General features: G+C 57.1%; 54 protein-coding genes and 1 riboswitch (2 of these 55 running past the window's edge). Of the genes, 48 read left to right on the top strand and 6 right to left on the bottom strand.

Features of this window, described 5'->3' with window-relative positions:
- Together ligD and E308F_RS01325 are read left to right on the top strand one after the other, a co-directional pair.
- Positions 1-316: the 3' portion of a non-homologous end-joining DNA ligase gene (gene ligD, locus E308F_RS01330; protein ID WP_216363865.1), read on the top strand. It extends 638 nt beyond the left edge of the window; only the last 316 of its 954 coding nucleotides appear in the window; the start codon falls outside the window, past its left edge; it ends in the stop codon at positions 314-316.
- Positions 317-404: 88 nt separating this feature from the next.
- A complete protein-coding gene (locus E308F_RS01325; RefSeq protein WP_141262888.1) occupies positions 405-2411 on the top strand; it encodes an FAD-dependent oxidoreductase in 2007 nt (668 codons plus the stop codon).
- A 119-nt stretch (positions 2412-2530) separates the two neighbouring features.
- Here E308F_RS01325 and E308F_RS01320 read toward each other — a convergent pair whose 3' ends face one another.
- From E308F_RS01320 to E308F_RS01310, 3 genes are all read right to left on the bottom strand, one after another.
- The gene (locus tag E308F_RS01320; protein ID WP_141262887.1) at positions 2531-3940 is read right to left on the bottom strand and encodes a methyltransferase MtaB domain-containing protein; all 1410 of its coding nucleotides are present in this window, start codon (positions 3938-3940) and stop codon (positions 2531-2533) included.
- Between the two features lie 109 nt (positions 3941-4049).
- A complete protein-coding gene (locus tag E308F_RS01315) occupies positions 4050-4682 on the bottom strand; it encodes a cobalamin B12-binding domain-containing protein (protein ID WP_141262886.1) in 633 nt (210 codons plus the stop codon).
- Between the two features lie 96 nt (positions 4683-4778).
- Positions 4779-5582, bottom strand: coding sequence for a methyltetrahydrofolate cobalamin methyltransferase (locus E308F_RS01310; protein ID WP_141262885.1), 804 nt, complete (start codon positions 5580-5582; stop codon positions 4779-4781).
- Positions 5583-5853: 271 nt separating this feature from the next.
- Between E308F_RS01310 and E308F_RS01305 the strand changes: the two genes are divergently transcribed.
- The gene (locus tag E308F_RS01305; protein ID WP_141262884.1) at positions 5854-6528 is read left to right on the top strand and encodes a corrinoid protein; all 675 of its coding nucleotides are present in this window, start codon (positions 5854-5856) and stop codon (positions 6526-6528) included.
- 50 nt (positions 6529-6578) lie between these two features.
- Here the strand turns inward: E308F_RS01305 and E308F_RS01300 are convergent, their stop codons facing one another.
- The gene (locus E308F_RS01300) at positions 6579-7901 is read right to left on the bottom strand and encodes a PocR ligand-binding domain-containing protein (protein WP_141262883.1); all 1323 of its coding nucleotides are present in this window, start codon (positions 7899-7901) and stop codon (positions 6579-6581) included.
- A gap of 301 nt (positions 7902-8202) precedes the next feature.
- On the bottom strand, positions 8203-9204 hold the full coding sequence (locus tag E308F_RS01295; protein ID WP_141262882.1) for a serine hydrolase: 1002 nt from the start codon (positions 9202-9204) through the stop codon (positions 8203-8205).
- A 115-nt stretch (positions 9205-9319) separates the two neighbouring features.
- Here E308F_RS01295 and E308F_RS01290 point away from each other — a divergent pair, with 115 nt between their 5' ends.
- The 12 genes from E308F_RS01290 (at position 9320) to purD (ending at position 22044) form a co-directional block, all read left to right on the top strand.
- Complete coding sequence (locus tag E308F_RS01290; protein ID WP_216364425.1) at positions 9320-9802, top strand: copper amine oxidase N-terminal domain-containing protein; 483 nt, start codon at positions 9320-9322, stop codon at positions 9800-9802.
- 100 nt (positions 9803-9902) lie between these two features.
- A riboswitch (purine riboswitch) is annotated at positions 9903-10005 on the top strand.
- 228 nt (positions 10006-10233) lie between these two features.
- On the top strand, positions 10234-10758 hold the full coding sequence (gene purE, locus E308F_RS01285) for a 5-(carboxyamino)imidazole ribonucleotide mutase (protein ID WP_141262880.1): 525 nt from the start codon (positions 10234-10236) through the stop codon (positions 10756-10758).
- The gene (gene purB, locus E308F_RS01280; protein ID WP_141262879.1) at positions 10755-12050 is read left to right on the top strand and encodes an adenylosuccinate lyase; all 1296 of its coding nucleotides are present in this window, start codon (positions 10755-10757) and stop codon (positions 12048-12050) included. Before purE ends, purB begins: the two co-directional genes overlap by 4 nt.
- Positions 12051-12062: 12 nt before the next feature.
- Positions 12063-12779, top strand: a complete 717-nt coding sequence (gene purC / locus E308F_RS01275; protein ID WP_141262878.1) for a phosphoribosylaminoimidazolesuccinocarboxamide synthase — start codon at positions 12063-12065, stop codon at positions 12777-12779.
- Between the two features lie 18 nt (positions 12780-12797).
- Positions 12798-13067: a phosphoribosylformylglycinamidine synthase subunit PurS gene (gene purS, locus E308F_RS01270; protein WP_141262877.1), complete on the top strand. Its 270-nt coding sequence runs from the start codon at positions 12798-12800 to the stop codon at positions 13065-13067.
- 55 nt (positions 13068-13122) lie between these two features.
- Complete coding sequence (gene purQ, locus E308F_RS01265) at positions 13123-13833, top strand: phosphoribosylformylglycinamidine synthase subunit PurQ (RefSeq protein ID WP_141262876.1); 711 nt, start codon at positions 13123-13125, stop codon at positions 13831-13833.
- Complete coding sequence (gene purL, locus E308F_RS01260; protein ID WP_141262875.1) at positions 13823-16024, top strand: phosphoribosylformylglycinamidine synthase subunit PurL; 2202 nt, start codon at positions 13823-13825, stop codon at positions 16022-16024. The genes purQ and purL overlap by 11 nt, the downstream gene beginning before the upstream one ends.
- Positions 15988-17451: an amidophosphoribosyltransferase gene (gene purF, locus E308F_RS01255; protein WP_141262874.1), complete on the top strand. Its 1464-nt coding sequence runs from the start codon at positions 15988-15990 to the stop codon at positions 17449-17451. Before purL ends, purF begins: the two co-directional genes overlap by 37 nt.
- The gene (purM, locus tag E308F_RS01250; RefSeq protein WP_141262873.1) at positions 17451-18503 is read left to right on the top strand and encodes a phosphoribosylformylglycinamidine cyclo-ligase; all 1053 of its coding nucleotides are present in this window, start codon (positions 17451-17453) and stop codon (positions 18501-18503) included. Before purF ends, purM begins: the two co-directional genes overlap by 1 nt.
- Positions 18504-18557: 54 nt before the next feature.
- Positions 18558-19175: a phosphoribosylglycinamide formyltransferase gene (gene purN / locus E308F_RS01245; RefSeq protein WP_141262872.1), complete on the top strand. Its 618-nt coding sequence runs from the start codon at positions 18558-18560 to the stop codon at positions 19173-19175.
- Between the two features lie 55 nt (positions 19176-19230).
- Positions 19231-20772, top strand: coding sequence for a bifunctional phosphoribosylaminoimidazolecarboxamide formyltransferase/IMP cyclohydrolase (gene purH / locus E308F_RS01240; RefSeq protein WP_141262871.1), 1542 nt, complete (start codon positions 19231-19233; stop codon positions 20770-20772).
- Positions 20773-20787: 15 nt separating this feature from the next.
- On the top strand, positions 20788-22044 hold the full coding sequence (gene purD, locus E308F_RS01235) for a phosphoribosylamine--glycine ligase (protein WP_141262870.1): 1257 nt from the start codon (positions 20788-20790) through the stop codon (positions 22042-22044).
- Between the two features lie 86 nt (positions 22045-22130).
- Here the strand turns inward: purD and wrbA are convergent, their stop codons facing one another.
- Positions 22131-22751 carry an NAD(P)H:quinone oxidoreductase gene (gene wrbA, locus E308F_RS01230; RefSeq protein ID WP_216363866.1) on the bottom strand — a complete coding sequence of 207 codons (621 nt, stop codon included), beginning with the start codon at positions 22749-22751 and terminating at the stop codon, positions 22131-22133.
- Positions 22752-22961: 210 nt separating this feature from the next.
- On the opposite strand from wrbA, the gene E308F_RS01225 reads away from it, so the two are divergent.
- From E308F_RS01225 to hypF, 33 genes are all read left to right on the top strand, one after another.
- The gene (locus tag E308F_RS01225) at positions 22962-24623 is read left to right on the top strand and encodes a spore germination protein (RefSeq protein WP_141262868.1); all 1662 of its coding nucleotides are present in this window, start codon (positions 22962-22964) and stop codon (positions 24621-24623) included.
- A 2-nt stretch (positions 24624-24625) separates the two neighbouring features.
- Complete coding sequence (locus E308F_RS01220) at positions 24626-25723, top strand: GerAB/ArcD/ProY family transporter (RefSeq protein WP_141262867.1); 1098 nt, start codon at positions 24626-24628, stop codon at positions 25721-25723.
- Positions 25720-27147, top strand: coding sequence for a Ger(x)C family spore germination protein (locus E308F_RS01215; protein ID WP_141262866.1), 1428 nt, complete (start codon positions 25720-25722; stop codon positions 27145-27147). The genes E308F_RS01220 and E308F_RS01215 overlap by 4 nt, the downstream gene beginning before the upstream one ends.
- 10 nt (positions 27148-27157) lie before the next feature.
- The gene (locus E308F_RS01210; protein ID WP_141262865.1) at positions 27158-27385 is read left to right on the top strand and encodes a hypothetical protein; all 228 of its coding nucleotides are present in this window, start codon (positions 27158-27160) and stop codon (positions 27383-27385) included.
- A gap of 112 nt (positions 27386-27497) precedes the next feature.
- The gene (locus tag E308F_RS01205) at positions 27498-27794 is read left to right on the top strand and encodes a YerC/YecD family TrpR-related protein (protein ID WP_141262864.1); all 297 of its coding nucleotides are present in this window, start codon (positions 27498-27500) and stop codon (positions 27792-27794) included.
- A gap of 149 nt (positions 27795-27943) precedes the next feature.
- Positions 27944-29110 carry an ATP phosphoribosyltransferase regulatory subunit gene (hisZ, locus tag E308F_RS01200; RefSeq protein ID WP_141262863.1) on the top strand — a complete coding sequence of 389 codons (1167 nt, stop codon included), beginning with the start codon at positions 27944-27946 and terminating at the stop codon, positions 29108-29110.
- A 26-nt stretch (positions 29111-29136) separates the two neighbouring features.
- On the top strand, positions 29137-29823 hold the full coding sequence (gene hisG / locus E308F_RS01195) for an ATP phosphoribosyltransferase (RefSeq protein WP_141262862.1): 687 nt from the start codon (positions 29137-29139) through the stop codon (positions 29821-29823).
- Between the two features lie 10 nt (positions 29824-29833).
- Positions 29834-31096, top strand: a complete 1263-nt coding sequence (gene hisD, locus E308F_RS01190; protein WP_373995950.1) for a histidinol dehydrogenase — start codon at positions 29834-29836, stop codon at positions 31094-31096.
- A complete protein-coding gene (gene hisB, locus E308F_RS01185) occupies positions 31093-31683 on the top strand; it encodes an imidazoleglycerol-phosphate dehydratase HisB (RefSeq protein WP_141262860.1) in 591 nt (196 codons plus the stop codon). Before hisD ends, hisB begins: the two co-directional genes overlap by 4 nt.
- 52 nt (positions 31684-31735) lie before the next feature.
- Complete coding sequence (hisH, locus tag E308F_RS01180) at positions 31736-32368, top strand: imidazole glycerol phosphate synthase subunit HisH (RefSeq protein ID WP_141262859.1); 633 nt, start codon at positions 31736-31738, stop codon at positions 32366-32368.
- The gene (gene hisA / locus E308F_RS01175) at positions 32346-33077 is read left to right on the top strand and encodes a 1-(5-phosphoribosyl)-5-[(5-phosphoribosylamino)methylideneamino]imidazole-4-carboxamide isomerase (RefSeq protein WP_141262858.1); all 732 of its coding nucleotides are present in this window, start codon (positions 32346-32348) and stop codon (positions 33075-33077) included. Before hisH ends, hisA begins: the two co-directional genes overlap by 23 nt.
- Before the next feature lie 6 nt (positions 33078-33083).
- Positions 33084-33842, top strand: coding sequence for an imidazole glycerol phosphate synthase subunit HisF (hisF, locus tag E308F_RS01170; protein WP_141262857.1), 759 nt, complete (start codon positions 33084-33086; stop codon positions 33840-33842).
- Between the two features lie 80 nt (positions 33843-33922).
- Positions 33923-34738 carry a phosphoribosyl-AMP cyclohydrolase gene (gene hisI / locus E308F_RS16075; protein WP_141262856.1) on the top strand — a complete coding sequence of 272 codons (816 nt, stop codon included), beginning with the start codon at positions 33923-33925 and terminating at the stop codon, positions 34736-34738.
- Positions 34739-34939: 201 nt separating this feature from the next.
- Positions 34940-36598: a methyl-accepting chemotaxis protein gene (locus E308F_RS01160; RefSeq protein ID WP_141262855.1), complete on the top strand. Its 1659-nt coding sequence runs from the start codon at positions 34940-34942 to the stop codon at positions 36596-36598.
- Positions 36599-36670: 72 nt separating this feature from the next.
- Positions 36671-37006 carry a hypothetical protein gene (locus E308F_RS01155; protein WP_172613526.1) on the top strand — a complete coding sequence of 112 codons (336 nt, stop codon included), beginning with the start codon at positions 36671-36673 and terminating at the stop codon, positions 37004-37006.
- 501 nt (positions 37007-37507) lie between these two features.
- A complete protein-coding gene (locus E308F_RS01150; RefSeq protein WP_141262853.1) occupies positions 37508-38728 on the top strand; it encodes a S8 family peptidase in 1221 nt (406 codons plus the stop codon).
- A gap of 185 nt (positions 38729-38913) precedes the next feature.
- Positions 38914-40746, top strand: coding sequence for a sigma 54-interacting transcriptional regulator (locus E308F_RS01145; RefSeq protein WP_172613797.1), 1833 nt, complete (start codon positions 38914-38916; stop codon positions 40744-40746).
- A gap of 290 nt (positions 40747-41036) precedes the next feature.
- Positions 41037-41846 (top strand): AAA family ATPase, encoded by an 810-nt coding sequence (locus tag E308F_RS01140; protein ID WP_141262851.1) that lies wholly within the window; start codon positions 41037-41039, stop codon positions 41844-41846.
- A 209-nt stretch (positions 41847-42055) separates the two neighbouring features.
- Entirely contained in the window at positions 42056-43990 is a 1935-nt protein-coding gene (gene cooS, locus E308F_RS01135) for an anaerobic carbon-monoxide dehydrogenase catalytic subunit (RefSeq protein WP_141262850.1), read from the top strand.
- Positions 43987-44472: a 4Fe-4S dicluster domain-containing protein gene (locus tag E308F_RS01130; protein WP_054936714.1), complete on the top strand. Its 486-nt coding sequence runs from the start codon at positions 43987-43989 to the stop codon at positions 44470-44472. The genes cooS and E308F_RS01130 overlap by 4 nt, the downstream gene beginning before the upstream one ends.
- Positions 44473-44598: 126 nt before the next feature.
- Positions 44599-46620, top strand: coding sequence for a hydrogenase 4 subunit B (gene hyfB / locus E308F_RS01125; RefSeq protein ID WP_141262849.1), 2022 nt, complete (start codon positions 44599-44601; stop codon positions 46618-46620).
- Between the two features lie 12 nt (positions 46621-46632).
- On the top strand, positions 46633-47574 hold the full coding sequence (locus E308F_RS01120; RefSeq protein ID WP_141262848.1) for a respiratory chain complex I subunit 1 family protein: 942 nt from the start codon (positions 46633-46635) through the stop codon (positions 47572-47574).
- Between the two features lie 23 nt (positions 47575-47597).
- The gene (gene hyfE, locus E308F_RS01115) at positions 47598-48248 is read left to right on the top strand and encodes a hydrogenase 4 membrane subunit (RefSeq protein WP_141262847.1); all 651 of its coding nucleotides are present in this window, start codon (positions 47598-47600) and stop codon (positions 48246-48248) included.
- Entirely contained in the window at positions 48249-49736 is a 1488-nt protein-coding gene (locus E308F_RS01110) for a hydrogenase 4 subunit F (RefSeq protein ID WP_141262846.1), read from the top strand.
- Positions 49737-49791: 55 nt separating this feature from the next.
- The gene (locus tag E308F_RS01105; RefSeq protein ID WP_141262845.1) at positions 49792-51231 is read left to right on the top strand and encodes a hydrogenase 4 subunit D; all 1440 of its coding nucleotides are present in this window, start codon (positions 49792-49794) and stop codon (positions 51229-51231) included.
- A 24-nt stretch (positions 51232-51255) separates the two neighbouring features.
- The gene (locus E308F_RS01100) at positions 51256-52989 is read left to right on the top strand and encodes an NADH-quinone oxidoreductase subunit C (protein WP_141262844.1); all 1734 of its coding nucleotides are present in this window, start codon (positions 51256-51258) and stop codon (positions 52987-52989) included.
- Between the two features lie 39 nt (positions 52990-53028).
- A complete protein-coding gene (locus tag E308F_RS01095) occupies positions 53029-53580 on the top strand; it encodes a formate hydrogenlyase complex iron-sulfur subunit (protein ID WP_141262843.1) in 552 nt (183 codons plus the stop codon).
- Position 53581: 1 nt separating this feature from the next.
- On the top strand, positions 53582-54334 hold the full coding sequence (locus tag E308F_RS01090) for an NADH-quinone oxidoreductase subunit B family protein (RefSeq protein ID WP_141262842.1): 753 nt from the start codon (positions 53582-53584) through the stop codon (positions 54332-54334).
- On the top strand, positions 54324-54734 hold the full coding sequence (locus E308F_RS01085; RefSeq protein WP_253260373.1) for a formate hydrogenlyase maturation HycH family protein: 411 nt from the start codon (positions 54324-54326) through the stop codon (positions 54732-54734). The genes E308F_RS01090 and E308F_RS01085 overlap by 11 nt, the downstream gene beginning before the upstream one ends.
- Positions 54731-55183 carry a hydrogenase maturation peptidase HycI gene (hycI, locus tag E308F_RS01080; protein ID WP_141262841.1) on the top strand — a complete coding sequence of 151 codons (453 nt, stop codon included), beginning with the start codon at positions 54731-54733 and terminating at the stop codon, positions 55181-55183. The genes E308F_RS01085 and hycI overlap by 4 nt, the downstream gene beginning before the upstream one ends.
- Before the next feature lie 17 nt (positions 55184-55200).
- Entirely contained in the window at positions 55201-55542 is a 342-nt protein-coding gene (gene hypA / locus E308F_RS01075; RefSeq protein ID WP_141262840.1) for a hydrogenase maturation nickel metallochaperone HypA, read from the top strand.
- A 44-nt stretch (positions 55543-55586) separates the two neighbouring features.
- A complete protein-coding gene (hypB, locus tag E308F_RS01070) occupies positions 55587-56252 on the top strand; it encodes a hydrogenase nickel incorporation protein HypB (protein WP_172613795.1) in 666 nt (221 codons plus the stop codon).
- On the top strand, positions 56201-57671 hold the 5' portion of the coding sequence (gene hypF, locus E308F_RS01065; RefSeq protein WP_141262839.1) for a carbamoyltransferase HypF. 833 nt of this gene lie beyond the right edge of the window; only the first 1471 of its 2304 coding nucleotides appear in the window; it begins with the start codon at positions 56201-56203; the stop codon falls past the right edge of the window. Before hypB ends, hypF begins: the two co-directional genes overlap by 52 nt.

Raw genomic sequence — 57671 nt, 5'->3', positions numbered from 1 at the left:
GGGGTACGAGCCCGGGACCGGCGGGCGACGTTTAGGTGCCCTCATTCTGGGCACCTACCGGCAGGGGCGCCTGGCCTACCGGGGCAAGGTGGGCACCGGCTTTGACCGGGAAGAAGAACAGAGGTTGCTGGCGGAGTTAAAAAAACTCAAGCCGGTGCCGCCGCCCTTTGGAGAACCCGTGCCGGGCCTGACCCGGCCCCGCTGGGTGGAACCGCGCCTGGTCTGTACCGTGGAGTACCTGGAACAGACGCCGGACGGCCGCCTGCGTCACCCCAGTTACCGTGGCTTGCGGTGGGACAAGGAGTCGGGCGAATAAAAAAGAAAGGGCTTATAAATGGCTGGTATTGGTGCACAATAATTATCGTGAGTACCAAAACTAACTGGATAAAAGCAGGAGGTTAATTATTGTGGCAGCCTATACCAGACTTTTTGAACCCATTAAGATAGGTAAGGTAGAAGTAAAGAATAAAATTGCCATGGCCCCCATGGGTGTCCTGGGCCTGGTGACCCCGGACGGCTGCTTTTCAGAGCGAGCCATAGATTATTATATTGAACGGGCCAGGGGGGGCACCGGGTTAATCATCACCAGTGTCACCAAGATTGAAAACGAAATCGAACCCTTCAAACCCGGGCTGGTACCCAACATATCCGTAAACCCCTTTCACTTTATCGCCACGGCAGGCGAGCTGACGGAAAGGGTACACGCCTATGGAACCAGGATATTCCTGCAGCTGGGTATGGGTTTTGGCCGGGTGGCCTCGCCGGTTATGCTGGCGGGAGAACCCGTTGCCCCTTCAGCCATTCCTAATTTTTGGGAACCGGCTATAACTTGCCGGGAGCTGGCAACCAGGGAAGTCGAAACACTGGTCAAAAGGGCCGGTGAGGCGGCCGAGATAGCCGTAGAGGCCGGGTTTGACGGGGTAGAGATTCATGCCATGCATGAGGGCTATCTCCTCGACCAGTTCACCATCGCCCTGTTCAACCGCCGCACGGATAAATACGGCGGCGACTTGCGGGGCAGGCTCACTTTCCCCATCGAAATAGTGCAGGAGATTAAAAAGAGGGTGGGGAAAGAGTTCCCCGTCCTCCTAAGGTTCAGCATCAAGAATTTTATCAAGGACTGGCGCCAGGGAGGACTGCCCGGGGAAGTGTTTACCGAAAAAGGCCGCGACGTGGAAGAAGCGCTGGCGGCCGCCAGGATCCTGGAAGCAGCAGGTTACGACGGCTTTGACGCCGACGCCGGTTCCTATGACGCCTGGTACTGGGCCCACCCGCCCCTCTATCAAGAGCACGGCTGTTACCTGCCTTTAACCCAAAAGCTAAAAGAAGCGGTTAAGGTCCCGGTGATCGTCGCCGGCCGGATGGAAGTACCGGAACTGGCCGAGCAGGCCCTGGTTGAAGGCAAGGCGGACATGATAGCCATCGGCCGGGGGCTGTTAACCGATGCTGAATGGGCCAGCAAAGTAATAGCGGGACGGGTTGACAGGATCCGGCCCTGCATTGGCTGCCATGACGGCTGCCTGGGGCGGGGCTTCCTGGGCCGGCCCCTGTCCTGCGCCGTGAACCCTGCCTGCGGCCGGGAAAAAGAGTACGGCATCGAGCGGGCAAGTTCGGCCCGGAAGGTAATGATTATCGGCGGCGGCGTGGCCGGCATGGAGGCGGCCCGGGTGGCCGCCCTGAGGGGACACCAGGTAACCCTTTACGAAAAGAGTGATCAACTGGGCGGCCATGTCATCGCTGCCGCCGTGCCGGAATTCAAAAAAGACGACGCGCGCCTGTTGGAATGGTATAAAACCGAACTGCGGGAACTGCAGGTCGAGATCAACCTGAACCGGGAAGTTACCCCGGAACTGGTCCTGGAGCAAAACCCCGACGCCGTTGTTGTGGCCACCGGCTCCAAACCGGCCATGCCCGACGTCCCCGGCATTGACAAAGAAAAGGTAGGCACGGCAACTGATATTCTGCTGGGCAAAAAGCAGGCCGGCGCTAAGGTGGTGATCATCGGCGGCGGGCTGGCCGGGTGCGAAACCGCCCTCTGGCTGGCCCGGCAGGGCAAGCAGGTGACGATAATTGAGATCCTGGACGACCTGATGCGGGCCGGCCTCCCCGTGCCCTATATGAACCGGATCATGCTCATAGAGATGCTCCGCTATCAAGGGGTGGAATGGCGAACCGGTACCGGCCTGCTAGAGGTAACTGACGCGGGCGTTATTCTGATTGACAGATCCTTCCATAGAACAACCCTCCCTGCCGATACGGTAGTCGTGGCGGCAGGGTTTACGCCCGAGCAGGGACTTTACCGCGCCCTGATGGGCAAGATGCCTGGCCTTTATCTCATCGGCGACTCCCGGGAACCCCGGAACATTATGGGAGCCATCTGGGACGCCTACGAGGTGGCGCGGAACATATAGGGATAAGCGCCAAAGCCGGGAGGCGGGCGTTGCCGCGCTTTAAGGTTCTCCATGTTCAGGAGCGCCCTCCTTCCATGAATTTCCTGAGATTCCCGCCCCTGGTTCCAGGCGGAAGCTGCTTAGGCAGTGGTTACTTCTAGATCGTATTCTTCCGGCCGCCATTTTTTAAGATCGAGTTCTTTTTGTATTTCGTACCAGAACTTTTCCCCGTCGTCGGGTATTGTTTCGATTTGGGTGCTGATGATATCCAGCCACTTCTTCTCTCTGGGGGGCACCTGAACTTCACCCCGGGCCAGGCCACGCTTGATGACCTCCACTGCCAGGGTGGCCGCCTTTTTGGTGGCAACGAAAGCATCCTTTTCCTTAACCAGCTCCTGGCTGATCTCCAGCACGATGTCCGGCCTCAGGACGTAGGCCTGGGGATCCAGCCTGGAATCGGAGGCGGCCAGCCAGTCCCGCATCTTCAGGGCGAAGCTGCGCCCGTCCGCCGCCGCTTCGTTCATCAGCCGGCAGTCGTAGATGAGCTGTTCCGTGGATACCACGGGTGCCGGAGCGCTCAGCAGCTTGACGTTCTGGACGGATTCGTTGCTCCACATGTCGCACACACAGGCGGCGATGTTGCCGATGGCACTTAAATGGGCACATGCCGCCGTTTTGCCTTCCATGGAAATGGGTACCCCGGCGATGGCTTTCATATATGGCCCCTCATAGCCGCAGTCCTTATCAGGCCCGATGGCACCCATTTCGAATGCCACCAGGCTCCTGGGGATGGTGGCCACCCTGTCCACTGCCGCAAACACCCTGGGGATCATTCCCTGTTCCGCCAGGGCGAGGGCGGTGTTGGCAAACCCGCATGCCGTATCTCCACCGGCTATAGTGCCGGTTCGTTCGGCGATCCTGACTATATTGGACCAGAGGAACCGCATGTCCCTGACCCCCAGGACACCCAGGGCAAAGATGGCCTTCCTGATATTGCAGGTGACAAGCGCTTCATCGTGGACCTCCTTACCGCCCGTGGACTCGATGGACAGGATATCAGCCCCGTCCTCGGCGCATTTCTCAAAGGTGATTAACATGTTTTCCAGGAGTTCGCCCCGCTTCATCAGCGGCGGCCTCAGAATCTCCCTGGTGTCGTTGGGAGTACACCTCAGGAGGCTTTTTAACCCGTACTTATCCTCATACTCGTGCATCTTGTCCCGCAGGATCTTGTTAATTTCGATGCCCCACTCGGGCTTCATGGTAGCCTCTGGGAGCAGTTCCAGTTCCACGATGATGCCTGGCGCGTACAGGTCCTTTGCCCGCTTTAAAATCCCCTCAATCATCTCCGCATACTGCCTTCTGACTTCGGGCATGGTGCTTTCCTCAATATTCATCGGTGGGAGGGTCATGTTGATCTCGGGGTAAACAGTCCCTCCGCCGATCACCATACCGTTTTTTGCTTTCACGGGATGGGGCGCAATCCCGTAGACGAAATCATCAAGGGATTTGACCGCCAGTTCACTGAAGGTTTTAACAGGCTTGTAATCCATTATGGCTCCCTCCATAATAATTAATCCAGGGTTCCGTGGGGGTCATCTGGCTTTACCACGGGCTGCCGACCGGGCTTCCTGCATCGACAGGTCAACCCGGCCGGCTGTCTTACTCAAGCAGCCGCCTGCAGAGTTCGGTGGCCGAAGCGGCGTCGGGGGCATATCCGTCCGCTCCGATTTCGTCCGCAAAATCCTGGCTGATAGGCGCCCCGCCGACGATTACCTTCACCCGTTCCCTCAACCCAGCGGCGACCAGAGCATCGATGGTTGACTTCATGTTCATCATGGTGGTGGTCAGCAGGGCGGACATGGCCACGATGTCCGGCTGGTATTTCTTTACCGCCTCTACGAACTTATCCGGGTCGATGTCCACCCCCAGGTTGTAAACCGTGAAACCAGCGCTCTCCAACATCATACCCACCAGGTTTTTACCGATGTCGTGCAGATCACCCTTGACGGTTCCCAGCACAATTTTCCCGATGGACGGCATGTCAAAGGCTCGCTGGCTCTGCTTGATCACCTCCACCCCGGCGTTCATGGCCCTGGCCGACATTAGGACCTCCGGTACGAACATCTCGTTGTTCTTGAACAGGACACCGACCCTGTCCATGCCGGCGATCAGGCCCCTGTTGATCACTTCCAGGGGTTCCGCTCCGCCGCTCAACAAGCTCTTAGTCAATTCCACCACTTGTGCTTCATCACCCTCGAATACCGCCTGTGACAGTTCTTCAAAGCTGGCCATCGTGGCAAATCCTCCTTTTTTAATGATTGTTAATTGAGACGTAATGGGAAGAGGATACGGCCGGTATTATTGCCGGGATACCGGGCACGGCCGCTATCAGTCACGCCTGTACAACCCGCTGCGGTGGGCCTTCAGGTAGCCGGTGCAGAAAGGGTCTTTCCCCAGCAGCGCCCTGGAGGCGTGGAAGAAGCCCATCATCTCCCTGTCCAGCGGATCCAGGATGTAAGAGTCCATACCGGCGGTCATCAGTTGCACCATGAAGACCTGGTTGATGACCCGCCTGTTGGGCAGCCCGAAACTGACGTTGCTGAGACCGCAGATAATGTGCACCTCGGGGTAAGCCTGCCTGATAAAGCCGACGGCTTCGATCACTTCCAACCCCGCCTGGTCGTTGGTGCTGAGGGGCTTTACCAGCGGGTCGATATAGATGTCGTCCCTCGCAACCCCGGCTGCTGTCAGGTCTTCTACCAGCTTCTTGACGATCTCGATTCGCTTTTCCGCAGTGGAGGGTATCCCGTCGTTATCCATGCAGAGGGCCACAACTTTGGCATTGAAGCTTTTAATGATGGGCAAAACTGCCTCAAACCGATCCGGTTCCGCGGTGATGGAGTTTAACATAGGCCGGCCTTTTGTCGCCAGCTTCAATCCCGTCGCCAGTACCTGGGGATCGGGGCTGTCGATACACAGGGGAACGTCCACTGCTTCCTTCACAGTGTTGACCAGCCAGGCCATAATCTCCGGTTCATTGTGAACCATCGTTCCGCAGTTAATATCGATGTAATCCGCTCCGGCCTGCGCCTGCTGCACCGCGATGTCGCGAATGTAAGCGGCATCCTTTTTTTCAATTGCCTCTTTAATCGGTTTGCGACTGGTGTTGATCAATTCTCCTACAATGAGCATCGGCTGCCACCTCCAAACCCGGTATGGATTAATCCAGCTTTCTTTAACGATAAAATTGTGTTAAACTTAAAATAATAAGTCAACTACGCTTATCACACCCTTTTCGATAGTTTTAGATCCCTCAGAACCATTTCTTGGGTTCTTGCTTGCATTATACTTTATGATAATATTTAAGATCATGAAAAAAAGGCAACAAGTTGTGGCTAATTTATAGTGAATTGTCGTGTATAATTTATTAATAAAAGGAACAAAAAGGAAAGCCGGTGATACCTTGAGCGGTCGTGCCCAAATATTCCAGGATATCATTTCTGCCATCCTGAGGGGAGATGCCGATGGCGTATTGAAATCCATTAGCTCGGGGCTGCAGATTGGTATGAGCGCCGACGAGATCCTGGAGGAGGCTATGATACCGGCAACCGTCCAGACCCTGGATAAATACCAGGGGGCAGATTTTTATATCCCCGATGTCATCAACGCTTCCCACGCCATAGAGGCCGGTCTGTTCGCCTTGAAACCTTACATTAAAAAAGGCCTGCATAAGCGGAGGAAAATAGTCATCGGCACTGTGGAAGGGGATATCCACGACATCGGGAAAAACCTGGTGGCTCTGTCCCTGAGTTACGCCGGGTTTGAGGTTGTCGACCTAGGTGTGAATGTCTCGCCGGCGGAATTTGTCAGGTCGGTGGAGCAGCACCGCCCGGAAATCCTGGCTATGTCGGCATTATTGACCACAACCATGGGAGAAATGGCCAGGGTAATCAAAGCCCTGGAGAAGCACCACCTGCGCAAGAGCGTCAGGGTGCTGGTTGGGGGAGGGCCTGTGACGAGGGAATTTGCGGAGTCCATCGGGGCGGATGCCTACGCCAGCTCAGCCCGTGAGGCCATTAGTATCGCCCAATCTCTGGTGAGCCGGAGCAATGAGCGGGAAAGGGATTGTGCCTGTTGAAAGGGAAGGACTGGCTGCCCGTGCGGTGTTCGCACGGGCAGTTTTGGGATTCAGGCCAATGGAAAGAAATTCTTCCTCCTGTACTCGTTGGGGCTCAAGCCGGTGATTTTCTTGAAAACCTTGCAGAAATAACTGCGCTCTTTAAATCCTGTCTGTATGGCTACCGACTCGATGGTCTGCTCGGTTTGCCTGAGCAGGAGCTTCGCCTCCTCAATCCTCACTTTGTTGATGTGCTCTTTGAGGGAATAGCCCATCTTCTTTTTAAATAGCTGACCCAGATATGCCGGGCTAATGTAGCTGGCTCTAGCGATTTCTTTAACAGAGAGGCTCTCGGAACTATAGTTTTTCTGGATATAATCGACAACTCTGTTGATAATGTCCTCTCCCTCGCTCGAGTTCTTTGCCGCGATCAACTCGATGAAGGCGTTTCCCACTGCCAGAAGCCAGAGGACGACCTTCTCCACGGTGTCGGCTTCATCTAACTCCTTCAGTTTCAGATCGCTCAAGCGGATTACTTCCCCGAACTTTACCCCGTATTCGGTGGACGTGCGGATGAAGAAACTCAGAAGCTCCAGGCTGCGTCCTTTGATAACTTCCAGCTGCCCTTTGCTCTGAATAAAAATCTGCAGGACTAGCTGCTCCAGCAGCTTTTTAGCCTTGTCGATATTGGCTCGCCTGATTTCGATAAAAATATGGTTCCCTAGTTTGTTCAGATCCTGCTCTGTGTTGCCACCGATGGACCGGCTCCCGGCAACCTTTTGTTTCTTGTTTTCCGCCCATATCCAGGAACCGACCCTTCGTAATTTTTGCTGGAAGTCAAAGATCTCGCCCTCGCTCCTGGCTACGTAACTGGCAATGATAAACACCAGATCGGCCGCGGCCTGTATCTCTACCGATGTCACCGACTTAACCCTGTCTAAGGAATGCAATAAAATGTCGGGGTCCTGCCCTATCTCACCCGCTAGTTCCCTGATCCAGTGATGACAGAATTCGGCTGGCTGCCACATCATCACCTGGCCGCAGATAAAATTCCCGATATGTTTGTCTCTGTAGAAAAAAGGGCAGACCCAAGAGATAAGGCCGGCATGGCACTTAAAAATATAGGGCTCTTTCCATTTGAGGGCCTGTTCTCCGGCCCAGGCATAAGAGCTACGGCAACGCGCCATCCCACATGGACTCGATTTAACCAGCTGGCAGAACTCGCAATCACCCTGTTCGGAGGAGAGAAGGTAATTGCCTTCTAAATCTGTTATGGCGGAAAACATCTTTGTGGCATAAGAAAAAGAGTTTAACAGTCTCTGGAGAAGCTCTTTTTCCATCTTCGTTTTTATTTGGAGATCTTCCACTCTTTCGCTCAAACTCAGCACCGGCATTGTTACCGCCCTCCTCACGACCGGCAATGATTTACGGATGGCGTCATTTTTAGGCCCGTACAAATCTTTACAGAGTTACATTTCCTCTTTCCTTCAATCCGCCCGGGAATCGCCGGGCGACGCGAGGCGGGGTGATTACAGCAGAATCCTTAATGTGAGTTTACAATGGGAACAATTAACCGTTAAGTGCACAAATTTTTTTCATTGTGTACTAACTAATATTTTCGATGTATATTTTTTGTATCCTTCTCGCTAGCGCTTACCTAAAAATTTCTCGTCGCCCTTAAAAACTTCTCTCTTACTAATTCCGGGCTAGGTTTTCCTGGTAGTCGTACATCATTTTCGTGATGGTGGCTATATTGGCAAAGCCCTTGTCAGGATCTTCGACTCCCTGGGAGAGGACGGTGATAATAAAGGGCCGGGAGCCGAATACTACTCCGACATCAGCCGGGCTGCCCCAGATGAACCCTTCCTTGTGGGCCACGGTAACACCTGCGGGTATCATCAAGGGGATACCTTCGTTATAAATGCCGTTGGCCATATCGTCCAGGAGCCGGCGGCCGTCGGGGTTGACTTTAGCAAAGTCCAGGGCGGCCTGGACATAGGTTGCCATATCCCGGGCCGTACTCAAGTTTTGGCCGTCAGGAAAGACGGTTTGGCCACCTAGGCTCCGCATAAAACTGGCAATACTGCCTTTGCCGACAAAGTTGCGCAGCATATTGTAAGCAATATTGTCGCTGGTAGTAATGGCCATGGTGGTTAAGGTTCTTAAGGTAAGCTTGTCCCCATCTTTGACACTGAACTGCAGGATGCCGCTGCCGCCCTGGTAGTCGGTGGCGCTGTTATAGGTCAGCTTTTGCTGCCAGTCCAGGTTGCCCTGGGCGACCAGGTGATTGATAAACAGGACGGTCGGCAGCTTTACCGTGCTGGCAGCAGGCAGCCGTGTATCGGCATTGATGCCGAAGGACTGGCCGGAAATAAGGTCTTTAAAAAAGACGCCGTAAGTTCCCGGCTGGCCGGCCAGATACTCCTCAATTTGCTTTTTCAGGGGGGTGTAGTCGGGGGTATTTGCTGCAGCCCCATCGGGGATATAAAGGTTCTGGCCCGGATAAATAATATCGCTGCTTAAATTATTGCTGCTTTTTAAAGCCTCTATGCTGGTACCAAAACGCCGGGCAATCAGCCACAGGGTATCGCCGGGCTGTACCGGGTAGTTCATGGCCTGGGCCACCAGGGGAAAAACCACCAGTGCGGCCAGGACGAAGATGAGGAGCAAGTATCTTAACTTGTGACGACGAAACATCAAAGCACCTCCTGAGAAATGTAGCAGGGTTTGTCCCTACCTCCTTATATTAAAACATAAAAGTGGTGGAGAAATATTAAGAAAGTATAAGTTTGGGCAGCGTAATTTTTGCCGCTTGAGGAAAGGTTTGCAGGAGGGGTTCCTTATCGGTCTATCCTGTTACAGCCAGGGCCGGGAAGCAGTGAGCCGCGCCTTTACTATTTATGGAAGCGCCGTGCCGGTGGCCATCTTTACCCTGGGGCAAAAAAGTTGCAGCAGCAACGGCCAGGTGCAAGAGATGGATGTCGCACCTCTGCTGGAAAACGGCCGTACCTACGTTCCCCTGCGCTACCTGGCCATGGCCCTGGGTGTTCCCGAGGCGGGGATTGGCTGGGACCCCGCCAGCCAAACGGTGACTTTGAGTAGTGCCGGCCATATCCTGAAGTTTTATCCCGGCCGCGCGGAAATGGAACGCGACGGCCGCCGGGAACCCCTGGATGTAGCCCTCCTGAACCGTTACGATCGGGTTTTCCTCCTGGCCCGCTATGTCGCCGAGGCCCTGGGGTACAAGGTCCACTGGTCAGAAACCAGGCAGCAGGTGCTGGTCACCAGGGAATAGACGGTGGATGCCTTTTGCCGGCGCCCTTCTAACAGAAGACGGGTGGGAAAACATGAAAGCTTATTGACAGTTGTTACCCCATTTGTTATTATGGGGTCGAAAAGTAAATATGGTAACGGACTGTATAATTGGGGGAATAGGGCTCCCAAGTTTCTACCGGGCAACCGTAAATTGCCCTGGCTACAGCCTGAAAGTGTACCTCAGGGTTCCGCGCGAAGGTTATTTCGCGGCCAGGTCCGAGTGGTACAGGCACATTTTGTGCTACACCGGAGGGATAAAAACCCAGGCGGGTAGGTTTCAGTGTTGCGTGACCTACCCCGGCCTGGGTTCTTTAGTTTGCCGGCCGGCAAGAGGTATATTGGGCGGCAGCAAAAAGGATAAAGGGGGATGATAAAACAAATGCTAAAATATAAGGAAGGAGAAGAAATTTAATGAACATGGCACATGTTGGTATTGTCATGGGCAGTGACTCCGATTTGCCGGTTATGACCCAGGCCGCAGGCTTCTTGGAGCGCTTCCAGATTCCTTATGAAGTAAGGATCCTATCCGCGCACCGCTCGCCCGATGCTGCCCTGGAATACGCCCGCAATGCAGCCGGCCGGGGGCTCAAAGTCCTCATCGCCGGCGCCGGCGGGGCGGCCCACCTGGCCGGTGTCCTGGCCGCCGTGACCACCCTGCCCGTCATTGGCGTTCCTATCAAGACGGCGGCCCTGGGCGGGGTGGACTCCCTCTACGCCATGGTACAGATGCCTAAAGGCATCCCGGTGGCCACCGTAGCCATAGACGGGGCGGCCAATGCCGCAATACTTGCGGCCCAGATTCTCGCCGTTCATGACCCGCAGCTAAAGGCGCGCCTGGCGGCCTATAAAGAAGAGCTGGCCCGGGAAGTGGCGGCCCGGGATGCTAAACTGGCGCAGCTGGGCATCGAGGGTTATTTACGGGAGGGGAAAAAATGATTGCACGCTACACCTTGCCGGAAATGGGGAAAATTTGGGAACAAGAACACAAATTCCGCACCTGGCTGGCTATTGAGATCTATGCCTGCGAAGCCTGGGCCGAGCTAGGCCAGATCCCGCCGGCCGCCCTGGAAGAGATCAAGGCCAAGGCCGATTTTGACATTGACCGGATCAATGAAATTGAAGCCACCACCCGCCACGACGTCCTGGCCTTTCTTACTGCCGTTGCGGAAAAGGTGGGTGACGCCTCCAAGTATATTCACCTGGGCATGACCTCCTCCGACGTCCTGGATACGGCCCTGGCGGTGCAGATGCGGGACGCCGCCGACCTGCTCCTCAGACGCCTGCGGCAACTGCGGTCCGAACTCGTCAAAAAGGCCCGGGAACATAAATACACCCTGATGATCGGCCGCACCCACGGTGTCCACGCCGAGCCCACCACCTTTGGCCTGAAAATGGCCCTCTGGGTCATGGAAGTAGACCGGCATATAACCAGGCTGGAACAGGCCAGGGAAATTATCAGTGTCGGCAAAATATCCGGCGCCGTCGGCACTTTTGCCAATATCAATCCCCGGGTGGAAGAGCACGTCTGCCGTCGCCTGGGTCTTAAACCGGCCAGCGTTTCCACCCAGATCATCCAGCGCGACCGTCACGCCCAGTTCCTGACCACCCTGGCTGTCATCGGCAGTTCCCTGGAGAAAATGGCTACAGAAATCCGCAACCTGCAGCGGACTGATATTTTAGAAGTTGAAGAGCCCTTTGCTCAAGGGCAGAAGGGTTCCTCGGCCATGCCCCACAAACGCAACCCCATCATGTGCGAGCGGGTGGCGGGCCTGGCCAGGGTGTTGCGGGGCAATGCCCTGGCGGCCATGGAAAATATCGCTCTCTGGCACGAGCGGGATCTCACCCATTCTTCCGTCGAGCGGGTGATTATTCCCGACAGCACCATTCTGCTGGACTACATGCTGGTCAAATTCACCGAGATTATAGCCGGCCTCAATGTCTACCCGGAGAATATGCGCCGGAATCTTGAAGCCACCCACGGCCTGGTCTTTTCCCAGCGGGTTCTCCTGGCCTTGGTGAACAAAGGCGTTTTGCGGGAGACAGCCTACGCCTGGGTGCAGCGCAATGCCATGCAGGCCTGGCAGACCCGCCAGCCCTTTAAAGAGCTGGTCTTAAAGGATCAGGATATTATGGCTCACCTGGACCGGAAGGAAATCGAGGCTTTATTTGATTACGACTACCACCTGCGCCACGTGGACTACATTTTCCGCCGCGCGGGATTGGAATAAGGGGGAATATCCATGCCTGCTAAAGGAGAGCTGCTCTATGAAGGTAAAGCCAAACGGGTCTACCGCACGGGTGACCCCGACCAGTACCTGGTAGAATTCAAGGACGACGCCACGGCCTTTGACGGCCTGAAAAAAGGCACCATTGCCCGCAAGGGCGAGATCAATGCCCGGCTGTCGGCTCTGTTTTTCCAGATGCTTTCCCGCCGGGGCATCCCCACTCATTTTATTGAACAGACAGGCCCCCGGGAGCTCCTGGTGCGGGCGGTAGATATCATCCCGGTGGAAGTTGTGGCCCGGAACATTGCCGCCGGTAGCCTGGCCAAACGCCTGGGCCTGGCGGAAGGGACACCCCTCAAGCGCCCGGTGCTGGAGTTTTACTATAAATCCGATGAACTCCATGACCCCATGATTAACAACTACCACATTGCCGCCCTGGAGCTGGCCACCGCAAGCCAGATTGAAGAAATGGAAAGCTGCGCCTGGAAGGTTAATGAGCTGCTGACGGAATTCTTGCAGCCGGCCGACCTGGTCCTGGTGGACTTCAAGCTGGAGTTTGGCCTTTTCCACGGCCAGGTCCTCCTGGCCGATGAGATTTCTCCCGACACCTGCCGCTTCTGGGACGGCACCAGCGGGGAAAAACTGGACAAGGACCGCTTCCGCCGCGACCTGGGCGGCGTTGAAGACGCCTATGAAGAAGTGTTAAGCCGGGTGGAGAGGCTGTTGCAATAAATATGGAGGACGATAGTTATGTTCCTGGCTAAAATTTACGTCACCTTAAAACCCGGCGTCCTCGACCCCCAGGGCGAGGCTGTCATGGGCGGCCTCAAAGCCATGGGGTATGAGGGGGTAACTGCGGTACGCGTCGGCAAGTACCTGGAAGTGCAGCTGGACCTGGACGACCGGCAGGAAGCCGGGCGGCAGGTGGAAGAGATGTGCCGGCGGCTCCTGGCCAACCCGGTGATCGAACAATACCGCTTTACCCTGGAAGAACCTGCCGGCGCCGGTGGCAAGGCTTGAGCGCGGCGCGGCGATCGGTGGGGTATAGTCCGGTAGATAAAATGGAGGAACAACCATGAAGTTCGGCGTTATCGTCTTTCCCGGCTCCAACTGCGACCAGGATGTTTACCACGCCCTGGGGTCCGTCCTGGGCCAGCCGGTGGACTACCTCTGGCACGGCGATACCGAAGTTGCCGGTTACGACTGCCTGGTGCTGCCCGGCGGCTTTTCCTACGGCGATTACCTCCGGGCCGGGGCCATCGCCCGCTTTGCCCCTATTATGCCGGCAGTCATTGACTTTGCCAGGTCCGGCGGCCTGGTGCTGGGCATCTGCAACGGCTTCCAGATCCTGTTGGAGGCCGGCCTCCTGCCGGGGGCCATGCGGCGCAATGACTGCCTCCAGTTTCGCTGCCAGTGGACCTATTTAAGGGTGGAAAAGAACGCCACCCCCTTTACCAACCGCTTCCGGGAGGGCCAGGTCGTCCGCATTCCCATTGCCCACGGTGAAGGTAACTATTATGCCGACGCCGCCACCCTGGCCGAACTTGAGGCCAACCGGCAGATTATTTTCCGCTACTGCAATCAGGACGGAGAAGTGACGCCGGCGGCCAATCCCAACGGTTCGGTGGGCAATATCGCCGGCATTGTTAACCGGGAGGGCAATATCCTGGGCATGATGCCCCACCCGGAACGTTGCGCCGAAAGCCTCCTGGGCGGTACCGACGGCCGGGAACTTTTTGCTTCTATAGTTGACTGGTGGCAGAGGGGGGAGCGCCTTGGAGCCTGAAGTTTACCGGCAGATGGGCCTTAAGGACGAGGAATTTGAACGTATTAAAGAAATCCTGGGCCGGGAGCCCAATCATGTGGAAGTGGGCATGTTTGCCGTCATGTGGTCGGAGCACTGCGGCTACAAGCACTCCCGGCCGGTGTTAAAGCTCTTTCCCACCAAAGCCCCCTGGGTCCTCCAGGGGCCGGGGGAAAACGCCGGCATCATCGACATCGGCGACGGCCAGGCGGTAGTCTTTAAAATCGAAAGCCACAACCACCCCTCGGCCATAGAGCCTTTCCAGGGAGCGGCCACCGGCGTGGGGGGCATTGTCCGCGATATCTTTGCCATGGGGGCCCGGCCCATCGCCGTCCTGGACTCCCTGCGCTTCGGCCCCCCGAATGACCCGGTTACCCGCTATCTTATGAACGGCGTGGTGGCCGGTATCGCCTTTTACGGCAACTGCCTGGGCCTGCCCACGGTGGCCGGGGAAGTATATTTTGATCCATCTTATGCCGGCAATCCTCTGGTCAACGCCATGGCCGTGGGCCTTATCGAGCAAAAAGACATCCGCCGCGGCCGGGCCGCCGGGGTGGGCAATGCCGTCATGCTGGTGGGCGCCCGTACCGGCCGCGACGGCATCCACGGCGCTACCTTTGCTTCTGAGGAGTTGACCCAGGCCTCCGAAGAACGCCGGCCTTCGGTCCAGGTAGGCGACCCCTTTCGGGAGAAACTTCTCATTGAAGCCTGCCTGGAAATAATTAAAGAAGATTTAATCATCGGCATGCAGGATATGGGCGCGGCCGGGATCACCAGCTCTTCCTGCGAAATGGCGTCCCGGGCCGGAACGGGAATGGAAATCGACGTCGCCCTGGTGCCCCGGCGGGAAGAGGGCATGACCCCCTATGAGGTGATGCTTTCGGAGTCCCAGGAACGCATGCTCCTGGTGCCCAAAAAAGGCGCGGAAGCAAGGATCCAGGCCATCTGCCGGCGCTGGGGCCTGGAGGCGGTGGTTATCGGCCGGGTGACGGACGACGGTATCATGCGCATTAAAGAGGGCGGCCGGGTGGTGGCCGAGGTGCCGGCCCGGGCCTTAACGGACCAGTGCCCTGTCTACGAGGTGGAACGGCGCCGGCCGGCTTACCTGGATAAATTGCAAAATATGGATCTCAGCCGCCTGCCGGAGCCGGGGGATTACGGGGAAACGCTTTTGCAGCTCCTGGCGGCGCCCAATATAGCCAGTAAAGAATGGGTTTACCGCCAGTACGACTACATGGTACGCACGGACACGGTGGCCGGACCCGGCGGCGATGCCGCTATCTTAAGGATTAAGGGAACCGGCAAGGGCCTGGCCCTGACGGTGGACGGCAACAGCCGCTACTGCTACCTGGATCCGGAAACGGGCGGGGCCATTGCCGTAGCTGAAGCAGCCCGCAATCTCTCCTGTGTAGGCGCCCGTCCCCTGGGCCTTACCGATTGCCTGAACTTCGGCAATCCCGAAAAGCCGGAAGTCGCCTGGCAGTTCTACCAGGCCGTAGTGGGTATGAGCCGGGCCTGCGCGGTTTTGCAGACGCCGGTTACTGGCGGCAACGTCAGTTTCTACAACGAAACGGAAGGCGAGGCCATCTATCCCACGCCGGTGGTGGGTATGGTGGGTCTCATCGCTGATATTGAAAAACGCTGCGCTTTGGCGTGGCGCCGTGAGGATGATGTTCTCATTCTCCTGGGAGAGACCTGCCCGGAGATAGGCGGCAGCGAATACCTGGCCGTTGTCCACGGTCTGGTGGCCGGGCGGCCGCCGGACCTTAACCTGGAACGGGAAGCCGCCGTCCAGGAAGTTGTGCGGCAGGCCATCGCCGCCGGGCTGGTGACGGCGGCCCACGATTGCGCCGAAGGGGGCCTGGCCGTGGCCCTGGCTGAAAGTGCCCTGGCCGGCGGGTTGGGCGCGGTAGTGGAACTGGCAAGCAGTCTCCGGCCGGACTACCTCCTCTTCAGCGAAAGCCAGTCGCGGGTGTTGCTGGCGGTCCCGCCGGCAGCCCGGGACAGGGTGCTGGCCATGGCCCGGGAGAAGGGCGTGCCGGCGGCGGTCATCGGCCGTACTGCCGGCCGGGCCCTGGCGGTAAGGGTAAACGGCAGGACGGTGTTTAATCTCAGCCTGGGGGAGATGGAGAAGCAATGGCGGGAGAGCATACCGGCTTTGATGGCCCGGTGAGGGAAAGGGAGTTATCCTGGGACCGGTCGCCCTGGCATGAAGAGTGCGGCATCTTCGGCATCTATGCCCCGGGCAAGGATGTGGCCCGCCTGGCCTATTACGGCCTCTTCGCCCTGCAGCACCGGGGCCAGGAGAGCGCCGGGATTGCCGTGGCCGACGGCCGCCAAATTGCCGTCCACAAGGGCATGGGGCTGGTGGCGGAGGTTTTTAACCAGGACAACCTCCGGGCTTTAAAGGGTAGCGTAGCCATCGGCCATGTGCGCTATTCTACTACCGGGGCGAGTTCCCTGGTCAATGCCCAGCCCCTGGTTTTCCGCTACCTCCGGGGTATGGTGGCCATTGCCCATAACGGGAACCTGACCAATGCCAACCGGCTTAGGCGGGAGCTGGGAGCCAGGGGCTCCATCTTCCAGTCTTCCACCGACAGCGAAGTTATTGTCAATCTTATCGCCCGCTACAGCCAGGAGCCCATTGAGGTGGCCCTGCGCCGCTGCCAGGACGAGCTGGAGGGCGCCTATTCCCTGGTGGTGATGACCGAGGAAAAGCTCATCGGCGTCCGCGATCCCTTTGGCGTCCGGCCCCTGTGCCTGGGGAAAATGGGGGAGGCCTGGGTGCTGGCCTCCGAGTCCTGCGCCCTGGATACCGTGGGTGCCGCTTTTTGCCGTGACATTGAGCCCGGGGAAATTGTCGTCATCGACAGTCAGGGGGTGCACTCCATCCAGGGACGGCGGGCGCCCCACAGCGCCCACTGCATCTTTGAATACGTCTACTTTGCCCGGCCCGACAGTATCCTGGACGGCGAAACTGTCAACCTGGTGCGGCGGGAGCTGGGCCGCAATCTGGCCCGGGAATACCAGGTGGCGGCCGACGTGGTGATCCCGGTGCCGGATTCCGGCATTGCCGCCGCTGCCGGTTACGCCGAGGCGGCGGGTTTACCCTTTATCGAAGGGTTGATGAAAAACCGCTATGTGGGCCGGACCTTCATCCAGCCCACCCAGGAGATGCGCGACCTGGGCGTGCGCTTGAAACTCAATCCCATCAAGTCAATTCTGAAAGATAAACGGGTTATTATCATCGATGATTCCATTGTCCGGGGAACTACCAGCCGGCGGATTGTGGAGATGCTGCGCCAGGCCGGGGTGCGGGAGGTCCACCTGCTGGTGGCCTCGCCGCCGGTTTTGCACCCCTGTTACTATGGCATTGATACCAGCGCCCGGGGCGAGCTCATTGCCGCCCGGTATTCCCTGGAGGACATCCGCCGCCATGTCGGGGCCGACAGCCTCTATTACCTGAGCCTGGAGGGGCTGTTCCGTTCCGTGAGCCGGGGAGCGGAAAATTTCTGCGCCGCCTGCTTTTCCGGCCGCTATCCCATCCCCATCCCCTCCCCGGAGGAGGCGACCAAGTACAGCCTGGAAGGAGGTGCATAATAGTGGCTGGCGAAGGCCTGACCTATGCTGCCGCCGGGGTGGACATAACCGCCGGCAACCGCGCCGTAGAGTTGATGCAGGAGCATGTCCGCCGGACCTTCCGGCCGGGGGTCCTGGGGGACCTGGGCGGTTTCGGCGGCCTTTTTGCCCTGGAACCGGGCCGTTACCGGCAGCCGGTGCTGGTGGCGGGCACCGACGGGGTAGGGACGAAGCTGAAAATAGCCTTCCTCATGGACCGCCACGATACCATCGGCATCGACGCCGTGGCCATGTGCGTCAACGATATCCTGGTTCATGGGGCCGAGCCCCTCTTCTTCCTGGACTACCTGGCGGTAGGGAAAATGGTGCCGGAAAAAGTGGCCCAAATCGTCGCCGGGGTGGCCGAAGGCTGCCGCCGGGCCGGCTGCGCCCTGAACGGGGGCGAGACGGCCGAGATGCCCGGCTTTTACCCTGAGGATGAATACGACCTGGCCGGTTTCGCCGTCGGCGTCGTGGAACGGGAGGAGCTCCTGGACGGCAGCCGCATCCGGCCCGGCCAGGTGGTCCTGGGCCTGGCCTCCAGCGGCCTGCACTCCAACGGCTTTTCCCTGGCCCGCCGGGTTTTGCTGGCGGAAGCCGGTTACACCCTGGACCGGCAGCTGCCGGAACTGGGCCGCGCCCTGGGGGAAGAATTGCTGGAGCCGACCCGTATATATGTAGCCTCTCTGTTGCCATTAATAAAAGAGGGATTAATCAAGGGCCTGGCCCACATCACCGGCGGCGGCCTGGTGGAAAACCCGCCCCGCATCCTGCCGAAGGACGTAAACATGCGCCTGGACCGGCGCAGCTGGCCGGTACCGCCCGTTTTCCGCCTCATCCAGGAGAACGGCAAAGTGCCGGAACCGGAGATGTACCGCACCTTCAATATGGGCCTGGGTATGCTGGCGGTGGTTGCGGCCGGTGACGTTGACAGGGTAAAAGCGCGCTTAGAGGCCGCCGGGGGAGAGGTTTTTGTGGTTGGTGAAATAATACCCGGCCGGGGAGCAGTAGAGTTCGTGCCGGAGCTAAAATAAAAAAGTAAACGGCTGGCTTTTGCTATGAGAAAGTCTAGTTTCGGGGGAGAGAGAATGGTTGCAGCACCTTTACCGATAGGCATCCTGGTTTCCGGCCGGGGCAGCAACATGGAGGCCATTGCCGACGCTATAGCTGCCGGCCGCATCCCCGCCCGCATCCAGGTGGTCATCAGCGACCGCCCGGAAGCCCGTGCCCTGGAACTGGCCCGGCAGCGGGGGCTCAAGGCCTGTTGCCTCGTACCCCGGGAATACCCATCCCGCCAGGCCTATGACCGGGCCCTGGCGGCGGTCTTGAAAAAAGAGGGGGTAAAGCTGGTAGTCCTGGCCGGCTTTATGCGGCTCCTCAGCCAGGATTTTCTCGATCAGTTTCCGGGGGCGGTAATCAACATCCACCCGGCCCTGCTGCCGGCCTTTCCCGGCCTCAACGCCCAGCGCCAGGCCTGGGAATACGGTGTCAAGTTTTCCGGCTGCACCGTCCACTTTGTTGACGCCGGCACCGATACGGGCCCCATCATCGCCCAGGCGGTGGTACCGGTAAAGGACGACGACACCCCGGAAACCCTGGCGGCCCGCATCCTGGTGGAAGAACACCGCCTTTACCCCGAGGTTATCAAATGGCTGGCCGAAGGCAGGGTAGAACTCCACGGCCGGCGGGTCGCAGTGAAAATTTGAAGGAGCCGCTCATGGCGGCAAGTCGAGTTATTTTCATAGGAGGCGAGCTATACATATGCCGAAAAGGGCGCTTCTTAGTGTTTCCGACAAGACCGGCCTGGTGGATCTGGCCCGGGGGCTGGTAGAGCTGGGATGGGAGCTTATCTCTACCGGCGGTACCGCCCGCACCTTGACCGCAGCCGGTTTGCCCGTTACCGAAGTCGCAGCCGTTACCGGTTTTCCTGAGATCCTTGACGGCCGTGTCAAAACCCTCCACCCTAAAATCCATGGGGGTATCCTGGCCCGGCCGACGCCGGAACACCTGGATCAGCTCCAGGAGCAGGGCATTCAGCCCATTGACCTGGTGGTGGTCAACCTCTACCCCTTCCGGGAAACCATTGCCCGGCCAGGGGTAACGCCGGAAGAGGCCATTGAAAACATCGACATCGGCGGCCCAACGATGGTCCGGGCAGCAGCCAAGAATCACGAGAGAGTGGCGGTGGTCGTTGACCCGGCCAGCTACAGCGAGGTGCTGGCCGAACTGCGGGAGAAGGGGAATTTAAGCACGGCCACCCGGCGGCGCCTGGCGGCGGCGGCCTTCGCCCACACGGCTGCTTACGATGCGGCCATTGCCGCCTATTTCCAGCGCCTTATCCGCAATGAAGAGCCTTTTCCTGTTCACTTTATCCTCAGCGGCGAGAAGGTCCAGGACCTTCGTTATGGTGAGAATCCTCACCAGCAGGCCGCTTTTTATCGTTTGCCCGCCGTATCCCCCGGCAGCCTGGCCGGGGCGCGGCAGCTCCAGGGCAAGGAGCTTTCTTACAACAACCTCATGGACCTGGACGCTGCCTGGAACCTGGCCTCTGACTTTAAAGAGCCGGTAGCGGCTATCATCAAGCACACCAATCCCTGCGGCGTGGCCCGGGCTACAACTCCATCCCAGGCCTACCGCCTGGCCTACGCGGCCGATCCTGTTTCCGCCTTTGGCGGCATCGTCGCCCTGAACCGGACGGTGGATGCCGCTACAGCCAGGGAAATGACGGAGATATTCCTGGAAGCTGTCATCGCCCCTGATTTTACCCCGGAAGCCCTGGAGATTCTTAAAAGCAAACCCAACCTGCGCTTGCTTGCTGCAGACGAGAGGGCTGCCTACCGCGTCCAGGAATACCAGGTAAGGCCCGTCAGCGGCGGCTTCCTGGTCCAGGAGCCGGATTACCATGTCCTCGACCCCGAGCACCTCAAGGTGGTAACGGCCCGTAAACCCGAAGCAAGGGAGATGGAGGATTTACTCTTTGCCTGGCAGGTGGTGAAGCACGTCAAGTCCAACGCCATTGTGGTGGCTAAGGACGGCGTTACTTTGGGCATTGGTGCCGGCCAGATGAACCGGGTCGGCGCGGCGCACATCGCCCTGGAGCAGGCCGGGGCCCGGGCGAAAGGGGCTGTCCTGGCTTCTGATGCCTTCTTCCCCTTCAGCGACACAGTGGAACTGGCAGCTAAGGCCGGGATTACAGCCATCATCCAGCCCGGCGGCTCCGTCCGCGACGAAGAGTCCATCAAAGCAGCCGATGCCGCTAGTATAGCCATGGTGTTTACCGGCATCCGCCATTTCCGGCATTAAAGGAGGTACTATTAAATGCGCATCCTGGTAGTCGGCGGCGGCGGGCGGGAACACGCCCTGGTGTGGAAGATTGCCCGGTGTCCCCGGGTTACAGAAATCTATTGCGCGCCGGGTAATGCCGGCATTGCCGGATTGGCTAATTGTGTGCCCATTGCCGCCGATGATATTGAGGGTCTCTTGGCCTTTGCCCGCCAGGCAGGCATCGATCTTACCGTCGTGGGCCCCGAAGCACCCCTGGTGGCCGGCATTGTCGATGCCTTCCAGGCCGCAGGGTTACCTGTTTTTGGCCCCTCCCGGGCGGCGGCCCGGCTGGAAGGGAGCAAGATTTTTGCCAAAGAGTTAATGCAGGCGGCGGGCATCCCTACGGCCCGCCATACCGCCTTTATGGAGGCCGGGGCAGCCCTGGCCTACCTGGAGGAACATCCCGGCCCGGTGGTCGTCAAGGCCGACGGCCTGGCCGCCGGCAAGGGAGTGGTGGTGGCTCCGGACACGGCCACGGCCAGGGAAGCGGTAACGGCCATGTTCGGCGGCCGGTTTGGCCCTGCCGGGCAGCGGGTGATTATTGAAGAGCACCTGGAAGGCGAAGAGGTCAGCATCCTGGCCCTCTGCGACGGGGAAACAGTGATCCCCCTCTTGCCTTCCCAGGACCACAAGCGGGTGGGGGAAGGAGATACCGGCCCCAATACCGGCGGCATGGGCGCCTACGCCCCTGTCCCCTTTTACACTCCGGAAATAGCCGGGGAGGTAGAAGAAAAGATACTCCGGCCTACAGTCCGGGCTATGGCCGCGGCCGGCTGCCCCTACCGCGGCGTCCTCTACGCCGGGCTGATGCTCACCCGCGAGGGGCCTAAAGTCCTGGAATTTAACTGTCGTTTTGGCGATCCGGAAACCCAGCCCTTGATGCTGCTTTTACAGAGCGACCTGGTGGAACTGATGCTGGCTACCATAAACGGTGAGCTGGCCGGAACAAAGATTGACTGGTGCCCGGGGGCGGCAGCCGGGGTGGTCCTGGCGGCCGGCGGTTATCCCGGACCTTATGCCAGGGGTGAAGTCATTACGGGGCTGGAGGCAGTGCCGCCTGGAGTGGAGGTTTTCCACGCCGGTACGGCTCTGGTGGACGGTCAGGTAGTAACTGCCGGGGGACGGGTATTATGTGTTACTGCTCGAGGTGAAAATTTACAGGCCGCCCTGGACCGCGTTTATGCCGGTATAAAGGCCATCAATTTTGCGGGCATGCACTACCGCCGCGATATTGGTTACCGGGCCCTGTAAATCGCTATAAAATAAGCACCCGGCAATTGATTTGCCGGGCTTATTGCATTTTATCCGGATATTCGCCTGCATGGTGCGAAGAATGACTACCCCTTTAGCTTCTGAGCCACCGTGGCAATACGTTTACCCAGGGAACGGGCGATGACCTGGTCCTGGTCCGTGGGCGGCTGGTCATGGTTGGGACCGGAGGTGGCGGAAGCTCCGTAGGGAGTTCCGGCGTTGACCAGGCTAAAATCTTCATAGGTCCGGCCGACGATAATCATGCCGTGATGGAGCAGGGGCAGGAGCATGGAAATAAGAGTAGCTTCGTTACCCCCGTGAATGCTACCCGAGGTACAGAAGACACCCCCAACTTTACCGGCCAGTTGACCTTTACCCCATAAAGGAACAGTAGCATCGATAAATTGTTTTAACTGGGCCGCGGCATTACCAAAGTGGCTGGGGCTGCCGAAGATTACCCCATCGACATCCTGGAGGTCTTCCAGGGTGGCTATGGAAATGTCCTTCATTTCCTCCTGGGCCTTTTGATAAGCCGCCGATTTCTCAAGCTGCTGCAGGGTTTCCCGCGGCATGGTTTCCGGGACCCGCTTCAAGATGGCAGTGCAGCCGGGTATTTCTGTAACCCCGGCCCCTACAGCCCGGGCAAGTTTAGCCGTATTACCGTAGAGGCTGTAGAAAACCACCAAAATCTTTGTCTCACCGGCCAAAAAAATCAACTCCCCATCAAAACACATTGTCCTTACAGTCAGTGTGAGCCAAAACTGGCGCTTTTAGTCATTTTTAAACAGGCCAATTTCAAACCGCATATCTCTAGCTGCCCAATCGAGATGCGGCGACTTATGCATAATGTTTCCTCCCCCGGTAAAAGCTATCCAGTGCTGGTATTAACCGGCTTCCACTTAAAGGAGGGAGGAACTTTGCCCGGTCCTTACCGCAAGCCCTTAAGGGCGGCTCTTTTCCGCCGCCGGCAGCCTTCAGGAAAGCAGGATAACAAGGGTCATTCCAAGGGTAGTAAGGCTCAAAAGGCACCTTACCCGCCCCTGGAGGAATACCAGCTCACTGCCGAACTGAAGCTCAACCTGGAACAGCTGCAGAGAATCTTTGCCAAATGCAGCGATGTCGTCAACCGCGATTTTTACCTCGGCCAGGCTATTAAAGCAGCCCTTTTTTATATCGACGGCCTGGCCGACAAAAAGCTCATTGAAGATACCCTGATGCGCACCCTGCAGCAGGCACCTCCGCAGCTGGCCCGGGACCTGGCAGACAAAACCCGGGACCTGGCCGCGGTTATGGAAACCGTCATGCCCATGACGGATGTGGCCGTAGTTGATAACATGGGGGCCGTGGTTAAACACGTCCTGGACGGGGATACGGTCCTGCTCCTGGATGGGTATAATAAAGGCCTGGCCTTAAGCACCCGTTCCTGGGAACACCGTGCTATTGATGATCCCATTACCGAGAGCGTGGTCCGGGGCCCACGGGAAAGCTTCATTGAGAGCTTACGCACTAATACCGCCCTCCTCCGGCGCAGGTTGAAAACTCCGTCCCTCAAAATGGAACTTGTTTGCCTGGGCCGCTATACCATGACTAATATTGTCATCACCTATATAGAAGACCTGGCCGACCCGGCGGTAGTCCGGGAAGTGCGCCAGCGGCTGGAGCGGATTCAAATTGATGGTATCCTGGAAAGCGCCTACATTGAGGAACTTATAGAAGATAACCCTACTTCCCCCTTTCCCCAGATCGACCATACGGAACGGCCGGACAAGGTGGTGGCCGCCCTGCTGGAAGGCCGGGTGGGCATCCTGGTGGATAATACTCCCTTTGCCCTCATCGTACCGACCCTTTTTATCCAGTTTATCCAGTCCAGTGAAGACTACTATGAACGCTATTACCTTTCCAGTTTCCTGCGGCTGGGTCGTTTTATCGCCCTGAATGTAGCCCTGCTCCTGCCGGCTTTCTATGTAGCTGCCAGCACTTTTCATCAGGAAATGTTACCTACCAACCTCCTGATAAGGCTGGCCTCACAGCGGGAAGGCATACCTTTCCCGGCTGTAGTAGAAGCGTTGATCATGGAACTTAGTTTTGAACTCCTGCGGGAAGCCGGCGTGCGCCTGCCAAGGCAAGTTGGCCAGGCGGTAAGCATTGTTGGGGCTTTGGTTATTGGGGAAGCGGCTGTGAGCGCCGGCCTGGTGTCCCCAGCCATGGTAATTGTCGTAGCCCTGACGGGGATCAGCTCTTTTGCCCTCCCGTCCTTCGCCATGGCCATCACCCTGCGCCTCCTGCGTTTTATCATGCTCGTCCTGGCCGGCACCCTGGGCTTTTACGGTATTATGCTGGGGTTGCTGGCCATCTTGGTACATCTTAATACCTTACGTTCCTTCGGGGTACCCTACCTGGCGCCCGTCACCCCCTGGAATTTTAGCGATTTTAAAGACGTCCTGATCCGAACACCACGCTGGGCCATGAACTCCCGGCCCAGCCAGATCGGTTATCGCGATCCGGTGCGTCAGGGAGCCGGGCTAAAGCCCACCCCGCCAGCCAGCTCCAATCCCCCGCCGGAGGAGGGCCGGTCCTGAAGATGCGGGAAGAAGGCTATATCAGTCCCCGCCAGGCGGCGGTCATGCTGTGGTTTGCCATCCTGCCTACAGCCATCCTTTTTTTGCCGGCTTTGCTGGCTTTGCGGGCGCACCAGGACGCCTGGTTGTCGGTCATAGTGGCCACCCTGGCTGCCGCCGCAGTGGCGCTGGTTGTCTACCTGCTGGCCCAGCGTTTCCCCCACCATACCCTTTTCCAGTACTGCGAGCTGATTTTAGGCCCTGTGGCGGGTAAAATAGTAGCCTTTATCTTTGTCCTGGCCTTTTTCCTGCTGGATGCGGTAGTCATCCGGGAGTTCAGCGAGTTCCTGGTCACGGCGGTTATGCCGGAAACGCCGGCTTTATTCTTCAGCCTCAGTATCGTCGCCGTGGCCGTCTATGCCGCCCGCAACGGTCTGGAGGTCATCGCCAGGTGCACGGACTTTATCCTGCCTCTGATGGTGGCCTTTATTGCCATCGTCCTCCTTTTTGCCACTCCGGAAATGGCGCCCCGCAATCTCTTGCCCGTCCTGGAAAACGGCTTCCGGCCGGTTCTGGGGGGTGCCCTGGTGACCTGGAGCTTTCTGGGCCAGATATTCATCCTGGCTACTTTCGGTGCCTTCGTTAACCCGCCTCGAGCCCTGAGAGCCAGCCTGGTCAGCGGGCTGCTGGGGATAGCCTTTTTCCTCAGCCTGGTGACTATGGGCACCATTCTTGTCTTCGGCTGCTGCGAAGCTGCCCGCCTGACCTTTGCCGCTTACGCCCTGGCGCGGGTGGTCTCTTTGGGTCAGTTTTTTGAGCGCATCGAAGCCCTGTTCCTGGCCATCTGGGTAGGGGGGGTATTTATCAAAATAACCCTTAACCTCTATGTAGTGGCCCTGGGCTTGGCCACCGTCACCGGGCTCAAGGAGTACCGACCCCTGGTTGCCCCCCTGGGGGCGTTAAATGTTGCCGTAGCGGCCCTCCTTTACCGGAACATCAGCGAGATCCGCCACGATCTCCTCATGGTAGAACCAGGGTGGACCCTGACCTGGCAGCTTATTTTACCCTTATTTTTGCTCATAATGGCCTGGCTTCGAGGTAAAAGGAGGACGGGGATATGAAGGCCCGGCTGCGTTTAACCCTGGCCCTTCTTTTACTGGCTCTTATGTTACCCGTGCTTGCGGGCTGCTGGAGCCGTCATGAGATTGAAGAGCTGGCCATTGTCATGGCCGTGGCTCTGGATGCCGCCCCAGGGGACCTGGTACGCCTGAGCGTTTATATAGTTATCCCCCGGGCCATAGCTGGCGGGCCGTCCATGGGTGGTGGTGGCGGTGGGGAACCGGATAAAGTAGGGGAAGTTATCAGCGCCACCGGCAGCGACTTTGCCCAGGCAACCCGGCGGCTGGAAAGTTTGGTGCCGCGGCGTCTTTTATGGGCCCAGAACCGGGTGTTGATTCTTGGTGAGGAGCTGGCCCGGCAGGGGCTTCATTACCTGGACCTCTTTACCCGCGAGCGCCAGATGCGGCTGACGACACCGGTATTGATTACCCGGGGCGAAGCCCGTAAAGTACTGGAAGTGCCGCCGGGCATTGAATTAATGCCCGGGACGATTTTAACCGGTATTTTGCGCAACCGGACCACCTTTAAAGTGGAACTAAAGGATCTTCTTGCCATGTGGGAGGCGCCGGGAGATAACCCCGCCCTGCCCCTGGTGGTAATGACGCCGACGCCGGAGCAGGAAAGCCGCGAGGCGAGAGGCGGTGATGATGATAAGGGCCAGAAGGGCGGTAACAAGGAGGAGGGGAAAAAGAACCAACCCGAGGCCGTAGTCATTAAAGGTGCCGGGGCTTTCCGCGATGACCGTTTAATCAGCTGGCTGGATGAAAGGGAGATCAACGGCCTCATGTGGCTGCGGGGGGAAGTAAGGGAGGGGGTTATTACCGTAACTTTGTCAATACCGACCGGGGGTAATTTCCCGGGGCAGGAGCAGGGGCAGAAAAGGGGTCAAACTATTACACCGGACCAGGGGCAGGGACAGCCTGCCGGGCCGGTAGAGGGGCAGGGGCAAAACCCTTCCCAGAATCAAGCCCGGGCCAGAACCCAGGGCCAGGCCTCGGTGATTTTTCACCGCGCCTCTACGGAGGTTAAACCCCGGGTTGAAGGCAGCCAGGTAACTTTTAACGTAGAAATCCGGGGCAACTGTGACTTAACGGAAGCTACAGTTAGCCTGAACCCCGACCGGTCGGAACATTTGCTGGCCATTCAGGAGGCTGTCAACAGGGCCGTGGAAGAGCGGGTCCTGGCTGCCGTGCATAAGGCCCAGCAGGAAATCCGGGCGGACATCTTTGGTCTTGGCGAAACCCTGCACCGCAGCAACGTTCGCTACTGGCGCCAGGTCCAGGACCGCTGGAACGAAGAGTTTACCCGTGCTAAAATCCAGGTTAAGGTGGATTTGTATCTGAACCGGCTGGGAATGACCAACAGGACACCAGGTAAAACCCTGGATATTGGCGGCAAGGGCGCCACTCAGGGCAGTACCAGGTAGGAGTGATGGAATGCTCATTTTAATTATCCTGGCTTTCCTGGTCATCGCTTACCTGGATGCTCCGAAGCTCTGGGAGAAAAAGTACTGGCGGGAACTGACCGTCATGGGTATCGTCTGGTCCCTGGGTCTGGCTTTAAGCCTGGCCCTGGCTTTAAATTTACCTGTCCCCAACCCGGCAAAACTTTTAGCCCGGGTTTTTGGCCCGGTGACAGAGTGGCTGACCAGGTTGATTGGTTGAAGGAAAAACCAGGTGCATGGCGAAGTTTTTAATTATCGCATAGAAAGCTAAACTTGTTGACTTCTCACCTCTCACTTCCCACCTCTCACATGATATAGGGGGAGGGTATGCTATGGGCCGGGATAAGTTGCAGGACCCCCAGGTTGATGAACTGTTCCGCGCTATTTTAGCCCTGGAGAACCTGGATGAATGCTACCGCTTCTTTGAAGACCTGTGTACTACCGCTGAAATCAAGGCCATGGCCCAGCGCCTGGCCGTAGCCCGCTACTTACGCCAGGGGGTTACCTATGCGGCCATTGCCGCCGCTACAGGGGCCAGTACAGCCACCATCAGCCGGGTCAAGCGTTTTTTAAACTATGGCGCCGACGGCTACAACCTCATCCTGGATCGCCTGGATAAAAGGGAGTAATTTGACGCCATGGATAACCGGCTGGAGATAAAGAGGTTTAATCAGACTTGCCGGCCTCTGGACGTGGCTGGCGGTTTTTGTCAAGAGGTCGTTCCCTGTGCTATTATTACGTTAATACGTTAACATGATAAAGCAATGGAGTGAAGGTAGTGGCCGGCAACTGGAATAATCTCCAGGTACCGGCGGGGGTGCGGGACCTGCTGCCGGCAGAGGCAGCTGCCCTCAGGGAACTGGAGCAGGAACTGGTGGCTTTCTTTCAAAGTTGGGGTTACCAGGAAGTGCTGACCCCGACTTTTGAATTTGTGGAAACTTTTCAGGCCGGCTCTCCCGCTGGGGATGAAGGGAGCCTCTACAAATTTATCGACCGCGAGGGACGGGTTCTCGCCTTACGGCCGGAGATGACGGCCCCTATTGCCCGCCTGGTGGCTACATCGTTACGGCGTGAGGCCTTACCGTTACGCCTGTGTTACAGCGCCAGGGTATTTCGCTATGAAGAACCCCAGGCCGGGCGCCTGCGGGAATTTCACCAGGCCGGGGTGGAACTCATCGGTGCCGGGGGTGTGGCGGCCGATGGGGAGATTATTGCCCTGGCGGTAGAAACCTTGTTAAAGGCCGGCTTGAAGGACTTTCGTTTAGGCATTGGCCAGGTGGCCGTCACCAAGGGCGTACTCCAGGACCTGGACCTGCCCCGGGAGGCGGTGGCGAGGATTAAAGTAGCCCTGGCCGGCAAGGACCTGGTGGGGCTGGAGCGGCTTGTCGACGAGTATAGTCTTACGGGGTTGAAGAGGCGGCAGCTGGAACTCCTCGCCACTTTACATGGCGGTAAAGAGGCCCTGGAGGAAGCCCGGGCCAATTTTATCCAGACCGGAGCAGCCGCTGCCCTGGCCGGCCTGGAAGAAGTATGGCAGGCGCTGACAGCTTACGGGCTGGAAAAGTGGCTCTTCATTGACCTGGGTATTTTACGGGATTTTGATTATTACACCGGTATCGTTTTTGAAGGTTATGTACCGGGCCTGGGAGTACCCGTCTGCGGCGGCGGGCGCTACGATGGCCTGGTGGGCCAGTTTGGTTACCCCTGCCCAGCCACCGGCTTTGCCCTGGGACTGGAGCGGGTGCTCATGGCCCGGGGCGAAGGGCAGGGAGGCGGGCAGGGTGGTTACCTGGTGGCCGGCCGGGACCTGGCGGCTGTTTTGCGCCGGGCACGAGAATTGCGCCGGCCGGGGGTAATGGTAATTATAGATGGGGGAAGTCAAAACCGCCAGGAAGCAGCAGCCCGGGCCGCCGCCCGGGGGTTGGCCCTGGTTTGGGTGGATTAGCTTAAGATTTTCGGAGGAACTTTTAAATGGTCACCGACTTGCTGACGCTGGCCTTGCCCAAGGGCAAGCTGGGCGAAGACGCCTTGCAATTATTGCGTAAGGCCGGGCTCCCGGTAGAGGGCGTGGCCACCGGAGCACGGCAGCTGGTCTTTGCTTTCCCTGCCGACCGGGTGCGTTATGTCATCTGCCGTCCCACGGACGTGCCGACCTATGTAGAACACGGGGCTGCCGATCTGGGGATTGTCGGCAAGGATACCCTGGCGGAGGCCGGGGCCGATGTCTTTGAGCTGGTGGACCTGGGTTTTGGTTATTGCCGTTTTGTCGTAGCCGCGCCTCGGCAGCGCTGGGAAGAAGCAGGCCGGTCCCTGGAAAACCTGCTGGCCGGTAGCCGCCGGGTGGCCACCAAGTTTCCCAGGGTAGCAGCAACCTTTTTCCAGGAGCGAGGCTTGCCGGTAGAAATAATCAAGCTCCATGGCAATATCGAGCTGGCCCCCCTGGTGGGACTGGCCGACCTGATTGTGGATATTGTATCTACCGGGCGAACCTTAAGGGAAAATGACCTGGTAGAAGTGGTCCCCATTTTTCCCTCCACCGCTCGTTTGATTGCCAACCGGGTTAGTTACCGGATCAATTACCAGCGCCTGCGGCCTGTAATAGAAGCCTTAAAGCGGGCGGCTGCTCAAGGGGGTGCCGGGATTGCTACCTGTTCTTGAGGGTGAAGAAGTGCGGCGCCGCTGGGCCGGCCGGCTGCTGGCCCAGATCGATGTAGCCGCGAGGGTACGGGATATTATTACCGCTGTCAGGGCGGAAGGCCAGGCAGCCGTAGAACGTTACACCCGCGAGCTGGATGGAGTTGATCTAAAAAAGGTCGGTTTTCGCGTGACGACCGGGGAGATTAAGGCTGCTTATGAAGCCGTTACTCCTGAACTGCGGGAGGCCATTCAAAAGGCCCGGGATAATATTGCCGCCTACCACCGCCGTGAGCTGCGGGGTTCCTGGATGGAGGCGGATGCCAGCGGCACCATCCTGGGCCAGATCTGCCGTCCTTTAAAGCGGGTGGGCCTTTACGTACCCGGCGGTACGGCTGCTTATCCTTCGTCGGTATTAATGACCGCCGTACCGGCCCGGGTGGCCGGGGTTGAGGAAATAGCCCTGGCGACGCCACCGCGGCGGGACGGTACCCTGCCGCCCCTGCTCCTGGTGGCGGCAGCCGAGGCCGGGGTAAGGGAGATCTATAAAATGGGCGGGGCCCAGGCCGTGGCCGCCCTGGCCTACGGGACGGAAGCAGTGGCCCCGGTGGATAAGATTGCCGGCCCGGGAAATATTTATGTTACCCTGGCCAAGAAGGAAGTCTATGGGGCAGTTGATATAGATATGCTGGCGGGGCCCAGTGAAATCGTGGTCATTGCTGATGCATACGCCCGGCCGGACTGGGTGGCGGCCGACCTTCTCTCCCAGGCCGAGCACGACACCCTGGCCGGCGCGGTCCTGATCACGCCGGAAGCCGGCCTGGCCCGGGCGGTGGTAGAGGAAGTAGCCCGCCAGCTGGAGACCCTGCCCCGGCGGGAGATAGCCGCCCGTTCCCTGGCAAATTATGGTGCGGCCGTGGTAGTGCCCCATCTGGAGGCCGCCCTGGAGCTGGCCAATGCCCTGGCGCCAGAGCACCTGGAACTGTACGTGACCGAACCCTGGTCCTGGCTGGGCCGGGTGGAAAATGCCGGGGCGATTTTCCTGGGGCCTTACAGTTCCGAGCCCCTGGGGGACTACTGGGCCGGGCCCAGCCATGTTTTACCTACCGGCGGCACGGCCAGGTTTTATTCACCTTTAAGTGTCGCTACTTTTATGAAGAAAAGCAGCCTCATTGCCGCCGGTCCCGCCTACCTGAAGGCGGCCGGGAGTTTGATCCAGGCCCTGGCCCGGGCCGAAGGCCTGGAAGGTCATGCCCGGGCCATTGAGCTGCGGCTGGAGGAAGGGGATAGAAAATGAGTCGCGAGGCCTTGATTGAGCGTCAGACCACAGAAACCAGCATTCGCGTTAAGCTCGACCTGGACGGCAGCGGCAAATGGCAGGGGAGCAGCGGTATCCCTTTTTTTGATCACCTGCTGGCCCAGCTGGCCCGCCATGGCCTCCTGGACCTGAAAATCTGGGCTGAGGGCGACCTGGAAGTTGACAATCACCATACTGTGGAAGATATCGGTATCTGCCTGGGAGAGGCCATCAAAAAGGCCCTGGGCGATAAAGCCGGGATTAATCGCTACGGCAGCGCCCTGGTACCCATGGATGAGGCCCTGGTCCAGGTGGCCCTGGACTTCAGCGGCCGGCCCTACCTTGCTTGTAACCTGGACCTGCCCCCGGGCCGGATCGGCAGCCTGGAGACAGAACTGCTGGAGGAATTCCTGCGGGCTTTTGTTAACCACAGCCGCCTGACCCTCCACGTGCAAAAGCTTGCCGGGCGCAACGGCCATCATGTCGCCGAGGCCCTCTTTAAAGCCCTGGGCCGGGCCATCAGGGAGGCCGCCAGCCGCGATCCCCGGGTAGAAGGTCCCCCTTCTACCAAGGGTAGCCTGGACTGATAAGGGTTAGACAATACCAGCCTGCGACAAAGTTATTTGCGGAGGAAGCAAAATGCGGCCGTTAGCTATTATCGATTACGGTATGGGCAATCTCTTGAGCGTTCAGAAGGCCCTGGCCAAACTAGGTTACCCGGCGGAGATAACCTCTGACCCGGAGGTAGTGCTTGCTGCTCCCGGCGTTATCCTGCCCGGCGTGGGAGCCTTTGCCGACGCCATGGCCAACTTGCAGGAGAGGGGCCTGGTGGAAGCCATCCGGAAAGTTGTGCGGCGGGGTGTACCCTTCCTGGGCATTTGCCTGGGGTTGCAGCTCCTCTTCAGCACCAGTGAAGAAGGGGGTCCGGTGGAAGGTCTAAACCTTTTACCGGGCGAAGTTAAACGCCTACCGCCAGGGTTTAAGGTTCCCCACATGGGCTGGAACCAGGTGCAATTGCTAAAGCCCGGAGAGCTTTTCCAGGGTGTACCCACGGGCACGAACTTTTACTTTGTCCATTCGTATTATATTGACCCCGCCGATAAAACCATAGTTACCGGTACTACGGATTATGGTTTAACCTTTGCCGTAAGCATCCAGCGGGATAACCTCTTCGGGGTCCAGTTCCACCCGGAAAAAAGCAGCCGCTGGGGCCTGGAGGTTTTAAAAAACTTTGGGGAGCTGGTAAACCGTGTTGATTCTGCCTGCCATTGACCTGCGGGAAGGGCGCTGCGTGCGCCTTTACCAGGGGCGGCCGGAAGCCGAAACTATCTACTCCACCGACCCGGTGGCTGTGGCCAGGGGCTGGGTGGCCAGGGGCGCCCGCTGGCTCCATGTGGTGGACCTGGACGGGGCCTTCGCCGGCCGGCCGCGGAATATGGAGGTTATTGCGGCCATAATCAAAGAGGTGCACATCCCGGTCCAGGTGGGAGGTGGCATCCGCAACCTGGAAAGCCTTAAAGACCTGCTCGCTGCTGGGGCGGCCCGGGCCGTCCTGGGGACGGTAGCCATCACCAACCCGGAGATAGTTGCTGAGGCTGTTGTGCGCTTTGGTGACCAGGTGGCCGTCGGTATTGATAGCCGCGAAGGGATGGTAGCCGTGGAAGGCTGGGCGGCAACAGTGGAGGAAAGGGCCCTTGACTTTGCCGGCCGCATGGCTGCCCTGGGGGTAAAGCGGGCCATCTTTACTGATATCAGCCGCGACGGTACTCTCCAGGGACCCAATCTTGCCGCCACCAGGGAGGTTGCCAGGAGGAGCGGCCTGAAAGTCATTGCCTCCGGTGGTATTGCCAGCCTGGACGACGTCCGCGCCCTGCGGGGCCTGGAAAAGGAAGGCGTGGAAGGTGCCATCCTGGGACGGGCCCTTTACAACGGCAACTTTACCCTGGAAGAAGCCATGGCCGTGGCCGGGGAGGAGGATTGATTTAAGATGCTTACCCGGCGGATTATTCCCTGCCTGGACGTGGACCACGGGCGGGTAGTTAAGGGGACCAATTTTTTAAACTTAAGGGATGCCGGGGACCCGGTAGAGCTGGCAGCTGCCTATGACCGCGCCGGCGCCGATGAATTGGTCTTCCTGGATATCTCGGCCTCGGCCGAAGGACGGGAGATTATGGTCGACGTGGCCCGGCGTGTGGCTGAGGAGGTCTTTATCCCCTTTACCGTAGGGGGTGGCCTGCGCACGGTGGAAGATATTCGCCGCATGCTGGCCGCCGGGGCCGACAAGGTTTCCCTGAATACGGCCGCCGTGCTGGATCCCAGTCTCGTGGCCATGGCAGCCCGACGTTTCGGCAGCCAGTGCGTAGTGGTAGCCATCGATGCCCGCCGTACCGGCCCCGGTTCCTGGGAGGTTTATACCCACGGCGGCCGCCAGCCAACGGGAAAAGACGCCCTGGAGTGGGCCCGGCAGGTGGAGGAGCTGGGGGCCGGGGAGATCCTGCTCACCAGTATGGATTGCGACGGTACTTTAGAAGGCTACGACGTGGAACTGACGGCAGCCATAAGCACAGCTGTCAGCATCCCTGTAATCGCCTCCGGCGGCGTGGGGAAGCTAGAGCACCTGTATGAAGGCCTGACGGCAGGCCGTGCCGACGCCGTCCTGGCGGCCTCTATCTTTCACTTTGGCACCTATACTATAGGGGAAGCCAAGCGTTACCTGGCCGGGCGCGGCGTGCCCATACGTTTATAAGAGCAGGAAGACGCATGGCTCTTGAGTGTGCAGGCACATGCTCCTTTACGAAATATGCTATATGCGGAGGATATTTGCTTATGGGTGTTACCATACCTGAGGAAATTCGCTTTAATGCCGACGGCTTAATCCCGGCCATTATCCAGGATGTAGAAAGCGGCCGGGTGTTGATGCTGGCCTATATGAACCGGGAAGCCCTGGCCCGCACCCTGGCTACCGGCGAGACGTGGTTTTACAGCCGCAGCCGCCGGGAACTCTGGCATAAAGGGGCCACCTCGGGCCATCGCCAGTATATTGTCAATGCCAGCTACGATTGTGACGCCGATGCCTTGCTCTTCCAGGTCCGCCAGATAGGAGTGGCCTGCCACGAAGGGGAATTTTCCTGCTTTCATAACTCCCTCCCCATGCAGGTTAGCAGACCCGGCAGCAACAGGCAGGGCGAAAAGGGGCGGACAGAGAGGAAGCAAGCCGATAGCGGGCCGGATGAACGGGGCTGGACAGACCTGCACGGCGCCCGGCAGGTTGTCCTGTACCCGGCGACCCCGGGCAGCCAGGTAGAAACATCCGGCCCGGCTACTGCCGACCTGGGAACTATCCTGGCAGAAGTCTTCCGGGTGATTAAAGAACGCCAGGCCACCCGGCCGGAAGGCTCCTACACGACCTATCTCTTTAATAACGGCCAGGATAAAATCCTGAAAAAAATCGGCGAAGAGGCCGGTGAAACCATCATTGCCTCTAAAAACGACAGCCGGCGGGAAATTTTATACGAGCTCGCCGACCTCTATTACCACACCCTGGTTTTGCTGGCCTACCATGATCTGGAACCGGGACAGTTGGCTGCCGAACTGGCCGCTCGCCTGCCGGTAAAAGATCCTTTGGCCAAAAAACGCCAGTGATTACCACTAGATACCCCGGCGGGCTTCCTGCATGGTTCGGGATGTTTCAGTAACTGGCTACCCGGCAATAGGATACGGATCTACCTGAAGGAGCACCTGCCTGCCTGACAACCTGACCAACCTCTATCTCGCCGCGCTTTTATCTAGTCAAATGCGGAAAAATATGTTAATATAAAGAATAATGCCGGGAGGTGGAGGAAATTGGTAATTAATCTTCGCACTAAACTTTTCTATTTTATTCTCTTGCTTTTTTTGGCTCTGGGCCCGGGGACGGTAGGAACAGCGCTGGTAGCCGTCCAGGGCGTTAGCTGGCAATTGCTCCTTTTACCGGCCATTGTGGCGGGGGCCCTGGGTTTGATTTTAAGCCTGGTTATCCTTCTCAATCTATACATAAAATGGATGCGCCCCTTGCAACGGGTGATGCAATTTCTTAATTTGCTTGGCGAAGGCGATCCGGTACGAGCAGAACAATCTCTGACCGGGGCGCAGTTAGGGGAGAGTTTCCAGGGGCCGGTAACTGCCGTCCTGGACAGTTTTTACCGCCTGGTGGGTCGCATGCAGCGTACCGCTGATGAACTGTCTTATTTTTCCCGAAATCTCCAGGAAAGCGCCGGTACCAGCCATCGCAACCTGGAAGAGGTAACGGCAGCCATCCAGGAGATTGCCGGCGGTGCCGACGAGCAGGCGGGAGCCACCCAGAAGGTGGCGGAAAATATCAAAACGTTACACAACCTGGCGGAAGATATCAGCGACCGGGCCGGGCTGGGTACGGAGTTAGGGATGGAAGTTAGGAGCAAGGAAGAGGAAGGTCGCCGACTTTTTGAGCAATTACTTCAGGAAATCAAGGCCGGGGCCGCTTCCATCCAGGAGGCGGCCGGCCGCATGCGGCAGCTGGAAAATAAAATGGAGCAGATTAATACCCTGGTCCAGGCGGTCACGGCCATTGCCGATCAGACCAACCTGCTCGCTTTGAATGCCGCCATTGAAGCCGCACGCGCCGGGGAGCAGGGCCGTGGTTTTGCTGTGGTGGCCGAAGAGGTGCGGAAACTGGCCGAACAGTCGGCGGCGGCCGCCCAGAATATAACCTCCCTGGCGGCAGCTATCAGCGAAGAGGCGCGCCAGACAGCGGCCCAGGTGGATAAAAATGTCGAGCTGGTCCGGAGCAACCTCCAGCGCGGGACCCAGGTGAAAGAGAATTTTATGGCCGTAAGCCAGGCGATCAATAAGGCCGCCGAAGTCATGACCAACATCAGCCACCAGGCCCAGAACCAGCTGGCCAGGGTGCGGGAGGTAAACGATGCTGCCACCCGCATGGCAGCCGTGGCCCAGGAAACGGCGGCCAGCATTGAAGAGGTATCGGCTGCAACGCAGGAACAAAAGGCTGCTATGGCGGTGGTGGAAGAGAATACGCGCCAGTTTGCGGCCATGGCGCAGAATTTCTTTACCATAGCTGCCGGTTTTACCCGGGACGGGTGGGACCAGGAACTGCGCCGGGAACTTGTTAACCAGGGTTATGCCTTACTGGAAAAGCTGGCCGCCGATCCTGTTGTTAAGAAAATGGAAGCCGCCACCCTGGCGCCGTTCCTTGACGCCGCCTTCAGCGAGTCAGCTATTATCCAGACCTTGATTGCCACCCTACCGGACGGAGCAACTATTTATAACCGGCCGGATGCGGGAGTGACCAACTGGTCCTTCCGGCCATGGTTCCAGGCGGCCATAAGGGGGGAACGTTATGCCAGCGAGCCCTATGTAACCCAGAGCTCCAACCGGGTGGCCATCACCATCTCTGTTCCTGTACGCGCTGATGACGGCCGCATCATTGGCGTCCTGGCAGCCAATATAGCGCCGGCGGAAAAATAACAGCTGGCGGGCACTAAAGGAGACCGCAGGGCATATAATGATCAAGGGTAAATTTTATGCGAGGTGAGGTATGTGAGTGCTGATCTGGATGCCCTGCGCCAGCGCGTCATTGAAGCAGCTACCAGCGGGAAATCCCTGGGACAGGTTTTTAAAGAAATGGGCATAACGCCCGATAACCCTGCTGTCGTGCAAGAAATAATGGCTCAAGCGGGTATAGATCCTGCTGCCATGTTCCCGGACGGCCAGGTAGATATGGCCAGCTTTGTTAACAACATGACCAAAGATCTGAGCCCGGAGATGAAGAAACAGCTTGCCCAGCTAATTGAAGGGATGGCGGGGGAGATTAATAACGGCCAGCCCCTGCCGCCGGATATCCAGGAGTTTCTCAAAAGCTGGCAAAAAAGTTAAATACATTACCATAGCGGTAACGGTACCGCTAGCAGTATAAAAGGGCCCCGGGTTGGAAAGCCCGGGGCCTTTATATTAAAACCCCGGCGGGGCCGGGGTTTTCCCGCTCATGCATTGGCTGCACTGAGAGGGATGAAGAAGATAAAGAAAATGGGGATGATGATAATCACGATAATAGGAATAAACAACCACCAGAAGTTAAAACCATGGCCGCCCATTAAAAATTCCTCCTACTTAGTATTTAACGGGAACAAGAAGAACAGGAAGATGATGGGGATGATAATGATGACCGGGATGATGATAATAAACCACCACAATAATTCTTGTGTCATTAAAATACCCTCCTTTTCCCTTTGCAGGGACCTTTTCTAGACCTAGCATATGCAGTTCCAGGTCTGATGGTTAATCAGAAAAGGGAAAAATATTTTCTGCCGGCCGGGTTTAATTTATTTAACCCCCTCCAGCAGCAATACATAGAATGGAGCATAGGAGGGGTTAACCATGTGGCCTGTTTTGCTGGCTTATTATGCCGGTGTAGTAGCGATGGCCGGCGTTTCCATTACCCGGCTGGGTAGCGATTACGGCAGCCGGAAAATTATCATGTTCCGCAAGCACCGGCCCTTGAGCAGTTGTCATGAAACAGTCCTGAAAAAGGGCGGGCGGGTAGTACGCGAATTACCCCTGGTGCATGCCCTGGCAGTAAGGATACCGGAACAGGGGCAGGCCCTTGCAGAGCTGGGCTTACACCCGGATGTCCTTTTAATTGAAGACGATTTCCTGGTCCAGACAGTAGCCCTGCCGGCAGTTAAATTGCGGCAAAGGGAGCAGACCATCCCCTGGGGAGTGGAATGTATTGGCGCACCAAAGGCCTGGCAGGAGGCGGCCGGAGAGAAGGTGAAGGTGGCCATCCTGGATACGGGGATTGATGCCAGCCACCCCGACCTGAAAGCTAACATCCGTGGTACCAAGAATATCAAATTTCCCGGCTGGGAGGCCGGGGATGGCAATGGCCACGGTACCCATGTGGCCGGGATAATTGCAGCGCTTAATAATAATTTTGGGGTGGTAGGGGTAGCCCCCCGGGCGGAGATTTATGCCGTCAAGATTTTTAACCGCCGGGGTAATGGTTATATATCCGAGATCATTGCCGGCCTGGACTGGGCGCTGCAAAATAAAATGCAGGTCGTCAATATGAGTTTCGGCACCACCCGGCCGAGTCAAGCCCTGGAAGAGGCCGTCCGCCGGTGCGTCCAGGCCGGCATGGTCCTGGTGGCGGCCGCCGGCAATGAGGGGAAAGAAAATAGCGTCATGTATCCGGCCCGTTACCCCGGTGTCATCGCCGTTTCGGCTATTGACCGGAAGAATAACCTGGCCAGCTTCAGCAGCCGGGGTCCGGAAGTAACGGTAGCTGCTCCGGGCGTTGATATCCTTTCCACCTTCCGGGGCGGTAAATACCGGGCCATGAGCGGCACCTCCATGGCCTGTCCCCATGTTGCCGGGGTTGCAGCCCTGGTGCTGTCCCGGGATGGGCACATATCCGGCAGGCAGGTAGTAAAGACCATCACCAGCACGGCCACCAGGCTGCCGGGTTTAACGCCGGAAGAACAGGGTTCGGGGCTGGTGAACGCCTCTTTCCTGGCGGCCGGGAACCGTATTAATGATGAGGCCAGGGAAGGCCCGGCAGTTACTTCTTTAAATGTGATACCTTCCATGACAAGTTAAATAAAAAGCGACCTGGTTTAGTTCCAGGTCGCTATTACATTTATGGGCTGCGCCTCTAATGACGGGCCTGAAGAACAGAACCGCCTGCTCGAAATCAGAGGGTTCCTTCTTCTTTACTTTTCATATCTTACAGGATAGAATGGAATTGAGCGGAAGCAAAAATGGACGCTGGGGGGAGAAAAGGTATGCTAGCCAGTACCCCGGAGAATACAGTTTATTACCGGGCGGGCTATTCTATTGGCAGTCAGCTTCCTGTAAACGACCTGGAAGAAATACCGGATAAAATAAGCGCCCTGGGAATAGGAAACCTTAAGTTGAAAAGTGTAAAAGGCGGTAAAATAACCGTTAAATGGAATGAATGTTTCACTTGTTCTCATTTTCCGCCTGTAGGCCAGCAATTATGCTATTTGGAAGGGGGCCTGCTCGCCGGGGCTCTCAACAAACTCTTTAAAAAAAGAATAGAGGTCGAAGAAACCAAATGCTGGGGGACAGGGGAACATTATTGCCAGATGGAAGCAACCATATCCCCTGTTTCTGGTCTTGATGAGCCTTATTCCTTCTTTCCCCTCGAAAAAAACAATAGATTGCTTAAAGATCTTACCTTCCAGGCTTTGCTGGCAACTAGAAGCTACCGCCAGGCTACCCTCGGGTCCGAAAAAGAGGTAAAAGGGTTCCCTTTAAGCATCGGGGAAGCCATCTTCCATATAATACCCCTGGGACTGGTGATTACCGATAACCAGGGGAGAGTGGTAGGGATAAATAAGGCCGGCCTCCAAATACTGGGTATTACAGGTCAAAGGGTGCAAGGCCGCATGTTGGAAGAAGTAATCCCTATAGCCCAATACTCCGAAATAATCCAATCCGGCAGACCACGGGTATGGGAATTCCAGAAAACAAAGGGGAATACTATCATCGTCATAGGAACGCCTCTTTGGATCCAATCCGAAATAGAGGGTGTGCTGTACCAGTTTTTTTCCGATGAAAGCGAGCCTGTACGTCTTCTCCTGGAACAGCTTAAAAAAGTAGAAGCCAGAGTTGGCCATAACCCTGCAAACTTCAAACCCGCTGGGTGCCTCTTCAATTTCCGCCACATCCGGACTTTAAATCACTATTTTAGGGACGTTTTAAGCCTGGCCCAGAAAGCAGCCGGGAGCAATGCTACTGTACTCATCCTGGGAGAAAGCGGTACCGGAAAAGGGGTCCTGGCCCAGGCTATCCATGAGGAAAGCCCCCGCCGTAACGCGCCTTTAATAAAAGTAGACTGCGCAGCCATCCCACCGGAACTTCTAGAATCCGAACTCTTCGGTTATGAGGAAGGCGCTTTTACTGGAGCTAAAAAGGGCGGCAAACCTGGAAAGTTTGAACTGGCTCACGGCGGGACCATCTTTTTGGACGAAATCGGAGATATGCCCCTTAATATGCAAGCCAAGCTTTTAAGGGTTTTGCAAGATAAAGAGATTGAGCGGTTGGGGAGCACCCGGACCAGAAAAATAGATGTGCGGGTGATAGCAGCTACCAACAAGGATTTGGAAAAAATGGTACATGAAGGCCGTTTTCGGGAAGATCTCTTTTACCGCTTAAATGTGGTCACGCTAGTGCTCCCACCCCTTAAAGAGCGGCCGGAAGACATACCTCTCCTGGCAGAGGCCATTTTACAAAGGCTAAACAAAGAATATGGGAAAAAATTACGGCTTACTCCCGGCGCTATGGAGAGTCTTCTAAGCTATTCTTGGCCGGGCAACGTCCGGGAATTGGAAAATGTCCTGGAGAGGGCTGCCATCCTGGCTGAAACCCAGGAAATCCATCCCCATCACCTCACGATAGGCTATCATGGTAAAAAGAAAAGGTTGAGGGAGATCTCCCCCCTTTATAAAGTCCGGATAGAAGCGGAAAAGGAGGCCATCATTCAGGCCCTGGAAGCTTTTGGCGGAGAAAAAACAAGGGCCGCCAAGGCATTAGGCCTTTCCCGCCAGGCACTCTATACTAAAATGGCCAGCTATGGCTTGCTTAAAAATTAATGTCAACTCTTTTTAACGTGTAAAACTAAATTGACATCGAGGTTCTTAGGCCGTCAAGCTTTGGCGGCCTTTTTCTTTTGGCACGCTTTTTGCTATAGAACACAAAGGTAGCTTTTGCGTTATTTCATCTTGGTTAAACACTTGATTTTATAACTTCGATTTTATACCTTTTTACCTAATTTACTTAAGGCCATTGCCAGAGTGAAGTAAAGGCCTTTGGTATGGATAATGTCTGCGTTAGCCTTGTTTAGCAAGGGACAGAAGAGAAGCAGAACAGAGGAGGTGTTCAAGTGAAGCTGGCCATTTCCGGGAAAGGTGGTGTCGGCAAGACCACTATCGCTGCCGGCTTAATTAAATATTTTGCCCGGCAGGGTTACCAGGTATACGCCGTCGATGCCGATCCCGATACCAGCCTGGGTATGGTTCTGGGGCTCCCCGAGGAAAGGCTCGGTACCATTAAACCTATCGTGGAGATGCGAGAATTGCTTGCCGAGCGCACCGGCGGCAGCGGCGCCTTCTTTTCTCTAAACCCGGAAGTAGATAGCCTGCTGCAAGATTATACCATAAAGAACGGAAATATCCTTTTTCTGAAAATGGGAGCCATCAAGCCCGGGGGATCGACCTGCTATTGCCGGGAAAATGCCGTCTTAAATGCCATGGTTAATGCCCTAATCCTAAAACACCGGGAAATGGTGGTCCTGGATATGGGGGCTGGCATCGAGCACCTGACCCGGGGTACGGCCCGGGGGGTAGATCTGATGTTGATTATTACCGAGCCCACCCTGGTCAGCGTCCAGACCGCCCGGGTCGTCCAAAAACTGGCCGCTGAACTTGGTATTAAGCGAATAAAGTTTGTAGGCAACAAATTGCGTCAACCCCGGGATAAGGAATTTATCCTCAGCCACCTGCCGCCGGACGATGTCATCGGCCTGATACCCTTCCAAGCAGAAATTTTAGATCAAGCTGCTGGTTTTACCGGTGAGCAGTCTTTTACCGCAGCAGGTATTGCCGAGCTGGCTGCCAGGGTGCTAAACCGACGGGCTATTGCCCCGGACATAGGGGGAACAAATATAACCATAAAAATAAAAGGTGGAGGTTAGGTGTGACATGTGATAATGGGCACGAGTGCAGCAGGAATAGTTGCTGCAGAAACCCTCCGTTCCCTGGTTTTACTCCCCGCGTTTTCAGGGCTGCAGTAGTTGCAGGAAGTTGACCGGACGGAAGGCCGCTGACGCTTTGATATGAAAGCAGGTAATAAAGTTTACAATCCTGCGGCGTTGCCGCATATTCCTCAAGGAGGTCGATGCTGATGGCCAAGTCGTGTAAGGTTTCTCTGGACCCGGCGGTTTGCGAAATGGTGGAAAAGGCCGGGCGCCTGGAGGTGGAGACGGTCTGGGATCGCTACCAGGCGATGCTTCCCCAGTGCGGCTTTGGGGAAACCGGGCTGTGTTGCCGGCACTGCCTGCAGGGCCCCTGCCGTATAGATCCTTTTGGTGGCGAGCCCAAGGCGGGGATTTGCGGGGCTACGGCGGACGTCATCGTCGCGCGAGGCCTGGATCGCGCCATCGCGGCCGGCGGGGCGTCCCACTCGGGCCATGCGAAGCACATTGCCCACACCTTGAAAAAGGCGGTTCGGGGTAAGGCACCGGACTACGCCATTAAAGACAAAGCCAAGCTCCGCAAAGTGGCTGAACGTCTCGGCATTCCCACAAAAGGCAGGAGCGAGGCCGAGATTGGCCTGGCCGTTGCCGAGGCGGCTCTGGCGGACTTTAACGAGAAAGCAACGGAAGCGCCGGTCACGTGGGTGGCCACCACGGTGACCGAGAAGCGGAGCAAGCTCCTTATGGAACGAGGCTTGATGCCTAAGGGGATAGACTACGAGATCGCCGATATTATGCACCGGACGCATTACGGCTGTGACGCAGACCCGATTAACCTCCTCCAGGCGGGGATACGTTGCTCCCTTGCGGACTTTGCGGGTTGCCACATGGGTACCGACTTGTCCGACATCCTCTTCGGCACGCCCCAGCCCGTGGTCAGTGAGGCCAATTTAGGGGTCCTCAAAGCGGACATGGTTAACGTGGCGGTCCACGGCCACAACCCGGTTTTATCCGAAATCATCGTCCAAGTAGCCGAAGAGATGAAGCCGGAAGCCAAGGCAGCCGGCGCCGGGGGTGTGAATGTGGTGGGCATCTGCTGCACCGGCAACGAGGTGCTGATGCGCCACGGCATTCCGTCCTGCACCCATTCGCTCAGCCAGGAGATGGCCCTGATCACCGGCGCCCTCGATGCCGTCGTGATGGATTACCAGTGCATCATGCCCTCTCTCGCTACGGTGGCAGAGTGCATGGGGACCAGGCTGATCACCACCATGGAAACCATGAAGATCCCCGGTGCGATCCACATCCCCTTCGCGGAAGAAAGGGCTAAAGAGATCGCCCGGGAGATCATTCGCCACGCCATCGAGGCCTTCATCCGGCGCCGGGGTAAGCCGGTGGACATACCGCAGAACAGGTCCAAAGTGGTGGCGGGTTTCTCCGCGGAAGCCATCATAAACGCCCTCTCTAAGTTGAATGCCGACGATCCCCTTAAGCCTTTGCTTGACAACATCGTCGCCGGCAACATTCGCGGGGTGTGCCTCTTCTGCGGATGCAACAACGTCAAGGTTCCGCAAGATAGGAACTTCGTCACCATGGCCCGCCGCCTCCTGAAGGAGAACGTGCTGGTTTTAGCCTCCGGCTGCGGCGCGGGGGCGCTCATGCGCCACGGGTTTATGGATCCGGCCAGTGTGGATGAGGTGTGCGGGGAAGGCTTGAAGGCGGTCCTGACGGCCATCGGCGAGGCCAACGGCCTGGGCGGGCCCCTGCCGCCGGTGCTGCACGTGGGCTCCTGCGTGGACACCTCGCGGGCGGTGGCCCTGGCGGTGCCCCTGGCCAACCGGCTGGGTGTGGACACGGATCAACTTCCCGTGGTCGCTTCGGCCCCTGAGGCGACGGCTGAAAAAGCGGTCGCCATCGGCACCTGGGCGGTGACCCTCGGTATCCCCACCCACGTGGGGGTCATGTTGCCGGTGGTTGGTAGCCGCTACGTCACCCAGGTGCTGACGGATAAAGTCCGGGACTTGACCGGCGGTTACTTCATCGTGGAACCCGATCCCGAGTCTGCGGGCCAGAAGCTCCTGGCGGCCATCGACGAGCGCCGGGCCGGTCTGGGGCTCAACGTCCCGGGAGGTGCCCGGCGATGAAACGGAAGGAGATCTTTGTTCGTTATGAACGGTGTACGGGCTGCCGTTCCTGTGAGCTGGCTTGCGCCGTGAGCCACACCGCGGCCCGGAATCTGTTTGGAGCCCTACTGGGGGGCGAAAGGCCGCAGAAGCGCCTCTATGTGGACCAGGTAGGCAGGGTGAAAGCTCCGGCCGTCTGCCGGCAATGCGAGGAGCCGCCTTGCGTGGCCGTCTGCATCACCGGCGCGATGCACAGGCGGGAAGACGGCGTCAACGTGGTCGCCTTGCGCCGGTGCATCGGTTGCTGGATGTGTGCCATGGCCTGCCCCTTCGGTGCAGTGGGCCGGGGCGAAGGTAAGGCCGTAAAGTGCGACCGGGAGTGCCTGGATGAGGAGGGCGTACCGGCCTGTGTGCGAGCCTGCCCCACCGGGGCCCTGGTCTTCCAGACCGTGGAGGAGTTTGAAGCCGAACGGCGCCTGGCGGCCGCTGTTTCATTTAGATAGCGGTTCAGGGCAGGGGCGGGGTGGGGAAGCCCCTTCCCCGCTTCGTGGCTTGAAACTGAGCAAGCTCGGAAGAAGTGCTGTTGTTGCTGATGTAGTGTCATTTAGAGGGGCGGGAGGTAAGGCTAAATGATCGTTCAGCAGTTATTTCTGCTGTCCATTCTCCTGTATGTCGCCGGAGCAGTTGCCTCCCTGGCGCTGAACAGAGCCGGTAAAATTGCCAACTATACTTCAGGAATAAGCGCCTTTGTGGCAGCGAGTGCCGGGATGGCTGCGGCCATCCCGGTCTTCGCTCGTGGTACGGGCTTTACAATGGCAGCGGCGGGGTTTATTCCCTTTGCGCCCTTTGTTATCCGGGTCGATCTCCTTTCTGCCTTTATGGTGCTGGTCATTTCGCTGCTGGCCGCCGCTACAGCTATTTACTCCCTTGCTTATCAGGAGGAGTATGCCGGGAGGGGCGCCGGGGTACTGGGCTTTTTGAATAACATTTTCCTTGCGTCCATGGTCCTGGTGGTTGCTAGCGGCGACGCCTTCTATTTTCTCGTTTTTTGGGAGCTGATGACCCTGGTTTCCTATTTCCTGGTTAGTTTCGACCAGGAAAACCCGGAGAGTGTCAATGCCGGATTTATCTATTTCCTGGTGGCCCATGCCGGGGAAGTAATGATTATGCTGTCATTTATTATATTTTTCGTCTATACGGGCACCTTTGATTTTGCTTCCTTCCGCAATGCAAACCTTCCGCCGGCTACCAAACACCTGGCCTTCTTGCTGGCTTTCTTCGGGTTCGGGGCCAAAGCCGGTATTATGCCACTCCACTTCTGGCTGCCGCGGGCTCACCCTGCGGCTCCTTCCAACGTTTCCGCCCTCATGTCGGGTGTAATGATTAAAACCGCTATCTACGGCATACTCAGGGTCAGTGTCGATTTCCTCGGCGCTTCCGTTTGGTGGTGGGGCCTTACGGTCCTGGCCTTCGGAGCAATCTCGGCGGTTCTGGGTGTGCTTTATGCAATAAATGAAAATGATCTCAAGCTGCTGCTGGCCTATTCCAGTATCGAAAACGTGGGGATCATCCTGATGGGCATCGGTGCTGGCATGATTGGCATAGCCAGGGGAGAACCCGTTCTGGGAATGCTCGGCATCTTGGCGGGGCTCTATCACCTGGTAAACCATGCTGCCTTTAAAGGCCTCCTTTTTCTCGGGGCAGGCTCGGTAATCTATCGCCTCCACACCAAAAACATGGAGGAGATGGGCGGGCTGGCCAGGCGAATGCCGTGGACCGGATTGGCTTTTTTGACCGGCGCTCTGGCCATCGCGGCTATTCCCCCTCTCAACGGTTTTGTCAGTGAATGGTTTATATACCAGTCCCTGTTAATGGCGAGCACCAGCAGCTTCCTGGCGGTCAAAGTGCTGTCACCCCTTTTGGCAATTATGCTCGCTCTAACGGGCGCCCTGGCGGCGATGTGCTTTGTAAAAGCTTATGGGGTCACTTTTACCGGTCCCTGGCGCAGCAATCGCGCCCGGGAGGCCAGGGAAGTGCCGGTGCCGATGCTTGCCGGGACGGCGATTTTAGCGGTTGGCTGCATTGCCCTCGGGCTGGGCGCACCGGTTGTTGCTCCTTATATTGGCAATGTGGCCGCGGCGTTGCTGGGCGCCTCTCCGGTCCGGGTAAGTGACGGGCTGCTGGTATTTCCGGCAAGCAGCGCCCGGGCGGTGCTTTCCCCGCCCCTCCTTGCCCTTCTCCTGGTGGGGTTTGTCACGTTACCCCTGTTAATTGCCGGGATGCAAGGTGGGATGCAGGCCGGGCGGCGGATCGATGCCGAGCCGTGGGCATGCGGATATAAATACTCACCGCGGATGGTGTACGCGGCTACCGCCTTTGCCCAGCCATTAAGGGTGCTTTTCCGCCCGGCCTATTTGCTAAGGACCACCCTCGCGGGGCCGGGCTATACCATTGCGGCGTATGGCAAGGAAGCAGTGGTCTACGTCGCCCGTGTGGAGTCGCTGTGGAAAGATTACCTCTACGGTCCCCTGTTACGGGGTACGGTACGTCTGGGTAAACGGGTGCAAGCCCTCCAGATAGGGAATGTCCGGCTGTATTGCCTGTATATAATCGTAACGCTCGTAGTCCTGCTGGTAGCAACGGTCAGATAGGAGGAGAGAAAGATGCCCGGTAACGAGTTGCTCCCCATCGGCCTGGCGCAGGCCTTGCTCGTCCTGCTGGTAGCGCCTCTTTTTACGGGCTTTTCCCGCACTTTAAGGGCAAAGCTGCACTCCAGGAAAGGTCCCGGTATTTTGCAGAACTACCGGGATATCTTCAAACTCATCAAAAGGCAAGAGGTGGTGCCTGCCCAGACCAGCTGGGTCTTCCGGTTTACTCCCTATGTGGTTATGGCAACCACCCTGCTCGTTGCCATGGTGATTCCGATTTTAACCCTGCAGTCGCCCCTGGGGATGGCCGCTGATCTCATCGCTGTCGTTTACCTGTTCACCGTGGTCCGCTTCTTCTTTGCCCTTGCAGGTCTGGATTCCGGCAGCGGGTTCGCCGGAATAGGGGCCAGCCGGGAGATGGCCCTGGCCGTGCTCGTAGAGCCAACTATTATCCTGGTGCTGTTTGTGGTCGCCCTTCTCGCCGGGACGACCGATCTGGGAACAATCAGCCAGAAGGTGGCGGCCGGTGAGATATCATATTTTAGCCCGGCAGTCTGGTTGGCCATGGCTTCCTTTGCTGTCGCCACCTTCATCGAAACCGGCAAGCTGCCCTTTGACCTGGCGGAAGCAGAACAGGAAATCCAGGAGGGACCCCTTACGGAATATTCCGGTCGCTCCCTGGCCCTCCTGAAATGGGGTTTATATATGAAGCAGGTTGTGGTGATCGCCCTGTTTCTGGCCGTTTTCTTCCCCTATGGGAGCGCGGCGGTGGTCAGTACTTCCTCCCTCCTGGTATCCACGGCTGTCTTTTTATTGAAGGTTGCCGGTTTTTACGTTATCGCTGCCCTGCTGGAAAACAGCATGGCCAGATTACTCCTTTTTAAGGCCCCCGCAGTAACCTGGGCGGCTTTCGGCATAGCCTTGCTGTCCTTCGTTTTCTACCTGGCCAATGTTTAATAGAAGCGGGAGGGGATCTGATAGTGTCCGGTACCAGCGTAGTCAACGCCCTGGCTGTGCTGCTCATCCTGACCTCGATGCTGGTGGTGGAAACCAGAAAGCTCCGGAGGGCGGCGTACATGTACAGTATCCAGTCCCTGGTCCTGGTGGCGATTTTTCTGTCCCTGGCCGTATTTATGCAGGCGGAACCGCTGTACATCTGGTCCATTACTGCCCTCATCACCAAGACCTTCCTGGTGCCCTATCTCATCATCAGGACCCTCAAAACGGTAGGGAACCAGGAAGAGGAGGGGCCGGCACTGGAGACAAGCTCGTCTGTTTTTCTTGCGGTGGGCCTGGTGGCTTTATCGTTCGTGATAGTCGAGCCTTTTCATATGCATGCGGTACTAAAGTTGAAGGTTGCGCTGGCGGTTTCTATAGCCCATTTTCTCCTCGGGTTGCTCTGCATACTTGCTAGAAGAAATGCCCTCAAGCAGATATTGGGCTATTGCCTGATGGAAAACGGCTCGCATTTGACCCTGGCCATCATGGCTTATAACGCCCCCGAGACAGTAGAAATCGGCATCCTGACCGATGCGGTTTTTGCGGTCCTGATCATGACTATCATCGCCAGGCGCCTCTTCAAGGTCTTCGACACCCTGGATACGGATAAGTTCACACTACTAAAGGGTTAGGTGATAGAAGTGGGGGAGAATATTTTATACTACTTGCCCGCGGTGCCCCTTGGAACGGCCCTGATCGCTTTTGGGATAAGGTCCCGGCGCATGGTGGAGGTTGTGCACTTGGCCGGGATTAGCAGCGTGGCTCTTCTCTCCTTGCTGCTGGTGCAGTATGTCCTGAGGGGACAAACGCTGCTGGCCCTGGACGGGATGCTCTACGCCGACGGCCTCACGGCGCTCCTGGTTCTTATCATCGGGGTGGTAGGGTTTCTGGACGGTTTTTATTCTATAGGATATTTGCGACATGACCTGGCGCAGGGCCGGGTTGATGCGAAGGGCGTCTGCTCTTACTACGGTTTTTACCATCTACTTTTGTTGACGATGGTTTTTGCTGCTATATCTAACAATATTGCTATTATGTGGGTTGCGATAGAAGCAACCACCCTGGGCTCGGCCTTCCTGGTCGGGTTCTATAAACACAAGACTGCGGCGGAAGCTGTCTGGAAGTACGTCCTGATCTGTAGCGTCGGCCTGGCCTTTGCCCTGTACGGGACCATCCTGACCTACTCCAGTGCCTTTGCTGTGGTGCAGGACGCCCACAGGGCGATGCTATGGACTGAGTTAGCAGGGATGGCCCGGGGACTCGACCCGCAGGTGATGAAACTGGCCTTTGTCTTCATCTTGATCGGTTACGGCGCCAAGGTCGGCCTGGTTCCTATGCACACCTGGTTGCCTGACACCTACAGCGAGGCCCCGAGCCCGGTTAGCGCCCTGCTGTCGGGTGTACTGATGAAGTGCGTGTTATTTGGTATATTAAGATATTATCCCATTACCTTGCAGGCCGTCGGCAAGGAATTCCCCCAGACCCTGCTCCTCATCTTCGGCCTTCTCTCGGTGGGTGTCGCGGCTTTCTTCATCCTGGTGCAGAACGACATTAAAAGGAAGCTGGCTTACAGTAGTGTTGAGCATGTAGGCATCATCGCCACCGGTCTGGGCGCAGGAGGGCCGCTGGGAATACTTGCCGCGCTCTTTCACGTCATCAACCATAGCCTCACTAAATCCCTTTTGTTCTGCACGGTGGGCAATGTGGCTCGCAAGTATGGTACCAGGGACGCCCAGAAGATCCGGGGAATGCTAAAGGTGGCCCCCTTTACTGGTTTTATGTTCATGGCCGGCCTTCTTGCTGTGGTCGGTGCACCGCCTTTCAGCATCTTCGTAAGCGAGTTTATGACCCTGGCGGCCGGACTGCAAGGTGGGTATTTCTGGCCGATGATACTCTTTCTTGTCCTTCTGGTGATCGTTTTTGTCGCATTTATTATCCTTATAAGCGACACGGTACTCGGTTTTCCTCCGGAGGACCTCCCCCGGGGTGACGCCGGGTGGCTGTGCTTGTTGCCCATCGGGATCCTGTTCGTGCTCATGGCCGGGCTGGGGATACATGTACCGGCCCCGCTAAATCAATTACTGCAGGGCGCAGCCAGCGTTGTCCTGGGAGGTAAATAAAATTGTCAGCAAAAGGTCGATCCCATTAATGAGGGATACTGGAGGTGCGCTTTAGATGATTTGGTATGCGCTGGGAAGCATCTTGCTGCCGGTATTAGGAAGCCCCCTGGTCCTATTTTTACCAGAGCGACACGTGAAAAAGGCAAGCCAGATTTTCTCCCTCCTGGCTTTTACCAGCGGTTTGCTTTTACTGATCGCTTTTGCGTTCAACCGCGCAAGCTTCACCCGGGAACTGGTTACTTTAAACGGTATTAACTACTACGGTGTCACTATAGATACCCTCAGTGTCCTGGTCAACTTCATGGTAGTTTTTCTCGGCTGGCTGATCTGCACCTACTCGGCCGGGTACATGAGCCCTGACAACAAAGAGCATCCTATTAAAGAAGGGGTTCCCCGGTTTTATGCCCTCATGCTGCTTTTTATCGGCTCTATGGCGGGCGTGGTCTTCTCTTCCACGCTCCTCGGGCTCCTGTTCTTCTTTGAAATGACCGGTCTCTGCTCATGGGGGTTGATCGGATTTTACGGGGATCAAAAATCCCGGAATTCCGCCCTCTGGGCGATTATACTCACTCACATCGCCGCGCTGGGACTCTATGTGGCTACTGCCTATCTCTATGTAAACACCGGCAGCTACGCGGTGACCGCCCTTAATAAATTAACGGACGCCGGGAAAACCATTGCCTTTACCGGGATCCTGATCGCCTGCTGGGGTAAGTCCGCCCAGCTTCCTTTTCATCCCTGGCTCCCCCGGGCGATGGTGGCGCCGACCCCGGTGAGCGCCTATTTGCATGCCGCTTCGATGGTTAAGGTCGGCGTCTACATCTTTGCCCGGACCGTCCTGGCAACGGGGTCGGTTCCCCAGGTGATCGGCCAGGCCGGGGCCATCATGGCTGTGGTCACCATGATCTACGGTTTTATCATGTATTTCCCGCAGGATGATATGAAGCGACTCCTCGCCTACTCGACCATCACCCAGCTCTCTTATATTTTCCTGGCGTTCTCCATTTCCATCTACGGCTCCAGGATGGCCTTTAACGGAGCGGTGGCCCACATCTTCAACCACGCTTTTGCTAAGGGGCTCTTCTTCCTGGTTGCCGGTACGCTGTCCTATACAACCGGTACCCGCCTGCTTTCGCTGCTCAAGGGAATTCTAAATAAAATCCCGGTGGTGGGTTTGGGTTATATTGCGGCTGCTATGGCCATTGCTGGCGTCCCCCCTTTTAATGGTTTTTTTAGTAAATTTATGATCATAATTAGCGGTTTTGAGATTGGCAGGCACTACCCCCTGATCCTTGCCCTGATTATCATTACGGTTCTTGAATCCGTTGGCAGTTTCATCTGGTTCCTGAAGTGGATGGGAGCGAACGTCCTGGGGGCACCCTCGGAGGTAGTTGCCAGTGCGGCTGAACCGCCTCTGGCGATCAAATTTGTTCTCGCCGTGCTCATGATCATGACCGTGATTTCCCAGTACATTGTTTTTATCCTGTTAGGCTAGAGGGTAAAGGAGGCTGCCAGTAGCATGCAAAATGAAATGAAACCCGGACAGGACAGGAAAAAATCTGTGGAGGCCTTGCGGTCTAAGTTCGGGGCGGCGATTCTTGCCGAGGCCTGGCAAACACCGGACCAGGTAACCCTGACGGTCGAACTCAGCTCCCTCCCGGAAATTGTGGAAGAGGCATATTACCGGCAGGGAGGGTGGCTCTCCAGTGTTGTCGGCAATGATGAGCGCGGCTTGAACGGCCACTTTGCGGTGTACTACGTTTTATCCATCGAAAAAGAGAGGGATTCCGATAAAAACTTCTGGTTGACGGTGAAGGCCCTGATTCCTTCCCATAAACCGGAGTTTCCTTCGGTGACCCCGCGGGTGCCGGCCGCCGTATGGTACGAGCGGGAGGTGCGAGATATGTTCGGCCTGGAACCGGTGGGCCTCCCGGATGCGCGGAGACTGGTATTGCCCGATGACTGGCCGGACAACCTGTATCCCCTGCGGAAGGACGCCATGGATTACCGCTTCCGCCCCGACCCGGTGGCAGAGGAAGAAAACTACAAGTTTATCGAAGTAGAAGGGGAGGGTATTGTCGAGGTACCCCTGGGGCCGCTGCACATTACTTCCGACGAGCCCGGACACTTCCGGCTCTACGTCGACGGCGAGTATATAGTGGACGCCGACTACCGCCTTTTCTACGTGCACCGGGGGATCGAGAAACTGGCCGAGAACCGCATGGACTACGACCAGGTTACTTTCCTGGCCGAGCGGATCTGCGGCATCTGCGGTTACACCCATAGTGTGGCGTACGCATCGGCGGTGGAAACTGCCAACGGGATTGAGGTGCCGCCGCGGGCCCAGTATGTCCGCACCATCCTGCTGGAGGTGGGGAGGATGCACAGCCACCTCCTGAATCTGGGGCTGGCGGCCCACCTGGTGGGTTTCGATGCGGGTTTTATGCATTTCTTCCGGGTACGGGAGAAGGCCATGCAGATGGCCGAAATTCTTACCGGGGGCCGTAAAACCTACGGCATGAACCTTATTGGCGGCGTGCGCCGGGATATTTTAAAAGATGAAAGGGACCAGGTTTTGCGGCTAATCGCAGAGATCCGGGGCGAACTGGATGAACTCCTTGACTTGCTGCTGAATACCACCAACTTTATCTCACGAACCCAGGGGGTAGGACGCCTGGACCCCGGGGTAGCCCGGGACTTCAGCCCGGTGGGTCCTAATATGCGGGGTTCCGGGTATGCCCGGGATACGCGGGCTGACCATCCCTACGGTGCCTACGATCGGGTTCCCTGGGATGTTATTTCCAGGGATGGATGCGACGTTCTTTCCAGGGAACTGGTACGGGCGGCAGAGCTTTATGAGTCCTTAAAAATCATTGAGAGGTGCCTGACCGAAATGCCCCCCGGGCCGGTCCTCGTGGAAGGGTTTGCTTATAAACCGTACACCTTCGCGCTCGGATATACTGAAGCCCCCAGGGGAGAAAATGTCCACTGGGTAATGACAGGAAACAATCAGCAGGTGTACCGGTGGAGGGCGCGAGCTTCTACCTATAATAACTGGCCGTCCCTCAGGTATATGTTTCGGGGTAATACGGTGTCCGATGCCCCCCTCATCGTGGCCAGCATCGACCCCTGCTATTCCTGTGCTGAAAGGGTTACCGTGGTCGATGTGCGTAAAAAGAAGGCGAAGACGATCGAATACAAGGAGCTGGAACGGTACTGCCAGGAAAGAAAAAACTCGCCGCTAAAATCCTAACCCGGCTAGAAGCGAGCAAAAGGAAGGGGGATTCCCAGGATGCTAAAATTGCTAAGAAAAGCACTAAAGGTCGGGGAGGCTACTGTTGAGTATCCCTTTAAACCGGTTGAGGTGGCACCAGGGTTTCGCGGTAAACCGGTTTACGACTTTAGCCAGTGTATAGCTTGCGGCGCCTGTGCTACTGCTTGCCCGCCCAATGCCATTACCATGGACTGGGATTTAGAGCGAGGGGTTAAGTCCTGGAATATAAACTACGGCCGCTGCATTTTCTGCGGCCGTTGCGAGGAAGTTTGCCCTACAGGCGCCATCGTTCTTTCGGCAGAGTTTGAATTGGCCACCGCCAGCAAGGAGGACCTGTACTGCCGGGCTGAGCTCAAGCTTTGTAAGTGTATCTCCTGTGGCGCATACTTTGCACCCTGTCGCGAACTGGAATACGTGCTGGCCAGCCTCAAGCAGGCAGGATTGCCGGAGGGCGGCCATGAAGGCTGGAAACAGCTCCTAAAGGTATGCCCGGAGTGCCGGCGCCGGCAGACGGCGAGCGCAACCGGAGTCCTCGGGTGCCCGGGCAGGATGCCGGGAGGGAGGCAGTAAGATGGACCAGGAAGTAAAACTGGCGGAGCTAAAGGCAAGGCTAAAGAAAGTCATCAAACGATCTGTCTATATCTACCGGGTGGACTGCGGGGGGTGTAATGGATGTGAGATTGAAATTTTTGCCGCCACCTCTCCTGTTTACGACCCGGAGAGGCTGGGGATGAAGGTGGTGGCCTCTCCCCGGCATGCCGATGTTCTTCTCTACACCGGCCCCATGACCAGGGCCATGCGGCTGCCGGCCATACGGGCGTATCAGGCGGCCCCCGATCCCAAAATCGTGGTAGCCTACGGCGCGTGTGGCTGTAGCGGCGGTATCTTTCATGATTGTTACAGTGTGTGGGGAGGGGCTGACAGCATTTTCCCTGTAGATGTATATATTCCCGGCTGCCCTCCAACTCCGGCAGCGACGTTGTACGGCCTGGCTATGGCCCTGGATTTACTCCAACAAAAGATAAAAGGAGAGCAGTTTGCAGAAACGGAGGTTACCAGGGTCGTTCCGCAATATGATGGAGTTTGCCCCGAACTGGCCAAAGAGATTGAGCAGGAGGCCCGCCTTTTGAGCGGTTACCTGCATGGACGGCGCATAGCCGCCCAATATCTCCAGTTCGTCAGGGAAGGAGACCCGCTGGCGGTCGACCGGAAGATTAAAGAGCTGATCAAGCAGGAGAAAGACCCGCGACTGGCCGAAGTTTTTTTGAGCTTGCACAAAATTTATATGGAGAAGATGGAGAGGGTAGGCCATAATGCCGGGTAAGGTAAGATTCTACAAGTTATGCAAGAGGTTTGTGGACGAAAAAGACGAAAAAGACGCTCCGCCCCGGGTTAAGCAACTGGAGTATTACGCTCTGGCCATCGGTCACCATATAGGGGTGGTTGATTGTTTGTCGCCCGTCATGGTTATCGACGAGGAGGACTATTTTCAATGGATTAGCAAGCTGCCCCGGGGTAAAGCCAGAAGCAAGCTGGAGGGCCTGGCCAGGTGGGGAGAGCTGGAGATAAATAAAGAGCATGTTTCAACATTAGTAGCGGCACTGGCCGGCGCTGCTTCCAGTTTCCTCCCCGAAGAGAAGCAATGGGCCGGCTGCCTGCTCCAGCATCTCCAATCTATAGGAAAAGAACCGGCTATATATCTGGTGGTGAGGCTGACTAAGTGAAGGGGCTGGTGATTACTGTAGGCAACGAACTGATGGGCGATGATGGAGCCGGGCCGTTGCTGGCCCGTCTCCTGGAAGAAAAACGCCTCCCCGGGTGGGAGGTAATCAACGGCGGGGCGGCGCCGGAGAATTACCTGCACCAGGTGCGCGATCTCCAACCGGAAGCGGTGGTGGTAGTGGATGCCTGCGAAATGAACCTGCAGGCCGGGAGCATACGCCTCATATCGGAGAAGGATATTGCCTGGGAGTTTTTTCTGACCACCCACCGGTTACCCCTGTCATTTTTCATCTCGGCTTTGAAAGAACTGGTGCCGGAAGTCTATTTTGTCGGTATCCAGCCGGCGGTAGTCGCCTTCGGTCTGCCGATTTCGCCTGAAGTAAAACAAGCCGTTGAGACTGTGTACCAAAAGCTGCAAACGGGGGAGCTCGATTTTCCGCACCTCGATTGAGCAGGGAGAGGAATAGGATGCATGAACTGGCCCTGACGGCTGAGTTATTAAAGCTATTAGAACGCAATGCCCGGGAGAAAGGTATAAAGCGCATCCGGAAAGTTAAGCTGGTGATAGGGGCAATGACCTCGGTTTTACCGTCTGCCCTGGAGTTTTCTTTTTACGCGCTTAAAGAAGGTCCGTTGTTTGAGGGGGCCCAATTAGAAATAGAGGAAAGGCCCGGGCGGGGACACTGCCAGGATTGCCAGGCTGAAGTAGTTCTGGATAACTGGTGTATTATGTGCCCTTCCTGCGGGTCGCGGAGGGTTGCCATAGATCAAGGAAGGGAGCTTTATATTGATTTTTATGAAGGCGAATGAAAATTCCAGGAGGAACCCTTTAAAAACAGACGGAGGGAATATCAATGAAAGTAATAATGGCTCAAAAGCTTCTCCAGGCCAATCAAGATATAGCCGAGCAAAACCGCAAGCACCTATCCCAGATACTAACTGTCAACCTGATAGGTTCGCCCGGTGCGGGTAAAACCACCCTCCTGGAAAGAACCATAGCTTCGTTAAAGAAGGATCTTGCCATTGGAGTAATTGAGGGTGATATATCCACCACCCTTGATGCCGAGCGCATTGCCGGGCAAGGGGTGGATGTAGTCCAGATCAATACAGAAGGAGCTTGTCACCTAGATGCCAGTTTGATTTCTAAAGCGCTGCAGGAGCTCGACCCTTCCAGCCTGGACCTTATATTTATCGAAAACGTAGGCAACCTGGTTTGCCCGGCCGAATTCGACCTGGGAGAGGATTACAAGGTGGCCCTGCTGAGCGTTACTGAAGGCAGCGACAAGCCGGCCAAGTACCCCTTGGTGTTTCACGAAGCCAGGGCAATGGTCATTACCAAAGTGGACCTCTTATCGTATACTGACTTTGACTTGAAAGCAGTCGAAGAAGGAGTAAAGGCAGCCAATCCTGCTGCGCAGTTTTTCGTAACCTCAGCTAAAACCGGCGAGGGCCTGGAGGCCTGGTGTTTATGGCTCAAAGAAGCAATGCAGAGAAAAAGGGGATTGTCCGCTATCGGATAATCGTCAAAGGGATCGTCCAGGGCGTAGGGTTTCGCCCCTTTATTTATAACCTGGCGAGGCTCTATCGCCTGAAGGGCACTGTTGCCAATACCAGCCAGGGCGTGCTTATCGAAGCCGAAGGCCAGGAGGAGACAGTACGCGCTTTTCTGGCCAGTTTAAAGGAAAAGCATCCCCCGTTATCGCGGATAACAGCTTTAGAATGGGACGTCCTGGAACCCTGCGGCTATAGTTCCTTTGCTATTATCCCCAGTGGCGAAGGGCTCGGAAAAGAAGCCCTGATTCCCCCTGATGTAGCCCTGTGTGCTGATTGTGCCCGGGAAATAATGGACCCCCGGGACAGGCATTACGGCTACCCCTTTACCAACTGTACCAATTGTGGACCGCGATTTACCATTGTACGGGGCGTACCTTATGACCGTGCGAAAACCTCCATGGCCCGGTTTCCGATGTGTCCGGAATGCGCCCGGGAATACCACGATCCGGGCAACAGAAGATTCCACGCCCAGCCGGCCGCCTGCCCGGCCTGCGGGCCGCAGGTGGAGCTGGTGGACAGGCAGGGGCGAAAGGTGGAAGGCAACTGGTTGGAGCTGAGCTGGAGATTCTTGCAAGACGGCAAGATATTAGCCGTAAAAGGGCTGGGAGGCTTTCACCTGGTATGCGATGCCAAGAATAGGGAAGCATTGAAAACCCTCCGCCGGCGCAAGGGCCGTGAAGCCAAACCCCTGGCGGTAATGTGCCGCCTGGAGACGGCCAGGAAGTACTGTTACGTTGGTCCGGAGGAGGAAAAACTCCTGTCTTCTCCTCAAGCACCTATTGTTATCCTTACCAAACGGGCCGACTGTAATTTGCCGGATGAGCTGGCCCCGGGGATGAAGACCCTGGGTATAATGTTACCTTATACACCGCTGCACTTGATGCTTTTAAACGGTCCCCTGGAAATTTTAGTCATGACCAGCGGTAATCGCAACGGTTTGCCCCTGGCAAAAGACAACGGGAGAGCCCTGGAGGAACTGGGCGGTATAGCCGACTATTTTCTCTGGCACAATCGCGAGATTGTCAACCGCTGCGACGATTCCGTCGTAGCGGTGATAGGTGATACGGCTCAGATTTTGCGCCGCTCGCGGGGATATGTCCCCTCGCCCGTTAATGTTGCGGTTAAATCCAGTTCCCCTGTGCTGGGCGCCGGCGGGGACATGAAAAACACCTTTTGCCTTTTAAAAGGCAATCAAGCCTTTGTCAGCCAGCACATCGGCGACCTGGGCAGCAGGGAAGGTGAAGCACACTTTTTCGCCAGCCTGGAGAATTTAAAAAACCTCATCGGCTGCGAACCTGAAGTGGTCGGTTATGACCTGCATCCCGGCTATCGTTCCTCCCGCCTGGCGGCAGGAATTCCGGCCAAGGCGCACTTTGCCGTTCAAC

The sequence above is a fragment of the Moorella sp. E308F genome (assembly GCF_006538365.1).
Lineage (GTDB): Bacteria > Bacillota > DSM-521 > Neomoorellales > Neomoorellaceae > Neomoorella.
This window is presented reverse-complemented; position numbering and strand designations above follow the sequence as displayed.

Bases quoted from the DNA above. Each gene is read 5' to 3' on its own strand.
- hisG (WP_141262862.1), top strand. From the start codon at position 29,137: ATGGTCACCGACTTGCTGACGCTGGCCTTGCCCAAGGGCAAGCTGGGC.
- hyfB (WP_141262849.1), top strand. From the start codon at position 44,599: ATGATCGTTCAGCAGTTATTTCTGCTGTCCATTCTCCTGTATGTCGCC.
- E308F_RS01100 (WP_141262844.1), top strand. From the start codon at position 51,256: ATGCAAAATGAAATGAAACCCGGACAGGACAGGAAAAAATCTGTGGAG.
- E308F_RS01210 (WP_141262865.1), top strand. From the start codon at position 27,158: ATGCTCATTTTAATTATCCTGGCTTTCCTGGTCATCGCTTACCTGGAT.
- hisF (WP_141262857.1), top strand. From the start codon at position 33,084: ATGCTTACCCGGCGGATTATTCCCTGCCTGGACGTGGACCACGGGCGG.
- purB (WP_141262879.1), top strand. From the start codon at position 10,755: ATGATTGCACGCTACACCTTGCCGGAAATGGGGAAAATTTGGGAACAA.
- hypB (WP_172613795.1), top strand. From the start codon at position 55,587: ATGAAAGTAATAATGGCTCAAAAGCTTCTCCAGGCCAATCAAGATATA.
- E308F_RS01120 (WP_141262848.1), top strand. From the start codon at position 46,633: ATGCCCGGTAACGAGTTGCTCCCCATCGGCCTGGCGCAGGCCTTGCTC.
- E308F_RS01130 (WP_054936714.1), top strand. From the start codon at position 43,987: ATGAAACGGAAGGAGATCTTTGTTCGTTATGAACGGTGTACGGGCTGC.
- E308F_RS01315 (WP_141262886.1), bottom strand. From the start codon at position 4,682: ATGGCCAGCTTTGAAGAACTGTCACAGGCGGTATTCGAGGGTGATGAA.
- E308F_RS01310 (WP_141262885.1), bottom strand. From the start codon at position 5,582: ATGCTCATTGTAGGAGAATTGATCAACACCAGTCGCAAACCGATTAAA.
- purD (WP_141262870.1), top strand. From the start codon at position 20,788: ATGCGCATCCTGGTAGTCGGCGGCGGCGGGCGGGAACACGCCCTGGTG.
- hypA (WP_141262840.1), top strand. From the start codon at position 55,201: ATGCATGAACTGGCCCTGACGGCTGAGTTATTAAAGCTATTAGAACGC.
- E308F_RS01095 (WP_141262843.1), top strand. From the start codon at position 53,029: ATGCTAAAATTGCTAAGAAAAGCACTAAAGGTCGGGGAGGCTACTGTT.
- E308F_RS01215 (WP_141262866.1), top strand. From the start codon at position 25,720: ATGAAGGCCCGGCTGCGTTTAACCCTGGCCCTTCTTTTACTGGCTCTT.
- E308F_RS01090 (WP_141262842.1), top strand. From the start codon at position 53,582: ATGGACCAGGAAGTAAAACTGGCGGAGCTAAAGGCAAGGCTAAAGAAA.
- E308F_RS01085 (WP_253260373.1), top strand. From the start codon at position 54,324: ATGCCGGGTAAGGTAAGATTCTACAAGTTATGCAAGAGGTTTGTGGAC.
- E308F_RS01150 (WP_141262853.1), top strand. From the start codon at position 37,508: ATGTGGCCTGTTTTGCTGGCTTATTATGCCGGTGTAGTAGCGATGGCC.
- E308F_RS01220 (WP_141262867.1), top strand. From the start codon at position 24,626: ATGCGGGAAGAAGGCTATATCAGTCCCCGCCAGGCGGCGGTCATGCTG.
- purH (WP_141262871.1), top strand. From the start codon at position 19,231: ATGCCGAAAAGGGCGCTTCTTAGTGTTTCCGACAAGACCGGCCTGGTG.
- hisH (WP_141262859.1), top strand. From the start codon at position 31,736: ATGCGGCCGTTAGCTATTATCGATTACGGTATGGGCAATCTCTTGAGC.
- E308F_RS01105 (WP_141262845.1), top strand. From the start codon at position 49,792: ATGATTTGGTATGCGCTGGGAAGCATCTTGCTGCCGGTATTAGGAAGC.
- purE (WP_141262880.1), top strand. From the start codon at position 10,234: ATGAACATGGCACATGTTGGTATTGTCATGGGCAGTGACTCCGATTTG.
- E308F_RS01300 (WP_141262883.1), bottom strand. From the start codon at position 7,901: ATGCCGGTGCTGAGTTTGAGCGAAAGAGTGGAAGATCTCCAAATAAAA.
- cooS (WP_141262850.1), top strand. From the start codon at position 42,056: ATGGCCAAGTCGTGTAAGGTTTCTCTGGACCCGGCGGTTTGCGAAATG.
- purN (WP_141262872.1), top strand. From the start codon at position 18,558: ATGGTTGCAGCACCTTTACCGATAGGCATCCTGGTTTCCGGCCGGGGC.
- purS (WP_141262877.1), top strand. From the start codon at position 12,798: ATGTTCCTGGCTAAAATTTACGTCACCTTAAAACCCGGCGTCCTCGAC.
- E308F_RS01320 (WP_141262887.1), bottom strand. From the start codon at position 3,940: ATGGATTACAAGCCTGTTAAAACCTTCAGTGAACTGGCGGTCAAATCC.
- hisB (WP_141262860.1), top strand. From the start codon at position 31,093: ATGAGTCGCGAGGCCTTGATTGAGCGTCAGACCACAGAAACCAGCATT.
- purC (WP_141262878.1), top strand. From the start codon at position 12,063: ATGCCTGCTAAAGGAGAGCTGCTCTATGAAGGTAAAGCCAAACGGGTC.
- hisI (WP_141262856.1), top strand. From the start codon at position 33,923: ATGGGTGTTACCATACCTGAGGAAATTCGCTTTAATGCCGACGGCTTA.
- E308F_RS01295 (WP_141262882.1), bottom strand. From the start codon at position 9,204: ATGTTTCGTCGTCACAAGTTAAGATACTTGCTCCTCATCTTCGTCCTG.
- E308F_RS01145 (WP_172613797.1), top strand. From the start codon at position 38,914: ATGCTAGCCAGTACCCCGGAGAATACAGTTTATTACCGGGCGGGCTAT.
- purQ (WP_141262876.1), top strand. From the start codon at position 13,123: ATGAAGTTCGGCGTTATCGTCTTTCCCGGCTCCAACTGCGACCAGGAT.
- purF (WP_141262874.1), top strand. From the start codon at position 15,988: ATGGCGGGAGAGCATACCGGCTTTGATGGCCCGGTGAGGGAAAGGGAG.
- E308F_RS01205 (WP_141262864.1), top strand. From the start codon at position 27,498: ATGGGCCGGGATAAGTTGCAGGACCCCCAGGTTGATGAACTGTTCCGC.